This is a genomic window from Psychrobacter glaciei, assembly GCF_014652895.1.
Taxonomy (GTDB): domain Bacteria; phylum Pseudomonadota; class Gammaproteobacteria; order Pseudomonadales; family Moraxellaceae; genus Psychrobacter; species Psychrobacter glaciei.
Map to the genome: position 1 here is coordinate 346,029 of NZ_BMZR01000002.1, position 57,671 is coordinate 403,699.

Here is a 57,671-nt window from a genome sequence, read left to right on the forward strand (position 1 = left end):
ACTAGGATCAGCAACAGTAATTAAACTCGGTTTAATACCGCAGCTCACAAGCCCGCTAATCAAAGCCTGCGCCATATTTCCGCCACCGATGAAGCTAATTTTCTTATTATCTAATACTGACATACATGTCTCCTACTCAAAAAATTCAAAGGTAATCAAAGTAACATAATGGTATTTAAAATGACACTCAGTTTACCATACTGCTACTACGACCGTTTGATAAATTCAAAGTACCCGTTATGCTCGTTATGCTGTCGCGCCTAATGCTATCGTTACATTAGAATGAACTCAGTAATTATTCAGACTCTCTTATTTAGGCTGAGATTACTCTCAATATATTTTGCCAACTGATTGTCGTCGAAATGAATACCTGAATGATCACTCCCTAGCACCCAACTTTCAAATGGCGATACTAGCAATAACGGCAATTCTTCATCTGTATGAATACACATTACACTAACCACTATTAAACTCTCACGCAACCATGATGGAATGCCCAACGTTTGATACAGTTTTTTTCCTGATTGTGGGCGCGATGCCAATGCAGTCTGTAAGCGCTGCTTGCGATCTAGTGCTGTTATCTTCACTACTGTCTGTAACGCATGCTCATCTTCCGTATTGTCTAATAACTGTGTCAATGCCTGAGGTGATATCTGCAACTGCCAAGTAAAGTCAGTGCTCGTTCGTAAATGAATCGGTGCCAAATTATTCTCAGATAAGCCATTGCTAGAAATGTTGGACAGATTGGCAGGGGCTAACGTTTGGGTTTGGTCATTGAGCGGCATGTTAAGCCATGCCAACCAATCATTGCTTAGACGATAAAGCTGCTGCCGATAACGACGAAGAGTATAAGACTGCTTACGACCTTGCCAAAACAGTTCCGTTTGGTGATCATTATTATCACGTTGGCTTAGATGTAGTACCTCATCGACTAGCTGCTTAGCGGGCGGTAATGGCTCATCTTGACCCAACCAATAATGCAATAATTGACGCTTCCGATAGAGTGGTAGTTTCTGTAGCTCATCAATATTTAGCACACGTTGTGCGGGTGGTAGCTGTAGCGAACTAATAGCTGTGTGATGCATGTCTTTTGCTGATTGAGCGCTGACAGTCGCTTGTGCATCGCTTAGTAGCTGCGCACTTCGAGCAATATTTTCGATGACGTTGGGATTGTATTTGGTCAATGCTGGCATGATATCACGGCGCAATCCACTCCGCACATTATCGCCCGCATCATTGGTCGGGTCGTCGATATAGGGCAGTTTTAAATGCTGGGCATAGGTGCTAATACTGGCACGTTGGACGGTCAGCCAAGGCCGCCATAGTGCCATACGATGTGTGCCCTGCGTTTGGATGCACCACGGCTGTATGCCTGAGAGCCCATTCACCCCAGCGCCCTGAATCAGCCGCATCAATACCGTTTCTGCTTGGTCATCGGCATGATGCGCTAAGAGCAACACATCATCTTGATTGAGTTGCGCTCGCATGACACCGTAGCGTGCTTGCCGTGCCGCCTGCTCATCATGACCGTTCACTTGCGCATGTAAAATCTGACACGGTATTTTTTGCACCTCTGCCCAATCAGCGACATGTTTCGCCCAAGCACCACTATCCGCTTGCAAACCATGATTCACATGCAGAAGTTGGGGTAAAAATGGCAATTTACCTTGGCGATAGAGTTGCACACACAATGCCGCCAGTGCCAATGAATCGCGCCCGCCACTACAAGCCAGCCAAAGCCGTCGACCATGCAGCTGCTCACTGTACTCAGCCAAACTGGTCAATAACGCGGTTGCTAGTGTCTCATCGACTGGCAAATCGGCAATTGATTTAATAGGATGCGAGATGATTGCGCTGCTGGTCATAATCAGCCTTATTTGTAGTTACGTTAGATGCTTCATATACTAACAGCCATAAAAAAACGCGCCATTAAATGACACGTTTTTATTTTAGCATTAAGATTCAGGCTCTAATATGAAAAGCCTATTATTAAGTAGTAGAGACTTAACAATAAAGGCGCCGTAGCAACCAATTAAGCAGGCAACATCACTTCTGAGTTGAAAGACTTTAGCTTCTCATAGCGCAGCTCGCAACGCTCATGCGCATCTAAATCCTTAAGCTCATCTAACTGCTCAGCAATGAGTGCTTTCAATGCAGTCATGACTGGCTGTGGCTGAATATGAGCGCCTTCGCCCTCTTCGATGACGGCATCAATTAAACCCATTTGATATAAATTAATGGCATTTAATTTTAAGGCTTCACTGGCATCTTGTGCTTTTTCGGCCGTTTTCCACAAGATAGAGGCACAGCCTTCCGGAGAGATAACTGAGTAAATACTGTTTTGCAGCATATTTACCTTATCACCCACACCAATCGCTAATGCGCCACCTGAACCACCTTCACCGATAATGGTCACGATAATAGGTACTTTTAAGCTAGAAAACACTGCGATGCTTTCGGCAATGGCTTGCGCTTGTCCACGCTCTTCCGCGCCGATACCAGGGTACGCGCCTTGAGTATCAACAAAGGTCATCACAGGAATATTAAAGCGCTCCGCCATTTTTACCAAGCGAATGACTTTGCGATAGCCTTCAGGATTGGCCATACCAAAGTTATGCGCGATACGCTCGCGAGTACTGCGACCGCGATGTTGACCAATCACCATTACTGGCATACCGTCAAAGCGCGCAAGCCCGCCCAAGATGGCTTTATCATCAGCAAACGCACGGTCGCCGTGCAGCTCATCAAATTCGGTAAACAGCTGATTAACATAGTCCATAAATAATGGACGCTTGGCGTGCCGTGCAAGCTGCACACTATCCCAGACAGTGCTCATAGACCTTTCCCTTTAATAATTATATTTAACAATAGCATCGTTATCGGTTTGTAGATAATAAAAGTACAGTTGTAAACTCAATAGAAGCTATAGTAGCACATCTTAAATGGCATGACATTACTGACCAAGCCGCTTTTGTTACGTTAATCTGTAGCTTACTCATCACAATAGTAACGACTCAATGCTAGCGCTCAGCACTTATGCCTCGACCACGCTTAACGTCACGCCCCACTTAGCAAACTGCTCGACCTCATTATGCAAATCTGACAATAGAAAAGCATAATGCTCATTGTTATCGGTCACTGTGATTTGCCAGCAGTTGGTATCAATGACTTGAAGCTGCAACGTTGGTAGTTCGTTATCGCTACGGCTGTGATGCGCGAGTACTGCTAACCGTAACAATAAGCATAGATAAACCAGCGAATCACCGCCAATAGTACAAGTCTGCTCTAACATATCCGACTTGAGCTTGCGACGATGATTGAGCATCAGCTGCGCCATACGCTTTTGATCTACTTGTGAAAACCCTGGAATATCAGAGTGTTCAAGCAAGTAAGCGCTGTGTTTGTGGTAGCTGCTATGGCTAATCGCCAATCCTATCTCATGTAAAAACGCCGCTCGCCTGAGCAAATCGCAATCGTCGCTACTGAGTGACAGCTTCGCCTTCACTTGCTCAAACAGATTACGACTGGTTTTTACCACCTGCTTGGCTTGTTTTTTATCCCCTGAATAGCGTTTAATCAGCGCGAGCACACTACGGTCACGCACATCTTCACTAGCAAAGCGCCCGAGCATGTCATACATGACGCCTTCGCGTAACGCGCCATCAGAATAGGTCATGGTTTCAATGCCCAGCACTTTCATAACTGCACGCAGCACTGCCACGCCTGCAGGGAAGACGGCCTTGCGATGCTCCTTAACCCCTTCAAGCTCAATATCATTGACATTGCCAATCTTAATCAATAGTTTTTCTAGTTTTTTGACGCCTTTATAAGTAATGCGTTCTTGCTCATCCGCCCAACCTTTAGAGACAAGCACGTTACGCACTGCTTTAATTGTGCCACTGGATCCAACCACGCTGCTCCAGCCCGTCTTTTGATAGCGCCCGTTAATCGCCAATACTTCTTTGCGTGCGCCTGATATGGCATTGTTAAACGCTTCTTTGGTAATCTGCCCGTCATCAAAATATCTTTTGGTAAAGGCAACGCAGCCCATTTGTAAGCTTTCGGTCAATAGCGGATCGAACTCTTGACCAATGATGAACTCGGTCGAACCACCACCGATATCGACGACCAAACGCTTATCGCTACTAGCATTGGTGTGTGACACGCCCAAATAAATCAAACGTGCCTCTTCTCGTCCAGCGATGATTTCAATCGGCTTGGGTAAGATTTTATTGGCACGGGTAATAAAGTCATTCGCATTCTTAGCTTGGCGCAGAGCATTGGTCGCCACCACGCGGATGCGCTCGGCAGGCACCGAATCGAGGCGAGCCACAAACCGACTTAAGCACTCAAGTCCGCGCTGCTCAGCTGCCGCCTCCAAGATATTATTTTTATCCAATCCTGCCGCCAACTGCACCTTTTCAGACATGGAAACCACTTTTCGTACCTCACCATGATCGAGACGCGCAATGGCCAAATGAAAGCTGTTCGAACCAATATCAATGGCCGCCATCATTTCATCTTCGGCGATTGGTGGGTTTGCTAAATAGTCATTAGGCATAGGAGATATCGTTACCGTGTTAGATAAAAAGGATAGGATATTTGCTGAAATATAAGAAAATTGCTCTATGAATAGCTTATATCACTGAACGAATCACAGCGAGTTTCGCCATTAAAGCATTTATGCCAAACACTGGCAAGTAAGACGCACACTTGGCTAAAGCCCCACACCAGCACAGACAAGTAGAGCACATTTGGCGCTTGTGTTAATCAGGGTGATTTGCTACATTAAAAACCATAAATATTATAATAAAGAACAAGCACTTACTTATCCATTCTAATTTTCTATTAAACCAATCCGTGCTCATCGCATAGTAAAACCGGTCGGCTTTGGTAACAAAAAGCGCCACGGACGGATGATTAATAAATAACCCGCAAGGAAGCGACGACGATGAATCAAACCACCAATCACACACTGCATGCCAATCACACACCGCATAGCAATAAAACAGCAAATGCTCAGACAAACAGCCAAGTGAACCATGACATAATAAAAGCTGCCACGCCTACTGAGCAGAAGTTTTACGATTTCTATTTAGAAGAACATCAAAATATGGCGTGCCGACGACTGCATTTCGCAGGCAGCAGTTTTGGCTTATTGGGTTTGGCAAAGTCGGTCAAAACCCGCTCACCAAAGCCATTGCTAAAGGGTATCGTGGCAGGCTACGCTTGTGCTTGGGTTGGTCATTTCTTTTTTGAAAAAAACAAACCAGCCTCTTTTAAATTTCCGTTAAAGAGCTTCGCCAGCGACTTCCGAATGTATGGCGATGTGGTGCGCGGCAATTTGAGTTTAAAAGATCGCAAGTTTGATAAATCGCGATAAAACTCAATCGTTATATACAGCACGCATTAAAAAACTGGACTCCTAAAAATAGCAGCCCAGTTTTTTATTCGTTTTAAAAGCTTCATTGATGTCAGGTCATTTTCATCAGTGAAATGACGCATTCATTTAGCGTAAAGATTTACGTAATATTTTACCGACTGCCGTCTTTGGCAACTCATCGATAAACACATAAGACTGCGGACGCTTATAGCCAGTCAGACGCTCACTGGCAAAAGCGGCTAACTCCTCAGCCGTCAAGCTTGGATCTCTTTTGACCACAAAGGCTTTGGGCACTTCTCCACTATGTGCATCTTCAACCCCAATGACTGCTACCTCAAGCACTTTTGGATGTTCCGTCAATGCCGCTTCTAATTCGTTCGGATATACATTAAATCCTGACACCAATATCATGTCTTTTTTGCGATCAACAAGCGTCAAAAACCCTTGCTCATCTAGCACACCAATGTCTCCTGATTTGAAGTAACCATCGGCACTAAAGGTATCGCTATTGTCTTGTCGCCAATAACCCTGCATCACTTGTGGCCCTTTAATACCCACCTCCCCTGGTGTTCCGATGGCACACGCTGAACCATTATCGTCCATGATTTTGATGTCCATCATGGCGAGTGGCAGACCCACACTACCGTTGAAACCATCTATACCGGGCGGATTAAAAGAGATAACTGGCGCGGTTTCAGACATGCCATAACCTTCATTGATAATCATGCCAGTGACTTGTTGCCACTGCTCAGAGACCGCTTTGATAATAGCCGTACCACCACCGATGGAGAGTGCCAGTCGGCTGAAATCAAGGCCCGCAAATTTTGGATGGTTGAGCATCCCAATAAACAAAGTATTGACCGAAGGAATGACATGTGGACGATGTTGCTCAATAGTATTGACTAGCCCATCGATGTCACGTGGATTGGTAACCAATATATCTTCCCAGCCGCCGTAAAGACCAAGCAGCCCGCAGACTGTAAATGAGAAAATATGATATAGCGGCAAAGGGTTGAGTATTTTGATCTGCTCGCTGCGACCTGTTCCAATCGCTTTGCCAAACATCGCATAACACTGACAGACATTGGCCATGACATTATAGTGTGTGAGCATCGCGCCTTTTGGCTTGCCAGTCGTACCGCCCGTATACTGCAATAAAGCCAAATCTTCACGCTCGATAGTGACGGGCTGACATTGCTCAGCATGGTATGCATTCATAATATGGGCAAAGCTGACGCTCCGTGCTGAGGTATCGTTTGTAGCGACATCGTTTGCGGCGACATCGTCTGTGGTTTCGTGAGCGTTATTTGCTTGGCTTGTAGCACTTGCTGTCTGATCGATATGAGTAAGCAAGGCGATATCGTTATCGGCAGGTGCGACAGTGGGATCAATGGAGCAATGTATGACTAATAACAATTGCGCTTTTACTTCTTCATCGAGCTGCTCATAAGCGGATGCCATCCCATCAAGGACAATGAGTACGCAGGCTTCAGAGTCAGTCAGCTGATGTGCCAATTCATAATGGGTGTACATCGGATTGACATTCACCAGTACTGTGCCTGAACGCAAACAACCAAGCAGCACGACTGCATACTGCAATATATTGGGTAATTGTACAGCGACACGATCGCCCTTGTTGATTCCTTTTGCTTGTAAAAAAGCAGCAAAGCGGCGACTGGCAATATCCAATTGTGTAAAGGTAAGTGTAGCGAGCCCCATACTAAAAGCCACAGAATCACTATGCTGATCTATCTTTGGTTGCAATAAATCCAGCAGATTGTGCTTACCTTCTAACACATCTAAATTATTTCTTAGCCCATACTTCTCATACGAAGCTTGCCATAGCGGTGGCGTATTATTGCTAGGCATATTATTAGTGCTGGTAGTCATGAGTTAGCGTCCTTGCTGAGTAGGTTTTTCTCAGCATAGCACACTCTAATCCTAATTTTTTAAGCGGTTGAGTCACTCTATTAGGTCTGTCATTAACAGTATTTTTGGTCTATACGAATCGCCTTTTATGACCAGTATATAGAACAAAAACTTGGCTCTACCAGCTTAAAACTATATAGTCATTCCACTAAAAAAGTGTTACTGCGTTAACCTCGCTTGAAGTATTTGATATACATCTACACTCGGTTGCCTTGTACTACTTTTGAATTGAATCGACTATAGGTTCAATTCCGTACGAACATTTACTAAACCCCTTATATATTTGAGATATGTCCGAAATATAGCCATGCTATGCTAAATGCCATTTCATACCAGTAACGAGATTATATGTTTATCATGAGCCATATTAAAAACGTCGGCTGTCTTGCTTTATTGTCAACAGGACTATTTTTCAGTGTTCAAGCATCTGCAGCAGATACCTGCGACAAGGCTTATACTCAGACTGATATTAACAAGTGTATTGCAGCTGAGCTGGCCGTAGAAGACAAAAAACTGAACCAGTCTTACCGTGATTTTCAGCGCTTACTTAATAGCTCTGAGAAAAAGCAGTTAAAAACAGTGCAGTTGGCATGGATTGATTTTAGAGACAAAGCTTGCCAGTTTTCTGCCCAGTCGGTTCGTGGCGGTAGTGCTTATCCAATGGTGCTCAATGGTTGTTTGACCACTTATACACAACAACGACGCGTACAATTAGATGCCGATATTAAAAACATCAGAAATAAATAGATGACTGTAGAAAATAAATGGCAATAAAAAAACCAGCACCACACATAAAATGACGGTACTGGTTTTTTATTGCTTTGATTGCCTTGATGAGTGCTACTTATGACTTTGAATCAGAATAAATTAAGCACTGGCCATTTCAGCAAATATCTCATCAGCCGCTTTGATAGACACATCAATATCTTCATCGCTATGCTTGATAGACATAAAGCCCGCTTCATAAGCCGACGGTGCCAGATAAATACCACGATCGAGCATACCGTGGAAGAAAGTATTAAACACGGTCATGTCACACTCTGTCACGTCATCGAAGTTCTTCGGCGTTGCAGTTTCAGTATCTTTGACAAAGAACATACCAAACATGCCACCCAATTTATTGGTGCGCAAGTGAATGCCATGCTTGTCAGCGGCTGCTTGAAAACCATCCACTAGATGGTCTACTTTCGCGGCTAACTCATCATAAAAACCCTCTGCCGTTAAGTCTTCAAACATGGCGATACCAGCGCGCATCGCCAGTGGGTTACCTGACAATGTGCCAGCTTGATAGACACCGCCAAGTGGTGCAATGCAAGACATGATGTCTTTCTTACCGCCGAACGCACCAACTGGCAAGCCAGCACCGATGATTTTACCAAAGCAAGTCAAATCAGGATCGATACCGAAATGCGCTTGTGCACCGCCAAGTCCGACGCGAAACCCAGTCATCACTTCATCAAATACCAATACCGCACCATTGGCAGTACACTCTGCACGCAAGGTGTCATGGAATTCTTGAGTCGGAATAATCATATTCATGTTACCAGCGATCGGCTCTAAGATAACGCAGGCGACTTCTTCGCCCCATTTCTCAAAACAATCTTTAATCGCTTGCGGATCATTATAAGGAATCGTAATCGTATGCTTGGCAAAATCAGCAGGCACGCCTTTTGACGTTGGCTCACCGATATCAAGCATGCCCGACCCTGCTTTTACTAGCAGACTATCTGAATGTCCATGATAGCAGCCTTCAAATTTAACGATTTTGTCACGCTGAGTATAACCACGCGCCAAGCGAATCGCACTCATGGTTGCTTCGGTACCAGAACTGGTCATACGAATCATCTCAACGCTTGGGACTATTTCGCAAATCTTATCAGCAACGGTGGTTTCAAACGGTGTTGGTGTACCAAAGCTTAAACCATCATCGGCGGCCTTTTTAACGGCATCGATGACTTTTGGATGCGCATGACCCAAAATCATTGGCCCCCAAGAGCCGACATAATCGATATAAGCATTGTCTTCGGTGTCATAAATCTTGCTGCCATTGGCACGGTGCATAAAGATAGGCGTACCACCGACCCCTGCAAAGGCGCGGACTGGTGAATTGACACCACCTGGGATATGTTTGCGTGCTTGCGCAAAGAGCTGTTCGTTTTTAGTACTCATAGTTATTCTCTATTTATTGGTTCTGTATTATTTTATAAAAAGTAAACTTTCTGATTAACTTTTATCAGATTTTAGTATTATTCTTTGAATTAAACGTAGCCGCTTAAGCTTTTTTGACAACGGAAGATTTCAGCTTCATGGGGCCATAACCATCCAATTTACAGTCGATGTCATGGCCATCGGTCGCATCTGGCAATAGACGAATATTTTTCGCTTTAGTCCCTACTTTAATCACAATTGAAGAGCCTTTGACCTTTAAGTCTTTGATGACGGTCACAGCATCGCCATCTTGTAGCTCATTGCCAACAGCATCACGAATGACGGCATCTTGGTCTTCAGCTTGCGCTGCATCAGTTTCAGCTGCCGTCCATTCATGAGCGCACATAGGACATACCAGTAACGCACCATCTTCATACGTATATTCAGCATCACATTTTGGGCAATTGGGTAAGCTCATTCTATCCTCGGCAGCCATCGTACATTAGGTTAATTGTAGAGCCAATATTGTACCGTAACTCGCCATCTTTAACCAATTTGTACGGTTGAAAATGGGACGCTATGCCCAATTTAACGCTTAACCCATCGCTTAGTGATGACGTTTCTTATGACAGGGGTTTTTGTGGTACTCTTCTTAGCCTCATTTAGATTTATGTGCACATATACTGTCAATGATAAAAGCGCCCGTATAATTTTTTGTCACTTCGATTTACCCTCTATATTATTAATAAATAAGCTCTCATCAGAAGGATAATAACAATGACTCAGTCTTCAAATCCATCAGCCGTACCGCAGTTTTCGCAATTAACCATTCAAGGTGAGGACGCCGAAAAGTTCTTACAAGGGCAATTGACTTGTGACGTCACCAAACTCGGGCTTAGCTATCAGGCAGCCGCCATCGGTAACTTAAAAGGTCGTATTGAATTTGGTATTTGGATCAAAAAACAAGCAGAAAAGCATTATGATGTGGTGATCAGTGCTAATTGTGCTGAGTCTTTACAAGCACATCTCAATAAGTACGGGGCGTTTTCAAAGTTTGAAACCAGTGCCCCAGCAGCGATTTATCCTTGTGTATTAGCCAATGAGCCCACCTTTAGCCACAAAGACGATCACAATACCATCGCCGACACGCAGGCTTGGATGGCATGTAGCATAGCCACTGGTAATTATTGGATCGTGGCTACGACTCAGGGCCAGTTCCAACCACAAGAGCTGCGTCTACATCAGCGCGGCGGCATGGATTACGATAAGGGCTGCTACTTGGGTCAAGAAGTCATCGCCCGTATCTACTTCAAATCTGCCCCCAAAGCATTTTTGCACTATGTACAAGGCACCGGTGAAGCACCAAGCGCAGGTGACAAACTCGATAAAATCCAAGTGGTCAATGCCATAAAAAATGATGATGGCTTTACCGCTCTGGTCGTGGCTCGTCCTGAACAGCTAGCAGAAAGTGGTCTGAGCATATTGGACTTGCCAGCCGCACTACAAGTAGATGTTGCGCGCCCAAAATAAGAAGTAAGTCGGATCAAGCAAGCAAGCGACGCAGCAAAGGTGATGGCAGTTTAATACAGCGCTACCGTCATGATTAACATGAGCATAGAGAATCCTATGACACATATTGCGGTACTCGGAGCAGGCGTGGTGGGCGTGACCACCGCATGGTATCTACGTCAGGCAGGCTATGATGTGACCGTGATTGAGCGCGAATCAGCGGCAGGTATGCAGACATCATTTGCTAATGGCGGTCAAATATCAGTATCGCATGCCACGCCTTGGGCCAATCCTGCGACTCCGATGAAAGCGCTTAAGTGGTTGTTTAAAGAAGATGCACCACTACTCTATCGCTTGCGTGCAGATAAAGCCCAGCTCAAATGGGCCATGCAATTTTTGCAAGAGTGCCGCGCCGATAGAGCCGATGCCAATCTCGTGCAAATGGTGCGCTTGGGTCTGTATTCGAGAGATACTTTGCAACAGCTGCGTGCTGATATCGGTATTGATTACGAGCAGCAAACCCGCGGTATCATGCATTTTTATACCAATCAGGCAGAGTTTGATGTGGCTATCGAACCTACTGAACGTATGCAAGCACTCGGTTGTGAGCGCCATGTGATTGATATTAATAATGCTGTTAGTTTAGAGCCAGCGCTTTACCCAATAGCGCATAAACTCACTGGCGCAACCTATACCAGCCGTGATGAGTCTGGCAATGCGCATCTATTTACCCAGCGTTTGGCACAGCGCTGCATCGATTCTGGCGTACAGTTTTTATATGATACCGAGATTTTGGCACTCAATACTGATGCAAATTCTACCCGTCCGCATGTGCATAGTATTACCATTCGCCCAAAAGGCGAGAACGCGCAGACCTTTAGTGCTGATAGTCATGTGTTGGCGCTTGGCAGCTATAGTGTCTCCCTATTAAAACCGCTGAACATTCATGCACCTATTTTTCCCGCCAAAGGATATTCAGCCACTTATCAAATCAACCCTCGTGCACCGCATTTAGCCCCTTTTGTTAGTCTGATTGATGATGAGTTTAAACTGGTTACCTCTCGACTAGGTGATAAGCTACGGGTCGCTGGAACAGCGGAGTTTAATGGCTATAATTTAGACTTAAATGCCACGCGCTGTGAAGCCATTACTCGTCGCGTACAGCAGTTGTTCCCAAAAGGAATTATTGCAAATTCCGTAGAATACTGGACGGGACTGCGGCCTATGACACCTTCAAATGTCCCACTCATTGGACGGGCACATTGTGGTCAAGTGAAACACGGTAGCCGCAACGATGGTGCTACTTTTGATAATTTATGGCTCAACACGGGTCATGGCACACTAGGCTGGACGCATGCTTGCGGCTCTGCAAAAGCGATTAGCTTATTAATCCAAGGTGAAACCCCTAACGTGGATTTTGACTTTGTCGGTATGAGCGCTTAATCGGATAAACGATGTATTACAATATTATGCAAAAAAAAGAAGGCGCTTACCTATAGTAAGCGCCTTCTTTTTAATTTAGATTTAGGGAAAGACTTATATTACTGTGCTGCCCATCAAGATTTATGATGCTGTAGCCAATGCGTCATCTGTTGCTGATTCAAGCGCTTCTAATTGTACTGGCACACCATTTACTGCTGCGTTGCCACTCAATTGATCAATCAAAGTATCGTCCGTTAAATCATTCACACTGACGCCTGCATGCGCTTGGGCAATCTTTTGCTTAACACCTTTGCGACCATGACCGAAGCCATGTGGAATACTAACAACGCCTGGCATGAGCTCATCAGTCACTTCTGCGGCAATGATAACGCTACCCACCCGAGACGTCACTCTGACGTTTTGACCATCTTTAATGCCTTGCTGCTCAGCAGTTTCAGGGTGTAACATTAACGTACAACGTGATTTTCCTTTTACCAATCGATGGCTATTATGCAGCCAAGAGTTGTTGCTGCGCACATGACGGCGGCCAATGAGCAAAATGTGACTGTCATCATATTGCTGCATCATCTCTTTTACACGGTCTAAATCTGCTTGATAAAAATCAACATTGAGATGAATCTGCTTGTCTGCATGCTTGATGGCCTCTGGCAACATGCTGTGCAGTGGCCCTAAATCGACACCGTGCGGATTGTCTATCAGCGTATCCAAGGTAACCTCTTTATAAGGCCCATACTTGAGACCCTGCTCGAGTAAAAACTTTGGCCCAAACGCTTTTGTCGCTGCACGTTCTTTTTGTATTGCTTCTGGGGCATCTTTATCCAAACGATCAGCCAATTCTAAATAAATCTCCCAATCATGCTTTTCATTGTCTTTTCGATCAAACAAGGCAGGCGAGTATTTGGCGACATTGTGCACGGCAAAACCATTAAAGGTCACGTCATAATGGTCACGTTCTAGTGGCGATACCGGTGGTAAAATAATATTGGCATGACGGCTGGTTTCGGTCACAAAATAATCGAGCGACACCATAAACTCCAACCCTGACAAGGCTTCATCTAATTTTTCACCATTTGGGGTGCTGAGGACAGGATTGCCGGCGACACTCATAAATCCTTTCAACTGACCTTCGCCTGCTACCAACATCTCATCCGCCATCGCAACCACTGGATACTCGCCATTGAAGTCAGGCAGATTGCTTACTCGGCTGTGGCGTTTGCCTAAATATCCTGGGCCCGAGCTATTGACAACATCGACCGCAGGATTAGGGAACATCAATCCGCCCACTTCATCTAAGCGACCGCTCACGATATTAATGACCATCGACAGATACTGGCTTAACAAGCCGAACTCTTGCACCGATATACCCATGCGACCATAGCAGACCGAGCTTTCAGCCTCGCAAAACTCTTTTACTAAACGTTTAATTTCAAGTGCGGTAATACCAGTAATACTGGCTACCGACTCAGCCGTATAGTCTTTGGCAAAAGAGGCTATACGATCAATCTCTGGGGCCAAAGCCGCCGCTCTACTGTCTACCTTGGCATAGCCTTGCGCGTAGATTTCGTTCAACATAGCCAGTAATAACAGAACATCAGTTGCGGGACGAATAAAATGATGCTCGCTGGCAATCTCTGCGGTTTCTGTGCGTCTTGGGTCAATCACAACCACTTTACCCGCGCGAGCTTTGATATCTTTTAACTTTTGACGCATGTTCGGCGCAGTCATGATACTGCCGTTAGAGGCCAGCGGATTACCACCAATAATCAACATATATTGTGTGCGATTCACATCGGGCACAGGGATACGCAGCATGTGACCAAATAGATGCATGCTGACGATATGATGCGGCAGCTGATCAATTGAAGTGGCAGAAAAGCGACTGCGTGTTTTTAGGCTGGTTAATAGTTGCTTGACCGTTAGCATGCCACCCATGTTGTGCACATTCGGATTTCCCAGATACACCCCAAAGGCGTTTTGACCGTATTTTTGCTGTACTGATTGGATGCCTGCCGCTACTTTGTCTAGGGCGTCCGTCCAGCTGATTTCCTTCCAACCGTCAGCGGTTCTTTCGACAGGTTGACGCAAACGGTCAGGATCTTCATGCAAGTCTTGTAAGGCCGTGGCTTTCGGACAAATATAGCCTTGAGAAAAGGGATCGTTTTTATCGCCTTTAATCGATAATACTTTTTCGCCATCATGTTTTATTTCAACGCCGCACATCGCCTCGCACAATGTGCAGGTCCTAAAATGTGTTTGTTCGTCAGCTACCATTTCTTTAGCCATAGTCGTGCTCCCTGTGTGTTATTTACTCTAGTTTCCGTTCTACTTTCGTTTTATACAGTCGATTCAATCTAAAAAGAATACAGTGCTGTTGGGATAAATTTTTTGAAGTCTCTGGAGTGCAAAGCACGCAGCAGTCAAGGAGTATTTATACCAGCAGAACACTATTTTTAACGTGCCCCTTTTATTTTGAACCAACTACAAGTTACTTTCTTTATTGTTGCGTTCGTGCAAAAAAATTGCCGAACAATGCAGCAAAATTTGCACTCAAAATGGTGATCGCTTGTTGTTTTGAATAACGCTCTTGATGACAGCCTAAAATTAATTCATGGACTTGTGCGCTAGCAATATCGACACAGAGATTCACGTGAGTGCGTTCAATAGAACGACCAGATAACTGTAGTCCCTGAATGAATATCTCCGTCCACTCTTCTTGTATTTCTGTAATAAGATTGCCTAACTGTTTATGCTCCGAATCCTTATTCACGGCATTTATTGTCTTTGAGCCAAAGCGCGGACGATCTTCGATAAGGTGTTGAAACAAGGCAATATTCTGAAATGCCGCATCAAAAATCAGGGTTAAACAGGACTGGCAACGCTGGTTAAATTGCTCTTTATTCAAAAAATCATAATCTTTTATCATCGTTACCCAAGCCATACGCATGGGGGATAGGTAGTTGTCTTTGAGCTGTTCGCTTAATTCATGTTGCAAGGCATCAAGGCTATCAAAATGATTGTAAAAGCTAGGCTGAGCAATGCCTGCACCCTTGGCAACTTTATTCATGCTCATGCCACAAGTGCCCTCTACGCTATAAAGCTGTAAGGCACTCTTTAATAGCGCGCGACGCGTTTTGGCTTTTGCCAGCTCACGCTTTGATTCGGTTGCTGGACTGGCAGCCATGCGAATGAAGTCTGTTCTAGCGTTCACCTTCAATATCGACCTCGATTGATGTTTTAAAATGACTTATGGGAATAATTACTATATCGACTATAAGATTATAGTCATTTAAACTATAAGTCTATAGTCAAATTCATCGTCAAACTTATTTTTCACGAAACAATACTTTTAGGTTGCCACCATGACATCAGCAGTTTTTTCTCCTTTTTTATTACCTTGTGGCACCAGTCTCTCAAATCGCCTTGCCAAAGCTGCTATGGAAGAGAATATGGCAGATGAAGGACAAGTCCCCGGCTCTACTATTTTGCGCCTATATCAACGCTGGGCTGAGGGTGGTACTGGCTTATTAATTACCGGTAATGTGATGGTCGATGGTCGCGCGATGACTGGTCCGGGCGGTATCGTATTAGAAAAAGACAGTGATATAGCTCCTTTTGAGGCGTGGGCTAAAGTGGCCAAAAAGAATGACACCCAAGTTTGGATGCAGATTAACCATCCTGGTCGCCAAGTGTATGCGGCTATGGGAGGTGATGTGTTGTCACCTTCTGATGTTTCCCTTGATTTAGGAAAGCACTCTCATCTGTTTGGCAAACCCCGCGCCATGACCCATCAAGATATTGAGCAGCTGATTCAACGTTTTGTCGATACTGCTTTAAAAGCAGAACAAGCTGGTTTTGACGGCGTGCAAATTCATGCCGCTCACGGTTACCTTATCTCTCAGTTTTTGTCGCCATTAACCAATAAACGTGACGATGAATTTGGCGGTTCGATTGAAAATCGTATGCGCTTATTAATCACGGTTATTAAAGCTGTTCGTGCACAAGTTTCGCCTCGCTTTGCCGTCGCTGTAAAAATGAATTCAGCCGATTTTCAGCGTGGGGGTTTTGATGCTGATGATGCAAAAACCGTTATTTTAGCAATGAATGGCCTTGCTGTTGATTTGGTGGAGTTATCTGGTGGCAGTTACGAAAGCCCAGCGATGCAAGGCACAACGGCAGACGGCCGAACCTTGCAGCGAGAAGCTTACTTTTTAGACTTTGCAAAAGAGATTGCGCAAGTGGCCACCATGCCCATTATGACCACAGGCGGTGTCAGGCGTTTGGCAGTAGCAGAAAACGTCCTAGCCCAAGGCATTGATATTGTCGGGATGGGCACAGCCTTAGCGATGAATCCCGCTTTGCCTAATGACTGGAAAGAAAACGATCAGCTCAGTGCCCACGATCCAGTGGTTCAGTGGAAAAACAAAACCTTGAGTGCAATTGCGACTATGGCTGTCATTAAGCGCCAGCTGCAACGCATGGGTGCAGGAAAGCCACCAAAACCCAATGCTTCACCCCTATTTTCATTGATTCGTGATCGTCTCCGAGTAAAGAAGCTGACCAAGCGTTATCAAGATTACTTGGCTAAGTAGTCTGTGTTTGCACCTTTATAAGAGGCGTGTTGCACCTTTATAAATAGGCATTGCTGATTGCTAAAATTGTTCTAGGGCGTGTCCTCATTTTATTCCGAGCTGAATATAGACGAATATAAAATCCGAGCTATTGATAAAGCATGATGGTATTGAGAAGTTGGTAGAAAACCTCTTGGGTTATTTACGTATTTCACTGACAACACCCCTTATTTATTACACAAATATGGTCTCCATAACATACTCATGCAGATTGCTATCATGAAGTAACACTCTAAACATTGCCTATACAGACAGCGTAATTTTCAAAGCCTATATTAGGGGCATCAGTTAGCTTATTTTTATAGATATCAAATATACGGTAACTAAATAAAAGCAGCTACTGAACTTAGCATTAAGTAAAACCAAACAAGATAAATATCTGGATTAATTAATAATCAAAAAAGGAATATAATAATGAACGAACATACCCTGAAAGGTGAATGGAACCAAGTGAAAGGCTCAGCTAAGCAAAAATGGGCTGACCTTACTGATGACGATTTATTACACGTTGAAGGTAGCCGTGATAAATTGGTTGGTAAAGTCCAAGAACGTTATGGCCATAGTAAGGATGATGCTGAGCGCGAAGTAGATGATTGGCGTCGCGAAAACAAATATTAAGCTATCAGCTAAGTCACCAATGACATTATTGATGATTTGATAAGTAAAAAAAACCGCATGATTCTCATGCGGTTTTTTATTAGCAGCTATTTAACGCTTTATACAGTACTCAATAACGTATTTAAAACAGGTTGAATAAAAATTTCTCAACCTATAGACACGATAAAACCGCATAGCAATTAATTGTTATGCGGTTTTATTGTTAACTATCCATGTTACCTATCACGACTGTAATCTATGCATCCTTGCATAACGTTCAGCATGTTGCGATACCGGGCATCCTACCCTATTTACTACGGTTACTAGCATTAACTGCTATCAGCAAAGGTTATGTATCCTTTCTTCATTTACCGTTATCATCCTGATGCCAGTAAACGAATCATTATCCTTAATGCGGTCAACTCAATCCTTGAGTTACATTCCCTGATGCCGTGTATGTATAATGCCTAATTCTCACCCTGATGTTAAGTCGCGTAAACGTCATTGCTTGTAAGCATATGCTTACAAAGCCAATTTACTCTAATGTCGTTAATACTTCCAAATCAGCATTTCTCCCAAAACACTTCCCTGCTCTTTGGCAATATAACGAACGCTAACGCGGAGAAAACAATACTTACCCCACATGGCATAGAGGAATAAATAAACTCATATTTAACGGAGCTGTCTGTGACATGGTGGTCAAAAATATTGGTCAGTAGCCTACATACAAGCATCGTTATACCTACAAGTTATGGAAACAAAATAAGCTTAAATAGCCTCTATATTTTTTTATTGCTAATACTCAGGTATGTGCCGTATTGTTGTTTAAGTGATTGTTTAAGCAACATATCCTTAAACGTGGAATTACAACTCACTAACGCAAATGACACTTAACATCAAGTTTTGTGCCTTATCATAGATAATGTAAGAAAATATTTCAAAACGCAATATTCTCCAGTTATTAGAGCAAACAAATAAGACTGCTAATATAAAAAAGTACCAAGTCCTTCTTTATTGGCGCTACTAATTTATCGGTGCTATTAAGTCAAATATATATCAACTGCATTACGCTGTTAGAGGTGAAAAGCAATCACGTAATTATCAATCACGTAATTATCAATCAAAAAAATATCGTAGGAGATTTTATCATGAAGATTTTACAGCTATTCTCATTGAAAACAGCGAGGTCTGCTGGCCTTTCACTCACATTGCTAGGTACGATGGTCGGTTGTACTGTCGTAGGACCAGGCTATGACAATAACTCTGTCTATCGCAGTGACAAGGGTTATGACAATAACGCTAGCTACAACCGTGTGAGCCAGAAGCTGCGTCAGGATTTGCGTCGTAAAGGCTATCAGGTCATAGACATCAAATCCGATAATTATCGAGGCAATCGAGCGATCACCGCCTATGCCAAAAAGAGCAATCAAACCTATGAGCTCAAGTATACTTATCCTAGCCTAAAGCTTATCAGCTCAAACAGACAAGACTGGTCTAAGAAGCGCTACGATGACAAATATGATAATGACCGTGACTACGATAAGCATGATTATGATAAGCACGGTAAATACAAGAAAAAAGGAAAAGGTAAGTACAAAAAGAACCACAAATATAAAAAGAACTGGTAATCCTAAGAAAGCCAGTGAAGTGCTGTATTTAAATAGTTTTCAGTCGTAAGTTTCACATGATATCTCGAAACTTACGACAAGGTAATGCTAAGTCTCATATTGCCTTACGGTAAAATTTTGGCATCGTTAACCTATTGATGTCTAAGGTCAAATAAGCCAGCCCTTGGTTTGTTTGGCCATTTTTTATAACACTGTCAAAAAACTTGAACTTGATAAGAGGATATTATGAATATCACAATCCTACTAAAGCCAACTGTTGCCACCGCTATGGTCACAGCGTTAATGATAACGACAGGTTGCGTCACTGCCCCCGGCTACAATGCGTATGGCGACCTTTACGAGGATGCTTATAAAGACAGTAAAGTCTATAAGAGGCATAAAAAAGCTATCAAAAATGTTGATAAAGAGCTTTATCAACCAGCTATCGAACAACGAGCCGCCAATAAAGTCAATAATATGGGCTACCGTGTCAAAGACGTCAAATATAAAAGAGGCGATAGCAAAATAAAGGTAAAGGCCACACGTGGTAGTAAAGATTATAAAATCGAACTTGGCTATCCAGGCTATCAAGTAATTAAGATAAAATAAGCCTAAACCACTGCTAATAACCTATAGTCAGGTCAATATAAAAAAGAGTCAGCGTGACTGGTATAAATTTTTCGTAGCCTCTGTCTGCGTAGGCACAGCAAGCAAGAAAAGTTTGTGCCAGTCACGCATCATAATGTCATGTACCCATTTTATTTAGTATCAACTATACCTCTAAAGCTCAAAAGCTCAAAAGTCTAGCACTTCGATGACATCATAGGCAGGCGTCTCATAAGGGTGTGCCTGCTTTAGTGCCTCAATAACTTGCTCAATATTAGCAGTGGCAACCACCATCTCTACTCGCCACTCATCAACCTTTTCGAGCTTATCTTGCGCACCAATATGCGGATCACTGCCTGCCAGCGGCATAAACTGCCCCACCCCTTGTACTTGCCAGCAGCATTGCTCGTAATTGCCAATCGTACCAGCGCCTGCTGCAAATAAAGCAGACTTAACTGGCTCTAATGCCGCTTCGGGAACAAAAACCGTCAATTTATACATAGTGTCACCCTTTGTTTTATCTATTAGCATGAGAGGGAATCTCTATTACTATCAGAGTGCGGCCATCTTTTTATTTTTTTGATAATGAAGGATGGTCGCTCCAGATATAGCGCAATAGCCAGTCTTTGGCATCGCCAGCATAATCAATACCGATACGTGGACGTAACGATATCGGTGGCTGACAGCCATCATCTTCGAGCCAAACTGCTGACTCTACACTGATAGATTTACCATTTAACGCGCGATCGATTTTTAAGCCTTTCGTCAACTTGCCAGGACCTGCCATCTGGGTTGGATGAGTAAGTTGCTTATTCGTACTCAGGAATTGTTCTTCTATTAAACGATCACTATCGTCGGTTAAAAACCCAGCCCGTATTAATACCGACTCAGGAGACTCTTCTCCACCGCTGACCAGATTGAGCATATGATGTACACCGTAAGTCAAATAGACATAAAATATGCCGCCTTGCGCATACATAATTTCAGTACGTGCCGTTCGGCTACCCGCATGCGAATGACAGGCTGGATCGTCCTCACCGATATAAGCTTCAGTTTCTGAGATACGCATGCGCAATACTTTCACTGTGCCATCAGTATCCGTTAACTTTCTACACAATACTTTGCCAATCAAATCAGCGGCGACCACACAGGTTGGTCGAGTAAACCAACTAGGGTTTAAAACAGTTGATGAAGCAGTAAACATTAGCGAAACCTTTTCTTATTTTTATCATCTAATTGACATGACCAAATATTAATAAACAAGTATTAATAAATTAGCATAAAAGTAAGATAAGATATTGAAGACAATGTTGGCGCTATGTTTGATTTTTTATACGAGTTAAGCTACAAACTTGTGCCTAAAGGGATAATATTCATGGTGTGTAACAGCCATCCACAATGATGGCTAGAGAGGATTTTATCACTGAGCATTATTAGGGTGTGTCCTCAATTCAACCGATAGCTATCTAAATGGGATAAAAGTAGTTAAATCTTGCAGTCTGTTTTGAGTAGTTCCATTATACCAATCTGTTTTGAGTGGTTCATTAATTGATTGATGACACTAATTAGTTGGTTCCGGTGGGGTATACTTTTCCATGTCATTACAGAAGTAAGTGTGCCACCAATAATGATTACTATACCGAGAATGATACATACTTTTTAAGAAGTTTAGGCATTGGACTATCCGTACTAGATGCAAAGTAGGTATTCTGAGCTTATTTTTTTGATAATAGCAGTCTTATTCTTTAAGGTTTTTTCTGTACAAATAATAGAAACGAGTAGATCAAGACATAAGACAACCGCAAGTACCGAACCTAGAGATTTAATGATAACTTTCCTATTACCATAACCTGCGACACAAAAAACAGCTCCTAATTAGGAGCTGTTTTTTATCAGATAATACGATTAAAATTACGTCAACTAACGGCGGTTTTGAACATATACCACTTTAGATGCATGCTTATGGTTTTGAGCCACAAATTTCTTATGTGCAACTTTCTTAACGACCACTTTCTGAGGGGCTTTGTGTTGCTGTCCATGGGAGACTTTATGTTTTACAAAATGCGGTGCAGGTGCGGCACTTGCTTGACCAATCATCGCAAAACAAGCAGTAGCAGCTAGAATAGAACTCATCATTATCTTTTTCATTATCATTTCCTTCCAAATGCTTATCAAGCATGAGTTATTAATTAAGATGTAATGCTTACAATCAAACAAAATGGTTTGATGAAGCCTTGCTTTATTGACAAAGGAAATAATAAACGATTAGGAGGTTGCGTAGCTTTATGAAACTTAAAGAAAGGTTACTACTGTTACTAACTGCTCTAATCTTCTTGAGAAGTATGATGTTCCTGTATTTTTGCTAGCACTGGTAACGCTCACTAGGGGATATAAAGCTCTATCAATACCAATTTTTTGGAAAACCATAGCCTTAAGCCATGCTATCGATTTCATAGTTATTAAATTCATATCCAACACAAGCAGTTCGATAGCTATATAGCGGATCGATCACAGATAGAGTATGTATGATAAGTACACCGTAAAGTACACTGTGGCTATCTCAGCGTGTCAAAACGTTGATATCATTAGCCTACAACCTAAGATTAAATTCCTCACTAGGGTACCATCATTCATATAATGCCATAAAAAAACTGAGCACATGGCTCAGTTTTTTTGTTTTGCGCTAGACATTTACGACTTAGCTAAGTGGCACACCAATACGGTTGGCCACTTCTTCGTAAGCTTCGATAACATCGCCTAATGATTGACGGAAACGGTCTTTATCCAATTTCTTCTTGGTATTTTTGTCCCAAATACGGCAACCATCTGGTGAAAACTCATCACCCAAAACGATACGGTCATGGAATACGCCAAATTCTAATTTGAAATCGACCAGTATTAAATCGCCTGCATCAAACAGTGCCATTAATACGTCGTTGACTTGATGCGTCAGCTCTTCCATTTTTGCTAATTGTGCTTCGGTAGCCCAACCAAGAGAAACAGAAAGTGACTCATTGACCATTGGATCACCAAGCGCGTCATCTTTGTAGAATAGCTCATAAGTAGGCGGCGTCAATGCTTGGCCTTCTTCTAAGCCTAAACGACGAACCAAACTGCCCGCAGCGAAGTTACGTACGACGCACTCAACTGGAATCATATCCAAACGCTTGACCAGCACTTCGTCATCAGATAATTGTCTTTCGAAATGAGTTTCGATACCAGCGGCAGCCAGTTTTTGCATAATAAAAGCATTAAAGCGGTTATTAACCACACCCTTACGTGCCAACTGTTCGATACGCTTACCATCAAGCGCCGAGGTATCATCACGAAAGTGTAAAATCAGAAGGTCGTTGTCTTCTGTTTCATAGACTGATTTGGCTTTACCTTTATACAGCAGTTGTTGCTTTTGCATTATGGAGTTCCTGTTCGTTCAAGCTTATGTGGTAAAAACGCGCAGCGACCGCTGAATCCTATATGACGTCATTCATGAGAACATCATGTCCTGAACAATCACAATAAAAAGTCAGCGGTGTAAGTAGGGAAATACGGTATTTAGTTTGAAGTATCGCTCACAGCGACAGCACGTTGAGGCTTAGGCAGTTGATACTGCTTACCTGCTTCGTTCTGTAAGGTGAGCGTGTTTACGCCTGCATTTGGGGTTGTGTATAACGGCACAAAGGCTGCTGGTTGTTGAGTCACCGGTAGCTCTAGTGGTGCAAGCTTCTTACTCTCTTGATACTCTAAGCTGCCATTATCGCGCTTACCAAGAAAGCCTTTGGTCATTTGACAGCCACTTAATACTAGTGTGCTACCCAATACCAAAACCATCATAGCAGGAAACGTTCTTGTAGGGGTTGATGATACTTTCATCATATTATCTCTCTGAGTTAGCAATTTTTGCTCATTTGGACGATTGGCTCGTCGTTTTGATAGAACCTTATAAGTTCTTGCCAAGCCAATGTCATCAGCGACTGGCTCAGCATTTACAATGATTCACTTCTATAATAAATTCGCACGCATCTATAGTAAATTTGCGCGAACCAAAGCTTCATCAATAGTGGCATGATGTTGTTCTGCTAGCCAAACCAATGGCAAGCGGATACCCGTATCTATCATACCCATTTTATGTAACGCATATTTTGCTGGAATGGGGCTCGATTCAATAAATAAATCACGATGCAAGTGCTTAATCACGTCATGTACTTTGTGCGCGGCATCAAAATCACCACGTAGCGCGGCCGAAAACGTCTCACTCATGGCGTTCGGTGCGACATTAGCCGTTACTGAAATATTGCCTTTGGCACCCATTTGCATCAAATCAAGCGCCGTACCATCATCGCCAGATAGCACGACAATACGATCGCCAACCGCTTTAATCAATTGCTCACCGCGAGCTACTGAGCCCGTCGCATCTTTAATCGCGACGATATTATCGATATCAGCCAAACGTTCAACCGTATTTTGAGCGATATCGACCACGGTACGCCCCGGTACATTATAGAGCATCTGCGGGATGTTTACGGCTTGGGCAATGGCTTTATAATGTTGATATAAGCCTTCTTGTGGCGGCTTATTATAGTAAGGAGCAACCAATAATGCACAGTCTGCACCAGCATCCGCCGCATCTTGCGTCAGTTTGATGGCTTCAGTCGTATTATTCGCGCCTGTACCTGCTATCACTGGCACGCGGCCTTTGACATGCTTCACAAAGTAACGAATCACATCGCTATGTTCTTGCATCGATAAAGTCGCTGATTCGCCAGTGGTACCGACGGCAACGAGACAGTGGGTGCCCTGCTCAATCTGCCAGTCTATGAGATCGGCCAGACGTTTATAATCGACCGTGCCGTCAGGGTGCATGGGCGTTACCAAGGCTACCATTGAACCTTGTAGTCGGGTTTTAATCTCGTCGTATGCTGTGCTCATAACCGTGCCTTACTGTTGTATTATCCTAGCTTTATTAAAGCTGTCACATGATCGATCATTTGCAACTACCTATATCCATTTTTAAGTCAATAGACAAGCCAATGACAGGTATTGCTTGATGTTCATACTGGGTGTTTATATACCTACAATAATGACATTTGCACTATAAAATCATGTGCAGGTCTGCCCGCACTAACATTATTTTTGTCAATTGCCGATGTTGTCTATTGATAGCCATAAAAACGCTTACTAGTGTAGCATATTTTGATTTGACCGCTATCAGTCAATTAATGCTCAGCCTAGGTATATCGTGTGCCATGTTAAGCCCTGTTTAACGCGATGGTAATGCGCAAGAGTGACTGACTATAGACTTTATTATTTAATAGTTAGTTTAGCGTAATTATGAAACTGGGATAAATGCTTTTGAGTCGTTTTAACGAATCGTCAACACATCGATAGTCGGACGATACAAGCGAAAAGGCAATCCTCGAGTGCCCACTCCGCTACTGACAAATATCTGCGCGCTACCATGCTGATATAAACCCCGCTGCTTACCCATCCGGCTGCTATCCAATAACGACGACTGATTGCCTATACGGCGAATATCTTGCTTTTTTTGCGCCTTTAGTATGTTTTTCTGTATCGCTTTAGCAGCCCCCGTTATCAATAGTGGTCGCGGCTGTAGCGATTTTGGTAAGTCGCTAATACTATCAAATCGTGACGCAAGAATAATGACAGGTTTAGTCGCCTGCGCGATTTCGGCACTAAGCGCCACTTTACTAGGTACCTGCAAAGTTTTGGCATCGCTCGATTGTTTCGGAACATCTTGCCAACCGCAAAGCACCGCCACGACTGGATTATCCTTTAGGTTTGTTTGTGTACGGGTATTCGGGTGACCTTTAATGGAGCTTGTTTGATTTGCTCTTAATCGACCGTTGCCAGTTTGGGCACATTTAAGCGGCAACGACGTACATTGCTGCCCGATATAATTGATATCAAGCACATCAAAGGCACTGGCCAAGGTATCTTTCAGTAGTGGCTGACCTTGCTTGGTAGTATTAATCGACTGATAACGCAAATCCGAGGTACTCATCACCGTATAAACGGGTTTGTTTACTCCCTTAAACAGCATCAACTGCCCCACCAAATCTGCGCTCGGATAATAGAGCCAGTCACCTGTAATCAGCACTGCATCTGCTGACAGCGCATTGATGGTAGCGACAAGCTTGCGAATATGACGCGGCTTGCCACTATATAAGCCAATACGCAAATCTGCTAATACCGCTACTGTGAGCGGGGCTGACAAGTCTAAATCAACCGCATGATGCTGTACGCGTAAACAGTTGGGCTGCACAACGACAGTATAAAAGTACAAACCCATCGCGATGGTAGCCATCAATACAACGCTCGGTGACAATTGTGCCAGTAGAGGCGTCACTTCTTGTACTCGCCCAGTTACCAACAGTAACGCCCAAACTGGCATGGTATAAGCAGCATAATATAGCGTCAATTTTGACCAAATACGCAAAAAGCGTTTTGTGGGATTGGCATTGAACGTCTGTAATCCTGACCACAATATGATATACGCTAGCAATGCTGCCGCTGTCGTGATGCTGAGCGTATAAAGAGCGTGGTCAGTCATAATTACCTAGCTGTATATAGAGGTATGAATAGTCGTTTGTGCAGTGGTCAATTAATGTTGTTCAATCAAATCAACACCCAACTCAATGTCGCTTAATCAAAGTTAAATCGAGCAATAGCATATCATCAAAATCAATCGATAAAAAAATCAGCCATTATAGAGGTCGCGCTCTATGATAGACAAGTATAATTATCAACGCTTAGTGAGATACTTCATTTAAGCATAGTAGATTGACTATATGGTGGCTATTCAATGCGCAGGCCGATAATACCAGGGATGCCTTGGCGCATGACTTCAATCGTTACTACCCCTTTTTTGGGAAGTGAGGAGATAGCGCTGGAGAAATCAGTGACCTTCGCAATCGGCTTTTGGTGAAAGTTGGTAACGATATCGCCAGCGAAAATACCTGAACGCGCGGCTAAGCCAGTCGGGTCGACGGTCGTGACCAATATGCCTGTTTTGTTGTCAACAGCCAGCTCTGCCTGCTCATCTGGAGTCAAATTGCGCAGACGTAAGCCCAGTTGTATCTCATCGTCTTGCTGTGAGCCGCTTTGCGCTCGGACATCATTTGGCGCATACGTTAGCGTGCCTTTTACCGTCATTTGCTTGCCGTCACGCTGAATCTGAGCACTGAACGGATCATTGGGTCGTGCTCGATTGAGCAGATTCAATAAATCTGCGGCGCGCATAATCTGTACATCATTATATTGCAAAATAATGTCGCCTGATTGCAGACCTGATTTTTGTGCTGGTGAATCTGGTGAGACACGTGTAAGCAGAGCACCCTGTGGACGAGCCAAGTTATACGCTTCGGCCAGATTGCGATCGATGTCTTGAGGATAAATACCCATATAGGCACGCGCGACTTCACCGTTGGTTTTTAGCTGCTCGTAGATATCCATCGCCGCGTCAATGGGAATAGAAAACGACAAGCCCATATAACCGCCCGTCCCACTAAAGATACGTGAGTTGATACCGATAACTTCACCGCGCTGATTGAATAAAGGTCCACCTGAATTACCCGGATTTAATGCTACGTCGGTTTGGATAAAAGGCACACTGGTCTCACGTGAAAAACTGCGTGACTTGGCACTCACGATACCTGCGGATGCCGAATAATCAAAGCCAAATGGCGAGCCAATCGCCAATACCGGCTCACCTACTTTTAGACTGTTTGAATCGCCAATGGGCAAAGCTGGGAACTGATCACCCACGACTTTGAGCACGGCCACATCTGAGCGCTCATCGCTACCCACCAAGGTCACATCCAGCTCGGTTCTATCATTAAGAGTCACAGTGATTTTATCTGCTCCAGCAACCACATGATGATTGGTCAACATATAACCATCAGTGGTGACAAAAAAGGCAGTGCCATAAGCGTGTTCAATCGCGGGCTTCGCTGCTTGATCTGGGATACGCAAGCGATCCCCGAAGAACTGACGTAAAAGCTCGGCGGTTTGTGCTTTGGCAAGCTCATCTTCACTGACCGTTTTGGTGACATTGACCCGTGCCACCGCTGGCGTCACTTGCTGTACCAAGTCAGAGAAGTCAGCAGTGGTGACCGCTGCTTGTGCCTGAGGCATAGTGGCTGCATTAATGCCTATCGCCATTACCGTGCCGATAGACAGTGCCAAACTGCTACGTTGCAACCAACGCTGCATACGAATAGTGGGTTGCGCTTGAAACATATTGATAGGCATATTGTCTCCATATGAGTGGTTATTATTGTTAGCAACAATATTATCGCTATTATCGCCATAATAGAATAGATAGCAAGCTTGTATAAATCTATAGGGATAATCTATAGCAATAATTTATAAGGAACAATTTATAAGCAACCATCTTGAACGCTGGTCAGCTTATTACTATTACTTGCCTGCCAGTTTGTGTCGTAGCGATGGGTAAGGATAATGACGTGAATATAAGCCATTTTGATACCCCGTCGTCTTATCCCCTCGATTTCGTAATCTTTTATAGCGCGTTCACCTAATCATGTGTCAGCGCAGAACGATGGCGCGCGGCTATCACGTCAGACAGACCCTTGACATATATAAAATAAAATCATGATATGATAACAAGCCTAATAAATTTTTTAGCAAACAATAGTTAGCCACATCGGGCAGCTATGAACTATACACTAATCGAATTGGCTTTTAACGCCCTTATTTTCCATCTTTTGCGCTTCTAGCATTTTTTTATTTATCTAGAGACGCGTTTGTCTTTACTACTATATAGTATATATATCATCCATGATTCATGATGGCTATGGTTATTATTAATTTGCCGTTATAAAAGGTTTTGGCCGCTAACGATAACCCACTTTAATAGCTAGACAGCATCACAAGATTATAAAAGGATTAATTTATGGATACCGCCCTATTATTATCCGGCGTGGTTGGGATCGGCATTGCCGCCCAATGGTTGGCTTGGTATTTAAAGCAACCGTCCATTTTATTTTTGTTACTCATTGGCATTGTTGTTGGGCCCGTACTCGGCGTTTTCGACCCTGATTTAGTCTTGGGCGAGCTGATGTTCCCGTTCATCTCTTTGGGCGTGGCGATTATTTTGTTCGAAGGCTCACTGACCCTTGAGTTTGATGAAATCAAGCAACACGGCACGGTCGTACAGATGCTGGTGTCGGTCGGGGTGCTCATCACCATTGCTATCGTCGCGCTGTCGACTTATCTATTGTTCGATGTCGATCCATTGATTGCGTTGCTGTTCGGGGCGCTGGTATGTGTCACTGGGCCGACGGTGATTATGCCATTGTTACGTAGTGTGCGCCCAAACAAGACCATCTCCAATATCCTCAAATGGGAAGGCATTATCATCGATCCCATTGGCGCTATCGCCGTGGTATTGGTCTATGAGTATATTATCTCTGGTGGTGAAGCCAGCAGCATATTGCTATTTGCCAAAATTGTCGTGCTTGCAACGGCGCTTGGTATGGCTGGCGCATGGGCATTGGCGTTCTTAATGCGCCGCCATATGGTGCCTGAGTTTTTACGCAATGTCTTTACCCTAGCCTTTGTTTTGGTTTTATTCTCTGTCTCCAACCATTTAGAGCATGAGTCTGGTCTGCTAACCGTCACCGTCTTGGGCGTCGCACTGGCGAACTGGCCCAAGTTCCCACGTGAGACTATTTTAGAGTTTAATGAATCTTTAACCGTTTTACTTATTTCGGTATTATTTATTATTCTTGCAGCTCGTGTTGAGCTGGCAAGCTTAATGAGTGTGGGCTTTGCAGGCTTAGTGCTACTCGCTATCGTGATGTTCATCGCGCGTCCCTTATCGGTCTGGGCATCTTCCATTGGCTCAAACCTAAAAACCAATGAAAAGCTAATGATCAGCTGGATTGGACCACGTGGTATCGTCGCCGCTGCTATCTCATCGCTGTTTGCGATTCGCTTGCAAGAGTATGATATTCAGGGCGTTGAGCTGCTCGTCCCCCTAGTATTTATGGTCATCATCGGTACAGTCATGATTCAGGGCTTGGGTGCAAAAGTAGTGGGCAATTTACTTGGTGTGCGTGAGCCTGAGACTAATGGTATTCTTATCGTTGGCTCCAATCCAGTTGCGTTGCTAATCGCAACCTCCTTAAAAGACCAAGGCTTCGATGTCATCGTCGCTCATAATAACTATACCAATATCGCCCGCGCACGTATGAGTGGTCTGCGCACCTATTTTGGCAACCCCATCTCCGATCACGCTGACCATCATCTTGACCTTATCGGTATTGGTCATCTATTCGCGATGAGTATGGATAAAGAGATGAATACCTTGTCTGAGATTCATTACCGCCATGAGTTCGGCGAGCGCAAGCTCTATCGCCTCAAGTTCAGCGATGAAAAAGTGAAAAGTGAGCGCGATGATAAGCAGTCAAACTTTCATTCGCAGTGGTTGTTTGGCAAAGACGTAACCTATACCAAACTTGCCAGTATGCTGTCCAAAAAAGCCCGTATTAAAATCACTAACATCACGGACAGCTATACGTTTGAGCAGTATAAAGCCGACAATAAGCAGTTCGTGCCGCTCTATACACTAGACAAAGAAGGCAAGCTGCAAGTCATCACTGATAAGTTCGAAGGATCAGTACCACGTGATCGCAAGCTGATTTCTCTAGTCGTTGATGATGAAGTCCAGCCAAAGCCAGTGGACGTCACGCCAAAACAAGAGCAAGCCCGTGCTGCCGCAGATGCCAGTTTTGAAGCCAACTCCAAAGCGCCTGAAAAGCGCAAAGAGAAAGAGATGGTGGAAGATATCGCTGATACCCCAGAGCAAGAGCCATCCATAGCGGTTGATAAAGAGAGTGACGCAGCGAAAAAAACCGTCAAGGCTGAAATAGATAAACGTCAGGGAGCGGAAGCTAAAGATGTCTCTACTAGCACAGTCAACAAAGGGGTGATGGCAGATAACTCAACGGCAACGTCAAAAACCAGTAAGTCGACTAATAGTAGTACAAACGGTAATGGTAGTGCGCCCAAGATAAAAAGTGGTGCGCTCGACCCTAACCGCCTACCCGACTCAGATCATGACAATACCGCCAACAATGTGAAGGTGAAGGATTCGGTAAAAAAGGATGCGGATAAACCATAAACGCTATTGTCTGAAAAGCTAATAAGCAAATTAAAAGCCCTCATAATGATTATGAGGGCTTTTTTATAGGGCACTAGTTGACGATGTTTGGCAAGATTTAGCCCATTTAGATGACTATAGTCAGTGCAAAGTAATATCGAACCATCACGCACTGCTGATATCAATTTTTCTTGCTTGCTGTGCCTGTGCCTGTGCCTGTGCCTGTGCCGACAGAGGCTACAAAAAATTAATATCAAAAGTATCGTAGCGTTTTTGGGGTATTTTGACTATATCGAGTGAATTGGAGACACGCCCTAGCTAAGATGAAATCTTGTCGCAACTGTTTGCCATACTCGTGCACTGACCTCCTCAGCGCTACCTGAGGCATCGATACGCTGGATACGCTCAGGGTGCTCGGCTGCGAGCGTACTGAAACCTGTATGCACCCACGTAAAAAACTCAGTCGCCTGCTGCTCAAAACGATCGGCAGCGCTACGTTTACCCGCCCGCTCCATGCCTTCTAATACGGGCAAATCCAACCATAAAGTCAGCTCGGGCAACTGGGTAACGAACTGAGTGATGAGGGACTCAATTTTGACTCGTACAGTAACGTCACCATGCGCACGCCCAAAGCCCTGATAGGCAATGGTAGAGTCGGTAAATCGATCACATATCACCCATGTTCCCTGCTGTAGTGCTGGCAAGATTACCTGCTGCATATGGTCGCAGCGCGCTGCAAACAATAACAACAGCTCTGTGTCGTCATTGATCTCCGTCACCGGATCCAATAATATCTCGCGCACACGCTCTGCAAACGGGCTACCACCTGGCTCACGGGTACGCAGATAGTCGATATCGCTATCTTGCAAGCGCGCACATAACTGCTCGATAGCAGTGGTTTTACCCACGCCTTCAGTGCCTTCAAAACTGATAAAGCGCCCTTGCCTGGGCGTTGTATCCGTAATATCAGTCGTGGCTTGAGTTGAATTGGTTTGCAACAAGTTGGCTGGTATAGATGCTGACATGATATGACCTTATGTCATTGATGAGCACTATATGAATTTTTATAGCGCTCAGTAAATGATAGGTTTTATGAAAAGTAAAGCGATGGTTTACTGCGGCGGCGTTTGAGATTTTTTCTCACGCATGACGCTCAGGTATTCTTTTACCGCCTGATTGTGTTCCGCCAAGCTATTGGTGAATTTGTGCCCGCCATTTCCTGTCGCCACAAAGTACAGCGCTTCACTATCCGCTGGATGTAAGGTGGCTTCGATAGAGGCCGCAGATGGTAGCGCAATCGGCGTTGGTGGCAAACCATCGATTTGATAGGTGTTGTAGGATGTTTTTTCGTCGATGTCTTTACGGCGAATGTTGCCATCGTAGCGGCTGCCCATGCCATAGATAATCGTCGGATCGGTCTGCATGCGCATGCCTTTATCCAAGCGATTTTTAAACACTGCTGATACTAAGGGACGCTCTTCTGCCACGCTGGTTTCTTTTTCGATAATAGAGGCCATTACCAGTGCTTCATAAGGACTCTTATAAGGCAAATCTGGCGCACGATTTTCCCACGCTTTGGTCAACGCTTGCTGCTGACGCTTATACAAATCCGTCAATACCTGCTTGTCACTGGTGCCCTCGCCATAATAATAGGTGTCGGGCGCAAACCACCCTTCAAGATTATGATTGACGATAGAGTCATTACTGTTGGTCACGCTCTTTGGCAATATACCGACCAAGTCCAGTCCTTGAGCAATACTGGCGTTACTAGCATCACCGCTGTCTGCTATTAGCACTTCTTTTTTGATATTGTCGTTATCACGTAGCGATTGATATAAGTCTTTGGACGTTTTACCTTCGATAATTTGCACTTTTACCATTGCCGCTTTGGCACCCTGCGCGAGCACTTGTAGCGCCTCAGCGATGGTTGGGTTCTCTGGTAATTGATAAATGCCTGCATGTAATGGTGCATCGACTTGCGACTTAATATAAAGCTTGGCGACACTAGCAGAAAACAGTGGTGTCTGCTGTTGCCACTGCGGCAGCAATCCGTAGTAAGTCTGACCTTGCTCGATCGTGACCATCTGCTGCGGCTGCTCAATCCGTCCAAACAGCGTCTGATAAACTATGACTAAGAGAAACGCTGCAATCAGCCCCAGCACAAGCAATACTTGATAGCCACGCTGCATAAAGAACGATTGATTGTCCACTTTATATTTACGCGGCTTAGTCTTGCCACTGATGAGCGAGATATCCGTTGCCGGCACTTCCTCGCCTGCGGCCTCATTCACGACTGGCTTGGCATCCGATGGCGTGCCAGCGATGCGCTCGTCAACAGTGCCCTCTTGCTCATTGGATGGAGTATCATTAGGACGTTCAGGAGGCGTTTCAGGTGTTGGATTGCTCATGGCAACTCGCAAGGCAGAGGTTTGCTAGAATTTAGCACTGAACCGTGCGCTTTTCAATGGTATTTGCTTAGCTTGTGAATTAACTTGCTGTGGATGCGCATTTATATGGCTGAACATTCCTACGCTTTTATTGATATTTTTGTTTTGTCTACTACAAAGAAAACTTATTATGAATCTACATTTCAACCAACCTCTCGCTGCAAACTATCAATCTGAACCCCAAAGGATTCGTGTGCTCAGTGAAGATTGGGTTGCGAACCAAAGCTATTGCCCTAATTGTAGTGCCGAGCCATTGGTTGAATTTACGAACGGCAAACCTGTCGCTGATTTTTATTGCTCAAACTGTCATGAGGAATATGAGCTAAAAAGTAAAAAGGCAAAATTGAGCAACATTATTAATGATGGTGCTTATGACACTATGATTGAACGTATTAATAGTGACAATAATCCCAGCTTTTTCTTTTTGACCTACTCTCAAGAATATAGGGTGAATAACTTTTTAATCATTCCTAAGCAGTTCTTTCAGCCGGACATGATTATAAAACGCAAACCATTATCCGTCACTGCCAAACGTGCGGGTTGGATTGGTTGCAATATTGACTTGCGCAAAGTGCCTGAGTCGGGGAAAGTGTTTTTGGTCAAAGACCAGCAAGTCATACCACGCGATAATGTCACCGAGCAATTTCAGAAAACCTTGTTTTTACGCGAGCAATCTATCACATCACGTGGCTGGACATTAGATGTTTGGCAGTGTATCGATAGGCTGGATGTGAATTTTTCTCTCAATCAGGTTTATGCTTTTGCTGATGAGTTAAAGCTCAAACATCCCGAAAACAATCATGTTAAAGATAAAATCCGTCAGCAACTACAAGTATTACGCGATAAAGGCATTATCGAATTTTTAGGTCGTGGGCAATATCGAAAGTTGTACTAATTGCTGGAGAATATTGTAGAAATTAGGGCAAAAAACGAGCAGGAAGCACTATTAAAAGCGCAAGATATGTATCGTAATGAAGAGGCTGTTTTATATCCCGATGATTTTATTGACACCAAATTTAATATTTTTGCGCGATAATAAACGGCTTTATTTAGCCGATATTTTTTTGACTTTTAAAACCCACCACTTCACCCGACAATAACGTCAAACTACTCATTGGCATGATGCCACGTAACGCATTACAAAAGAACAGTTGGCTTAAATGGGGTAAATCCTCATCTGATAACGACCTAATGGTGACTGGCTGTTCTGTGGTGGATAACCCATCGATAAGCACTTGCCGCATCACGCCAGCGACGCCCGATTGCGCCATAGAGGGCGTGTACCATTGACCAGTGCTCAGATAATTGCTGTTTTTAGGACGTGGAGGATTGGAAGACTTTGCGAATGGCGATTCTGATAATTGATAGAACACATTACTCATCGTCCCTTCAACCCAGTGCCCGCTCATATCACGCAGCAGCCCCTCACCGATATTGGGTTCGGCATTTGCTGATAAATGATTGGTCGATAAATGATTGGCTGGTAAGAAGGGGTTGGATGTTAATGTTTGGGCTTTAACGCGTTGTAGCTCAGCGCTTGCCAGCACATTATCGAGGCGATTGAGGCTTTTAAGTCCGGCAAGCGGTGGCGGTAGACAGGCGAGTTGTGAAGACAGACAAATGGCTGAAGTCATTAATTGCAAAGGAACTAAGCACCCATTCGGTAAAGGCATCTGCTCAGCAGTGGCGATAGGCATAGCGGAAGACTTGAGCCAAACTTCGCAAGCACTACCGGATGTACTTGGCGCATAACCATAACCACGGACATCTTGCGCCGCGCGGGTGACGATAAGCTTAAGCATGCCTTGCTGCAATTGCTTGGCCTGTGTCTGCAAAGTGGCCAATAGCGCTTGGCTATCGATATCGAGCTGTAGAGCATCGGCATGAGAGTCAAGGCGCTGCTGATGATAGTCCGACCACAGTATCAGCCCGTCGATGACGCCCATAGTGGTAAAAAATCCATCACCGTATGCCAGTCCGCGATTGTCTAATGACATTGTTAACGCTGTCCCTGCTGCATTATCGCTAGCCTCGCTTAGAGGGTGCAGACCTATCCAGCTGTTAGACGACGGCATGATAGCTCCCACCATTTAGCTATTGTCTGTTTGAGCAGCAGCTTTGTTAAGCACCAGCATACAACTATAAAACTCACATTTCGCCAGCTCTATTTTTTGCCCACCGATGGTTTTATCTTTGATAATTTGACCATTCAGCATATCAGCGAGCACTTTGCCACCGTCATCACCCATCAGCTGACGCGCTAGCATATAGGATTTTTTGGCATGATTTTGACTCAGCTCTTTTTCTTTATCAGAGTCGGTTGGATTGGCATAATACCAGCCAAGTTCCAGATATTTTTCGGAATCGATAATATCTAAATAAGGCGCATCGGTATTCATAAAGCGATACTTAGAAGCTGGATTACTGGCATAGTCTAGGCTGTTTTCGTCGGTACTCACCACTTTACCAAAGGTCGCTTTGATACCATCTAGCTCATCAACCGTGATCGGCTCTACTTGGTCAGCGCCCCATGCCAGCACATCATATTTTACTGGTGTTCCTTGCTGAGCAGTCGCACCATCTAAATCAGCCGTGTCAGTCGGAGCGGTCTGCGTAGAAGTATCTGTGGCGGTCTGCTCGCTAGTGGTTGCCGCGCCAGCCTCTGGATCTTGGGCGTCTTCTTTGGTGCTATCACAGCCACTCAACGTCACGCCAACTGCCATTATCATACTGACCATCAGGGTCTGTAGGTTATTATTCAACATGGACAATGTACTCACACTTTTAGATTGATCTCAAAATAGTATTAACGAGCTGGCAGATACGCCACTGATAATGAAGAATGTTTTATTAAAAAGCTTGGTGATAACCTAGCAGTTACTATCGCATATTGATATCGATTTTTATGCTCACTAGTTTACCCAACTGCTGAACGCTTGACTACCCTTTACGTTACGGATACCACTCCCAGACAGTACAGATTTGTTAAAGACCTCACGTTTTAAACCCCTATGTTCAATCGTGTATTTGTCGCTTGACCGCCCTGTTTGTCAAACATAGCGTTATCCCTTATGATGAATGGGTTTGAACGGTTATCAATCTGACTCCTTCATGCCCTTACTGCCAGCGGACTATTTATTTATGACCCAGCACTTTATCGTTATTGGCAATCCGATTGCCCACAGCAAATCTCCTGAAATACATACGCTATTTGCGGCGCAAGCAGGCATTGATATTCGCTATCAACGCCAGTATTGTCCCGATGATGCAGCCAGCTTTGCCGCGGTCGTCGAGGCATTTTTTCATGGTGGCGGTGTGGGTGCCAATGTGACAGTTCCCTTTAAACAAGTCGCTTATGCGTGCTGTCAGTCGCGTGGTGGCTTATCAGAGCACGCCAAAGTCGCTGGTGCGGTCAATACACTCCTGCTCAATAAAGCACTATTAAACAGTGGCACGCCAATAGCAGAGGCGCTGTACGGCGATAATACCGATGGGCAAGGATTGGTCAATCATATCACTAGTTTAGGCTGGCCGCTGGATGGTGCTCGCGTTGCCATCATTGGCGCTGGTGGTGCCGCGCGCGGGGCAATATTACCTTTGATTCAATCCGGTATCGGAACTCTGACCATTGCCAATCGCACAGTGAGCAAAGCCACCGACTTGGTCAGCGAGCTTAGCGCTGCCAGTACGTCTATCAGTCAGCAGCACATTACTACCTGTACGACTAACGAGTTGAGTGGACAGTTTGACATTATTATTAATGCGACATCGATTGGTCTATCGGGCGAGACCTTGCCACTGAACGACGCGTTAAACACGCGATATGCCTACGATATGATGTATGGTCGCACTCTACCGTTTTTAGAGCATTTTTCGGCACGTGGGGCGCAGACCTCAGACGGCTACGGCATGCTTATCGGACAAGCGGCGCTAAGCTTTGAGCGCTGGACAGGTCACAGTATCGATGTCGTACAAGACACTAAAGCTCTCAACGCCAAATAAATCAAACCGTCATTTATATGCTGCTTTGAGCCATAAAGGCGTATGAAGCCGAATCAGACAGCTTTGTCATACGCCTTTCATTTATTCTTTCGTTGTTTGACCAAAACGCGCGAGCAGCCAAGCTTCTATTTGTCTTAGCGGCACACGCAAACGGCTTGAGTGTATGGCCAGACCACCGCTAAGCCCCACCACGCAACCAATCGTAGTATCAAGCATACGCACACGAATGATCTCCTCGGCGACGGGCGGCACCAGCGACATGCTGCCATATTCAGCGATAAATATCGTCAACGGCGTGATAAATACCACTGCCAAGCCGTAATGACGATCGACCAATGACTCGATACAGAGCATCATTATCAAAATAGCGATCGCAACGCCCCATATCGATAGCCCCCACGACAGCATCCAACTCGCCACCGCCATTCCCACTAATGTACCGAGTAAGCGATGCATTTGTTTGATCCACATCGTGCGTAGCTGCATGCCTTGAATAATGATGAAACAGCTCACAGCTGCCCAGTAGGGATAAGGCATCTTTAGCAATATCGCGATGGCCAACGCCAAGCTCACAAAGCTGGCCACAATGAGACTGTCGCTAATCATGTCCGATTCATAAAGATAAACGGGCGCAGGCACAGTAGGACGCGTCGCTAATAAAAACAGACTATATAACAGCGCTAGTAACATCGACATACCACCACCTAACATCACTAGCCCTGTCGCTGATAGCACTTGCGCCAACGGCACAGGAATAAATAACGCGATCGCCCCTGCCATCATCACAAACAATCCTGCCGGTGGCGGCTGTCGATAGTAACGACCCAACATGACGATGGCAAAAGCAAGCAATGCAAATACAGGCAATCTGAGCACAGGTATCTGCTGAGCGATCAGTCCGAGCGCAAAGCTCAACACCATGGCAAATCCCCACGCCATGACCGTCACCAAACGATACGGTAGTGTGCCTGACAACGGCAAGTTGAGGATAATCATTGCCCCCAGCGAAGCCTTAATACCTGAAGACAAAGCATCAAAATAAGCACCGACGAACACGGGGAAGCTAATGGCAATGGCAGCGATAATCGGCATATGCCATGGTCTTTTGCTGCGATTAACTGTTAACAAATGCGGCAGCTCACCCAACACTAACGACTTAATATAGGCAAACCGTTCTGCCAGCCAAGACACCCAACTTGCCTTACGCTTTGATGCGCTCATAAATCGATTTTCCTCTTGCCTCGATATTGCGCCGATTGATGGAACATTGTCTTTCTTACTTTAATTTGCACGATGTTTGAATGAAAATGACTCGTAATGCTATTATTTAAACGTGAATATTTTACCGACACATAACTTAATTTAATATATAATAGTACGAATTATGAATATTAGTTATAAGTTATATATTTGTCGTTATAGAAGTCTTATACTTGGATAACTATCATAATAGTTAACTTTTATTAAGTAACACTTAGCGACTGTCATTACAGACGATATTTTAATAAGTTCAACTCACCATCTACAATATCATTCATTTGTATCAAAATAAGCAAACATCCGCTCGAATAAACTCTGGTTTTCAATCCTAAGTCTACGACAGCGAATTAACCAAAGAGACCGACTATGTTAACTTACAAAGCACCTTTACGTGATATCAAGTTTTTAATAAATGATGTGTTCGACTATCAAACGCATTATAAAAGCTTAGACAATGGCGAAAACGCTGACCCTGAAACCGTTGATATGATTCTTCAAGGTATGGCAGATTTTGCCGAAAACGTCTTGGCACCTTTATATCAGCCAGCTGATGCAGAAGGCTGTCATTTTGAAAATGGCGTAGTCACAACCCCTAAAGGTTTCAAAGACGCTTATGACCAGTTTGTAGAAGGCGGTTGGCAAGGTATTTCTTATCCTGAACAATACGGTGGTATGAACTTACCGACTTCATTGAACCTAATCAAAGCTGAAATGATCGGTACGGCGAACTGGCCATGGGCAATGTATCCTGGTCTATCTACAGGCTGTATCAACACCATTTTACAGTATGGTACAGATGAGCAAAAAGAGACTTATCTACATAAATTGGTCGAAGGCTCTTGGGCAGGCACCATGTGTCTGACTGAACCACAATGTGGTACTGACTTGGGTCAAGTAAAGTCAAAAGCCATTCCACAAGATGACGGTAGCTACAAGCTGGGCGGCACCAAAATCTTTATCTCAAGTGGTGAGCATGACTTAACAGATAACATCATTCACATTGTGCTAGCACGTCTACCGGACGCACCAGAAGGCACACGTGGTATTTCATTGTTTATCGTACCGAAATTTCTGCCGAATGCTGAAGGCGAAAGTGGCGAGCGCAATGGCGTTTCTTGTGGTTCTATTGAACACAAAATGGGCATCAACTCATCAGCGACTTGCGTCCTAAACTTTGATAATGCGGTCGGTTACCTCATTGGTGAGCCAAACAAAGGCTTAAAAGCCATGTTTACCTTTATGAACACCGCTCGTATCGGTACTGGCATCCAAGGTTTGGCGCACACTGAGCTGTCTTTCCAAAACGCCCTACCGTATGCGAAAGATCGTCGCTCAATGCGTACGTTATCAGGGACGAAAGATCCTGAGAAAGTAGCTGATGCTATCATTCATCATGCCGATGTCCGTCGTATGCTATTGACCCAAAAAGCCTTTGCTGAAGGTGGTCGCTCGATGATTTATCATTCAGCACGCTATGCTGATAAAATGGCACAAGGCATCATCAATGGCGATGATGAAGAATTTGAAAAATGGGATGATAAACTTGGCTTCTATACACCTATCCTCAAAGGCTTCTTAACTGAGCTAGGCATTGAAGCGGCCAAACACGGTCAGCAAGTATATGGCGGTCACGGTTATATCAAAGAGTGGGGCATGGAGCTGATTGCTCGTGATGCGCGTATCGCTACTATGTACGAAGGTACGACTGGTATTCAGGCACTTGATTTGCTTGGTCGTAAGGTTATCTTGCAGTCTAAAGGTAAGATCATCCGCGATTACACCTCAAGCATCATGAAATGGTGTGGCGAATATGCACTTGATAAAGACATGCGTAAATTCGTTTGGGCATTGACCAAGCTTTGTGCTGAGTGGAATACCTTAACGGTTCGCTTGATGCTAATGGCTCGTAAAGACCGTGAAATCATCTCAGCAGCATCAGACGATTTCTTGATGTACTCAGGCTATGTCATGATGGGTTATCACTGGGCACGTATGGCGGCTGTCGCTTATGACAAGCTTGAAAATGGCGGCACAGAATCACCAGAGTTCTACAAAGCCAAAATCCAAACTGCTGAGTTCTACTTCGATAAACTGTTGCCACGTACCTCAGGTCACGCCGAAGGTATGGTTGCACCAAGCAGCAGCATGACTGCCATGAAAATCGAAAACTTTGCTTTCTTAGATTAAGATTTAAGATTAAAAGCAAATTCATCAATCATTGATAAAAAAAGCGCCTATTCTTTAGGCGCTTTTTTATGCTTAACTAAAACTAAGAAAGCACTAGGGCGTGTCCTCATTTTAAAATTGAGGACACGCCCTAGTGCTGGGAAGAGCAAATAAATAACAAACTCAGTTAGGAGGCGATGATGTTGTCCATGAATAACAAAAGCAATTTATTAACTACATCGGTGGTAAAAGTGCTGTTGCTGAGTGCCACATTAATAGGTGTTAGCGCGAATAGTGCGTTGGCTAAAAGTAGCGACACTCCTATTCAATTTGCTAAAGGTGCTATTAGTAGCACGGTAACTGGTCAGCTAAAGCCCAATGAAAACGAGCACTGGTATCGTTTTCACGCCAACAGTTGGCAATATGCCATCATTAATATTGCACCACTTGCTGGTACGTCTGAGACTGCCAATGTCGGTGTGCTGCATATGCCCAATGGCACACAAAATGGCACCAAAGGCGGTATCATTTATCAAGGCTGCTTGCCTGTCACGGGGACTTATCGATTGCGCATTGCTCGTAATCTGATGGCCACCCAAGGTCAAACGGCAGGTTATAGCATTGAAGTGATTGTCTTACCTAAGTATGCCAGCGAGCCACTGTGCGAGTATTTGTAGATTTACTAAAATACGAGTAACGGTAAAGCACACGGCAAATATTGATTACTAATACTAATCACCAAGCATTTTTTTATGATAGACCGCACTAATCTCTTCAACTTCCACGCATATCTGCAATGCTGAACGTCCCGATTGCGCGGCGCTCAACTGATCTTCTATCGTTGCGACCAATAGCTCTGCCAACTGATTGCGAACGGCTATATCGCGTCCTGTCATCATTTTTAGATGCGCGTAAATAAATCCATTGGCCTGCTCATCATCTTCCACACCCACCAGAAATGTTTGGATGGGTAGGATGCGTGCTTTGATATCAGTTTGTTGTTTGAACTGACCACTGTCCCATAGCACTTTATTGAGCGACTTGAGCAATGATTCTTCATGAGCAATACTGACGTTAGGCGTCACTTGGATGGTTAAATGCGGCATGAGTCTATCCTTAAAGAAGTGTGAATAATGAGTGAGAATTTAGTGTCCATATCAAGTCTGAGTTTAACCATTAGTCATCGGTAATATCAGCAAAACAGGCATCAAGAGTGGCAGCCAATTGTGTCAGTGGTAATTCGATTTCTAACCCGCGGCGACCCCCGCTCACATAAATGGTTGGCTGCTGTTCAGCAGACATATCAATGACGGTCATCAAGCGCTTCTTTTGTCCAAGGGGACTAACCCCGCCCAGTACATAACCTGTACTACGTTCGACTTGCTTAGGGTCTGCCATTTGTACTTTTTTGCAGGTCATCAATTTATGAGCCGATAAGGCTTTGGCCATTTTTTTAAAGCTCAGCATTTTGTCCACTGGCAAAATAGCCACTGCCAGTGAGCCATTGTCAGTGGACACCACTAAAGTCTTAAACACTTGAGCGACTGGAATGCCCAGTTTTTCGGCAGCCTCCAATCCATAAGAAGCAGCATTACTGTCGTGAGTATATTCGTGCAGCTGATAATCAAGGCCGCGCTGTTTGGCAAGTTTGATAGCAGGAGTCATAGGTATTTAACTTATGGTTATTTAATTGAAATAAGTGAGAGTAAAGATTAGGGCGTGTCCTCAATTCAACCGATAGCGATCTAAAGTTTGATATTTAGTAGTAGTTTACGCCACTATATCATTGCGCTAAAGCCTTTATAACTCAAATAATTAAGCATCTCACCCAGTATTTAACGCTCGAAATGGTCACCAAATCGTATTAATATTAGCAGTATATACAGACACAATATATCGCTTTGATGGCTTTTATGGCATCATGAGGGCAATACAATTTACTAATTTTGATATCCATTATGATACCCAGTTTCTTAAAGAATAAGTTCCTAAAAAAACGGATTTTTAAAGCGCCAGTCGCGACCGATAGCCAGTCAGCGACAGGCAGCGATGCAGCAACCGATGACGCTGCAATTGCGACCAAGCCTTACTCGAATGCGCCCATCAATCAGCTATATCGCAAGGTATCGGGTCAACTGCTTGATATCGCTGTTAAGCCGAAACTGTTGGGTGAATTGCCGGAGTTTGATACTGACGATCAGACGCTAAGGTTTTATGTGCTGCAAGATTATTCGCGCTCCAACAGTATTTTGATCGATTTGCAGACGCAAGAGCACAATCTGCCACCAGCATTGGTTGGGGTAAATGACGCCGCCCATAATATTAAAGAAAATGCGGCCATCATATTTTTGCATCATCCCCATGCCAAAGACAGTCAGCTATCGCCGCGCCTTTCTCGTTTGGTGTCTGCTGTTTTACAGTATCCAGAGTTAAAAGTGCGTTTGGTGCCGGTATCTATATTGTGGGGACGCGCACCTGAGAAAGAAGATTCCCTCTTTAAGCTTTTAACGGCTGATAACTGGGAAGATCCCAGCATTACCAAGCAGTTGTTTAATATTGGGGTGATGGGACGCGATACCTTTGTCCAGTTCCATCCACCGCAAGACTTGCGTACCCTTATTAATGACAATCTTAAAGGACACGTAGAAGGTCCAGCTGTCTTTGATTCTATTGCCACTGATTCAGTCAATTCTACTACTGATGGCACCAATGAGGCGGATACCGTACCAAGTTATGCGTTGGTCGCGGCTGCCGATGGCAATCGTGAGATGGTGCGCATGCTGCAACAACAGCTCAAGATCTACCTAGACAAGCAGCGCGCTAGTATGCTCGGTCCTGACTTATCAGATCGACGCAACTTGGTCGATAAACTGGTTTATTCACCAGCGATTAAGCATGCGATAGAAGCCGAGGCCGAAGCATCAGGTATCAATGTTCGTGACGCCCGTAGCCTCGCGAAGGGCTATGCCAATGAAATGGTGAATGACTACTCCTACCCGATTATTCGCGTCTTTGATCGATTTTTGACATGGTTATGGACACAGCTTTATGACGGTGTAGAAGTCCATCATTTTGAGCGAGTGCGCGAGCTGGCAACAGATCACGAAATCATCTACGTGCCTTGTCATCGTAGTCATGTCGACTATCTGCTACTGTCTTACGTTATCTACAAGCGTGGTCTGAGCATCCCTTACGTTGCAGCAGGTGATAATTTAGATGTGCCCGTCTTAGGTCCACTATTACGCGGAGCGGTGGCGTTTTATATTCGTCGTAGCTTCCGTGGTAATGCGCTTTATACCGCTGTGTTGCGCGAATATATGCATACGCTTATTACTCGTAATACGCCTATCGAATACTTCATCGAGGGCGGTCGCTCACGCTCAGGTCGTCTGCTACCACCAAAGATGGGCATGCTGGCGATGACTGTACACAGCCAGTTACGCCAAACCAATAAGCCAGTGGTATTCATTCCAACTTACATCGGCTATGAGCGGATTATGGAAGGCGGTACTTATGTGGGCGAACTAAAAGGCAAGCCAAAAGAGTCTGAATCTTTAATCGGCTTACTCAAAGTTGGTCGTAAAATTGAGCGCATCTTTGGCAATGTCCATCTAAGTTTTGGCAAACCGCTTCACCTTAGTGACTTTATGACAAAATTCGATGTGGCAGCCAATAGCTTACCGACTGATCGCACTGATACCCCACTCGATGCCAAAACCAGCGCCATGGTCGACAACATCGGTGTAAAAATCATGCAGCATATCAATAAAGCTGCGGTGGTCAATCCCGTATCGTTACTGTCATTAGTGCTTCTGTCTGCTCCCAAAGCAGCACTAGATGAAGATATCTGCCGTGAGCAAATCGCGCTCTATCAAGGTCTTGCTCAGCAGCTGGCTTATTCAGAGGATACAGTCATCACTGATATGAGCCCGCAGCAGATTATCGATTATGGGGTCAAGCTCAAACTGATCGAACGTATTCCACATATTTTAGGCGACATCATTCAGGTCGCAGACAAGCAAGCAGCACTGCTTAGCTACTTCCGTAATAACATTTTGCATGTCTTTATTCTGCTATCATTCCTAGCCGCTTTAGTCGCGCGCAATGGACGTATCGAACGCAGTCGTTTGGATAATATTGCCGAACAGTTATATCCATTTTTACAAAGTGAGCTGTTTTTATATTATCCAGCACATGGCTTAGCCGAAACACTCAACAAAAAAGTAGATAATCTGCTCAGTCATGGACTGATCGTCGAGTTGGGTGATGGTGTACTTAGCGTCCCCGAGTCCAATAGCAAATGCTATCAGCAGCTACAAGTGCTTGCGACGCCAGTTGAGCAAAGCCTTGAACGTTACTTTATGACGCTTGCCCTCCTTGCTCAACAAGGCTCTGGCAACCTGACTGAAAACGAAGTCGTTGATCTGTGCCACTTGCTCGGTCAGCGCTTGTCTGTGCTGTATGCGGATGACATTCCTGACTTCTTTGACCGCGCATTATTTACTAGTTTTATTAGCGCTTTGACCCGCCTTGACTATCTACAAAAGGACGATGAAACGGGCATACTGACCTTTGACCACCGTATTCATGACATTGCGCATCATGCCAAATACGTGCTAACGCCTGATATGATGCAAATCTTGCAGCAAGTCGCCAGCTTAGACGAAGAGGAAATTACCCATGCGATTACTGAGATTAGTAATAAAAAGCAGCGTAAATTTGGGCGCAAGCGTTAATTTATAACCAGTTATCTTAAGTAAATGAAGCACAAAAAAAGACCTCTAACGATTAGAGGTCTTTTTTATTGCGTTTGAATAGTCTAAACAGCCGTATTAGTTCGTGATCTTCTTATACTTCATACGCTTAGGAGTGGCAGCATCACCCATGGTCTTTTTACGATAAGTCTCAAACTCAGAGTAGTTACCATCGAACCAAACAGGGCCTTCTTCTTCGAACGCCAAGATATGGGTGGCGATACGGTCAAGGAACCAGCGATCATGCGACACGACCATGACGGTACCTGGAAATACTTGAATCGCATCCTCTAGCGCACGCAAGGTTTCGATATCCAAATCGTTTGATGGTTCATCGAGGAGTAATACGTTCGCACCCTGCTTTAGCGTCTTCGCCAGTTGCAAGCGGTTACGCTCACCACCAGATAACTGCCCGACATGCTTCTGCTGGTCTGAACCTTTAAAGTTAAAGCGACCGATATAAGCACGACTTGGCGTGGTATATTCACCAACAGTGATGATGTCGAGGCCGTCAGACACTTCTTCCCAAACGGTTTTGCTATCGTCTAAGTTGTCGCGTACCTGACCCACATAAGCGACTTTGACACTTTCACCCAAATCAACGGTTCCAGTATCTGGCGTATCACGTTCAGTAATCATGTTAAATAGCGTGGTTTTACCCGCACCATTTGGACCAATAATACCGACGATAGCACCTGCTGGGACGTTAAAACTTAGGTTTTCATAGAGCAAACGATCGCCAAATGATTTAGAGATGTCATTAATCTCAATAACCTTGTTACCCAAACGTGGACCAGGTGGAATGTAAATCTCAGCCGTCTCGTTGCGCTGTTGGAATTCTGTTGAGTTCAACTCTTCAAAACGTTGTACACGAGATTTAGACTTGGCTTGTTGGCCTTTTTGGTTTTTACGAATCCACTCAAGCTCTTTTTTCAGCGCTTTAGCAAAGGACTCTTCTTGCTTATTCTGCTGCTCTAGACGCGTATTCTTTTGCTCTAGCCACTCAGTATAGTTGCCTTCATACGGATAGCCATGGCCACGGTCAAGCTCCAAAATCCACTGAGCGACATTATCCAAGAAATAGCGATCATGGGTAATAGCAACGATAGTACCGCTGTAGTTCTGCAAGAACTGCTCAAGCCATGCGACAGATTCGGCGTCCAAATGGTTGGTCGGTTCGTCAAGTAACAGCATATCAGGGCGTGATAATAGCAAACGACACAGCGCCACACGGCGTTTTTCACCACCTGACAGTCTACTAACATCTGCATCCCATGGCGGCAGACGTAAGGCATCAGCGGCTTTTTCTAACTGAGTGCTTAAGTTATGGGCATCCCATGTTTGGATGATGTCTTCCATTTTGCCTTGCTCTTCAGCAAGTTTATCGAAATCTGCATCAGGTTCAGCGTATTCAGCATAGATAGCATCTAAACGAGCCAGCGCATCTAACGCTTCGCGCATGCCGTCTTCGACGTTACCACGTACGTCTTTGCTGTCGTCAAGCTGTGGTTCCTGCGGCAAATAGCCGATTTTGGTGCCCGTTTGCGCGCGTGCTTCGCCGCTAAATTCTGTATCCACGCCTGCCATGATGCGTAGCAAGGTTGATTTACCTGAGCCGTTGATACCGAGTACACCGATTTTGGCACCCGGAAAAAACGATAGGTTGATATTTTTTAGGATTTCACGCTTAGGTGGAACAAGTTTTGACACGTTGTTCATCGTGTAAATATATTGAGCCATTAACACTCCGATAGACTGCATAGAAGAGGCAAGCAAATCATACTTAGCAATGATGCCAAGCGTGCTGCACCTCAAAATCAGGGTTACAAATTATAGGCCATTATCGCATTGTGGCGCATACCCTGCAAGCTAGTAGATGGCTTTAGCACTCTTTGGCATTGATTTCGTATTTTTGCACCTATAAGCGCAAGTTTTTACGTCTATCAGCACAAGATTATTTGCTTAAATGCAGCCTATAATAGTCAGTATAAGCCCTAATTTGAACAATAATCATATCACCTTGATACGATTCTGTTTTATAAACCCCACAAAAAGTTGCAGCAAATTTTTCGCAAAATTAATGAATAGCCGTTAAGATATTAGATATTCTTAATAAAATATTTTAATAATTGTAGAGTTCTTTTGTCTGTTCTAAAATGTATAAACGCTGATAAAAGCGACGGCAAAAGCAGTTAGGCGAGCAGTCAAATGCACGACTTTACAATGATTAAAAAGCATATGATAAAAGGTATTCTATGACGACCGGCTACCGCCCTGAGATTATCCAACGCGCGTTCGTTGATTTCATTGGGTCGCGCCTGCATCCGTTTTGGTCATTGACCACACCAAAACTTCGCCTTGTGGCACGGCAAGTGCTCAATGAAGAACTGATTGCGCTGCAATTTGAAGTCAATCACGCATTCAAACGACAGGCATTTTCAGTCAATGATAGCTGGCAAGGTGGTCAGTATATTCATTTGACCGTACCTATCGATGGCATCAATCATCAGCGCAGTTACTCGCTGGTTGGGCTGTTTCCGCAGCCAAAAAATTTACATGATGCTATTTTCACTAAAAACCTTGTAGACAATAGTGTTGCTAATAACGCTGACCATAATACTGAGGATCGCGCTAGCAATACTCTACATGCTACCGTCACTATTGCTATCAAATCGCAAGGGCTAATTTCAGACTATCTGACCAAACAAGCGCCACTTGGTACGGTCTTTAATAGTAGCGTTCCGAGCGGTGACTTTACCTTAGCGGATACATCAGAAAAATTAGCCAAGCAAAAAAGTGGACTGCCACACTCTGAGCAGTCGCCCCTCTTATTTGTCGCTGGTGGTAGCGGTATTACCCCAATGTTAGGGTTGATTACTCAAGCATTGACACAACGACGTCACGTTACTTTGTTATATTATTATCGTTCGACATTGGCGAGAGCGCCTTTTCAAGCGTACTGGCAACGACTAGCTACCACCTATCCCAACTTTGCTTATTATATGGTCAATACCACTGACCCAAGTAGCCACAGTAGCCAGCTAGCAGGCACGCGACACTTAGACGCAGCAACTTTATCACTGCTACCATTATCATTAGCAGAGTCGACGATATTCGCTTGCGGCTCATCTTCATTACTAGCAGGGCTTTACCGCGCCCTTGACACACTAAGCCCGCCAACAGATGAGGAGAGCTTAACTAACAAGCACTCACTACGAGACAACGTAATTATCGAACATTTTGGCACGGCATTGACCGATGCTGATATGAACGTTGGCACAGGTGAGTCAAGCAAAACGGCAGATATAGCAGCGCAAACGGTATATTTACGCGGGCGACAGCAGCAGTTTAGTAGTCGCACCACGTTGCTTTTAGGGGCTGAGCAAGCAGGCATACGGCTGAGCTATGGTTGTAGACAAGGAATATGCCAGCTATGCCGCTGCCAAAAAATAAGCGGTGTCGTCAAAAACATCCAAACGGGCAAAGTGAGTAGCAATGGTTATGAATCCATTCAGACCTGTATCAATATACCAATGACAGAGATTATTTTAGATGTATAAAGCATGTTGCTTCTATTGAGCGGCCATTTTTAATAGAGACTCATAGATATTTTTTATAGATAGACTTACAGTGTTGGTACCGCCTTATTAACGGTTTTGAAGCGTTTAAAATACCTTGTGAACCAAAATAAAGCCCCGCTCACTCATTAATTATTCTTATCATTAGTACTGTTTAATTAAGACCTGCCCTAGGGCGTGTCATCATTTAGATTGTGAGGCTTAAAATGAGAAAAATTGCAGCCAAACAAGGAAGAAATTGCCGTAAATATGAACATATTGACAAGATTGCTGACGATGTTTGGCAAAATTTAGCCATTTTAAGACCACTAAATGTATCAATGTGCTAATTGATGACATGCCTTAGGTAAACTAACTAAAATACAGCAACTTGTACCAGATTTCGATAGATTAACGCTTTAGCATATTATATGCTAAAACTCACTAGAATCATTGGACCGACGCTGTCGTCTGACACCCTAAGCAGTCTCGGTTAAGGACTATCTATGCGCTTATTACCCTCTATGTTCACCGCACAGTCTGCCGTGCCTACATTTTCTGGATTAACGACTGTACCGCCAAAGCAAGGTTTATATCCAACCTTGAGCGGCTCGCAATTGTCAAAAGCGCGTACAGAAGCATTGGCTGCTGAGCTAAACACGCTATATCAGAGCGTGATGGACTCACTGGGTGCTGAGGATGCTCGCTACATTCAGCGCGTTTATACCACCGTCGTCTATAGTGAAGTGCTGGCGCGTGGTCTGCTGGCTGTCGCAGGTCGACTGTCATCACGACGACGTATAGTGGCGACTTGGTTATTGGGTACTTCCTTATTAAGTTTTAGCAAAATCTTAAACAATATGGAGCTTGGTCATAATGTCATGCATGGTCAATATGACTGGATGCAGCATCCACATCTGAATAGCAAGCAGTTTGATTGGGACATTGTTTGTCCAGCGCCGCTCTGGCAGCATTCACACAATTATTTGCACCATACTTATACCAATATCGTTGGTCGCGATCACGACGTTGGTTATCATTTGATTCGAGTGACTGACGAGCAGCCTTGGGTGCCAGAAGATCGCTACAACCTGCTTAGTACCGCAGGACTGGCACTTGGTTTTGAGTGGGCAGTTGCTTTTCATGATATTCAAATCAGTACCGATGAGTATGCGGACTCTCCTGATCTGCATAACATCATGCAGCAAAAATCTCGCGCTTTATTTGCCAAAATCGGTCGACAAGTGGGCAAAGACTATATCGCCTTGCCAGCCTTAGCAGCAGTAACGATGGGGCGTCGTAGCGGCATAAGTACATTAAGCGGCAATTTCACTGCCAATATCGCTCGCAATATCTGGACGTGGGCAGTGATATTCTGTGGTCACTTTACCGAACAGGCGCATATCTACACCCATCTCGATGCTAACGAAAGCAAAGGGGACTGGTATGTCCGTCAAATCCTTGGCTCTAGTAATATTCAAGGTAGCAAATGGTTTCATCTTTTAACGGGTAATTTGTCACACCAGATCGAGCACCATATCTTTCCTGATATGCCCGCTCGCCATTACGCTCGTATCGCGCCACAAGTACAGGCAATCTGCCAAAAGTATGGCTTATCTTATAACACTGGTCGGTTTGGTCGCCAATTCAAACAAGTAATAGGTCGTATCAAGCATTTTAGCAAACCAAGTGTAGAAGAATGGCAGGCACACTTGCAAGCGCAATCCAATCTACCAGCACATACAAACAATGTTGTCGAACCAAAAGATGAACCGCTCATGCGCGGCTTAAGTAAATATCTACCGCCTGTGGTGCAAAACGCCTTATTTTATGCCAAGTAGATGTTATAAGAATGATTGCAGAGAATGTCATCTGTAGAGCTTATCTAGGCCATGTCCTCATTCAAAAATCATGATAAAAATGAGGACACGCACTAGTACTAACGGTAACATTTCGCCTATCTGTATTTACCATAAGCATTCGTAAGTATCTATTATATCTATGAGCAATGACTCATAATAAAGATTGGCAATGACTCACATAAAGAAATAACTAATTATAAAAACAAGTCATTTCATACAAACATTAATAATGCGAAAACCTATAAAAAATGGAGTGCTATATGAACGATAATATTGACAAAAAACACTTAGATATTGTCCATGATGAACAAGCCAAACGTTTTGAGACCTCAATCAATGGTCACACTGGCTATATCAGCTATCAAGAACGCGACGGAAAGCTCGTCTATGACCATACGATCGTACCGCAAGAATTGGGTGGGCGCGGTGTCGGTTCAGGTCTAGTCAAACATGCGCTAGACTATGCGCGCGAACAGGATAAAAAAGTTGTGCCACAGTGCTCGTTTGTCGCCTCTTACATCAGCAAACACCCTGAGTATCAAGATTTGGTATAGTCGAACACCATCCTTTAGCTCTATTAAAATCCAACAATTGATGCCACACTACCCTCCTATTTGTTTGCTATCTACAATCATATATTTATTCTTAAATATGTGACAAGATATCGAATATAGGTGGGTTTTTTGCCCTATTTTAATCATAAAACCCATATAGCATTTACTAAAATGGAGAAGTCTACCAATAACCAAAAGCTAGCGAATACTCGACCAGTAAATCCAACATAATAATAAAGGAGACCGCTATGAGTAGTTTATCTGACAAACAAATTGATCTACAGCTAGAAGACTTGGCTGGCTGGCAGCGCGATGGCAACGGTATCATTAAGAGCTATAAATTTAACGACTTTATCGAAGCCATAAGCTTTATGAACCAAGTTGCATTTCATGCCGAAGCACTCGAACATCATCCTGAATGGCACAATACTTATAACGTCGTAGATGTGCGTCTAACGACCCATGATACGGGCGGTATTACCAGTCTTGATATTCGTTTGGCCAAACGTATGGAACATATTATTCAGCCCAAACATTTATAATTATTTAACTCGCCTCTTTTATATATAGAGACGTATTTAACAATTCAAGCAATACCTTTAGTAAAAAATCCCCGTAAAAAAAGTCCTCAATCGAGGACTTTTTCTTATTGCTGAGTAACGTTTATTTTATTCAACTTATCATTACATTTTACGACTAACAAACGCGACGATGAACAAGATCACAGCCAATGCTAGTAAAATGTATGCGAAGTTTGCAGACAGTCCAGCGACACCGCCAAACCCTAGGAAACTTGCGATAAGTGCGATTACCGCAAAAATAATAGCCCAGCGAAACATAGATTTCTCCTCAATAATTATCAAAAATCAGATGCTAAGACACATATAACAGACCTTATAAATGACCGTTACTAATATTTGCCTTACCTCATCCAATATCCATTTTAAGTTGTTGTTTTTTTTAATACTGTCTATAACTGCTTACAAACATAGATTAGCAATGTTTCGCACCGATAAACGTTCATTTTGGTAATAATATCGGTAGGTTATGTAACCTTTGTAGCAAATCTTAATATGCTGACATTTTTTCTTGGCTTTTCGAGATTTATATGTAGGGATAGTAAAATACCCCTCAATCCCTAGCATTTCTCCTCTATAGTCTGCTATAAACCATCACAGTTCACACTAACCGGTTTCTACTTACGGCTAACATGTCTTAGAATAGAGTCAATGGCATATAAAAAATGATTTTTTATTTCCACCATTCAGTATGAGATCACATATAAAAAACACTTATTAAGGATAATAAATATGGCTACAAATACGGATACTTCAAAGACTATCAATGCAGCAGATGATAATAAGCCGACCGGTAGCGAACAGCGTCCTTACACCATCGTCTTATATGGTGCGACAAGTTTCGTTGGGCAAATTACCGCCCATTATTTAACAAGCTTTTTGTCTGATGCCAAAAATAAAAATGGCGATAGCGTCACGTGGGCGATAGCGGGTCGTGACGAGGACAAGCTTAACGAATTACAGTCCAAGCTTGAGAACAAAGTAGACATCATTATAGCCAACAGTAAGGACGCTGCCAGTCTTGATAAGATGACCAAACAAACACAAGTCATCATCTCAACCGTCGGCCCTTACCTAAAATATGGTGAGCCTTTGATCAAGTCTTGCGCCGAAAATGGTACAGACTATGTCGATCTCACCGGTGAAGCTATCTTTATCAAAGACATGATGGACAAATACCAAGAGACCGCCAAAGAGAGCGGTGCTCGTATCGTCAACTCCTGTGGTTTTGATTCTATCCCGTCAGATTTGGGCGTTTATTTTACCCAGCAGCAGGCAGAATCTCAGTTCGATAGCACTTGTGATGTGATTCACATGCGCGTAAAAGCGGCAAAAGGGGGTTTATCTGGTGGTACGATTGCCTCGATGGCGACCATCTTTGAAGAAGTGGGACAAGATAAATCACGTCGTAAGCAAGTGGCAAACCCTTATCTGCTTAATGATGATAAAGACGTGCCTAGCGTGCGCCAAGCCAATATCAGCAAGCCAGAATATGACAGTGAGCACAAACGCTGGTTGGCTCCTTTTGTGATGGCAAGCATCAATACCCGTATCGTGCATCGCAGTAACCAACTACTCGGCTATGAATATGGACGTGATTTTAAATATGACGAAGCGATGTGGATGACAGATGGCATAAAAGGTAAGCTGTCGAGCTATGCACTGAGCGCTGGGCTGTTAGGATTTGCCACCGCGATGATGATTAAGCCAAGCCGCGAGTTACTGTCCAAGCACGTCTTACCAAAAGCTGGCTCTGGCCCGTCGAAGTCTGATCAAGATAATGGTTACTACGATATTCGTCTCTTTGGCCAAACTGCCAATAAAGACACCATCAATACCAAAGTAACGGGCGACAAAGATCCTGGCTATGGCAGTACATCACGCATGCTGGCACAAGCGGCCTTGTGTTTAGCGCAAGATATTAGCAAAGACGATGTCTGTGGTGGGTTTTGGACGCCAGCATCTGCAATGGGCAACAAACTGCTAACGCGCCTAGAAACGCATGCAGGTCTTAGCTTCGAAATAGTCGAGGGTTAGACTTTTATAGATTATAGAACAATAAAACCTTAAGTTTTACTAACCGTATCTTGGTAACAGGGTACGGTTTTTTAATAGGTAAAACTTCCCATGATTTTTTAGCAGATGTTAATAAATAATAATAACGTACATTTTTGGTGAACAATGTTGCCAGTTTTACCTTTTTTTATACATTATGCTACACATTCTTAGCCTGATGTCACAGCCATCTATTAGCAACTGACGTAGCATTAAAAACGTTAAAGTAAAGAAACATTAAGGCAGAAACGTTGAATTAGAAATTATGACGTTATTTATTAAATAAGTAATTATTTCAGTAATAATTTTCATTAATGACACGCCCTAATGACTCAGTATAAAAATAAGCCCTATAAGCAAGCCACCATTCTGACTACAACACATCTATTTATAATTAAAAGGAAGTAACTATGAAATTGAATATATTGACCGCCGCTGTCATCACCTCAGGTCTGGCAATGATTGGCAGTAATGCAAATGCTGGGATGACGACCGATACTCACGGCAACGTAGGCTACGACAGTTACGACGAGTGCGTCACTGCTGTCAAAGATGGCTCAGCCAAATTTTATACCCCTTATACGTATCAAAATCCCAAGCGCCAAGCTGGTGAAACCTCTGTCAAAAAAATGCGCTTATCTGATGTTATGATTCCACAGAATGTCGTTGACAGCAATAACTTGAATACTAGCGACTATACAGCAGGCGCTTGTGATTTAGGCGTTGGACAATCGAATGGTCGCTACGGCGTGTCGGGTGCCTTGGTCGGAAAATACGTTCCCATCGCTGCTGATATGCCAGTCAACGTTTATATGGACAAAAACGGCAATCCTGTCCGTCTAAGTATGCAACAGTGTGACAATCATTTTAGCACCAAATTCCCGACACCAATTATGGCTGAAGTCACTGAAACTGGCGCGCCAGAAGCACAACTTGCGATTACTGAAGAGCGCAATGTAGAGCCAGTCATTATCGAAACCACTCGTGTTATTCGACCCGCTAAGTATCGGGTAAAAGAAGTAATCGTCGCCCCCGTGGATCAAATCAAACGTGTCAACACGGCTAACGGTACTGCCATTGCTGTAGAAGACGCTGGACGTACCGTCGTCGTTGGCGAAGCAGCAGATGCCGAGGTAATCGACAGTACAGAAATTAGCCAGACTTTCCCAGTTATCCGTGTCCCTGATAATGACTTACAGCAGCGCGTTATCGACCCTACGACTGGTAGATATGTCATCGTCGAATAGTTTTTTATACAGGACAAAGGCTTGACTCTCAGTAGGTCATGCGCTTATTTAGTAACCGACATACCTAAAGATAAGGTGGCGGCACTCCTATTCTTACCTGACAATAAGAATACAATAGTTGCACAAAGTCACCTGCGAGCGCTTGTCTGTTAGATTTTTAATCTATGTACTACTGAAATAATAATGGCTTAGTTGGTATTCTCTTGCTTAGAGTTTTATTAGATGATTTTATAAAGCTTTTCGTTCAAATTGGTCATGATAATCGCTATACGGTTGTCATGATTTTATTTTATCTACACGTTAAATGTTAGATATACTAAATATATATATTCAAAATACTAAATTAATTTATGATAAATGAAAGCATGTAAATAAGCGTCAAGTTTGAAATACTTTAAGCTGACACTATAAGAATGCAAACTGAGGAATCAACTGATGAAAAACCGTACCCTACCTTTATCGTTACTTATTGGTGCCGCACTTACTATCCCAAGCTTGGCCATGGCAGCACCTGCTGAGACTGCACAAGCAAATATGCAAAATACTACTACCGCTACCACACTCGAGACTGAAGCTGTAAATGCTGACAATCAATCAGTACCAAATCAATCTAATTCGATTCAGATCAGCGAAACTCAGCGCATCTCAAGAGCAAGCGTGAATAGCAACGCTAATCAACAGCAAATGGCTCCTAAGCTTCAAGCACAACAACAAGATCAAGATATACAAGTACAACAACAAGAGATGCAGCAAGCACAACAACAAGCTATGCAAGCACAACAACAGGCTATGCAAGCCAAACAACAAGCCATGCAGCAAGCCGAACAACAAGCGATGCAAGATCCAGAAGAAGCAATGCAACAACAAGAGATGCTACAAGAAGATCCACAAGAAGACATGCTAGATGAAGAGGATTTATTAGAGTCAGAACAAGACGACCAATAAGCTGAGTTATTAGCCACGCTAAAGCACTTCTAGTAACATATATCTCAAATATATTCCCAATAAAAAAGGCAGCCTAATGGCTGCCTTTTTTATTGATTATTGCTGTTAATTATTTAGAAATGACTTAAGAAACCCATAAAGCCACTTATTTTTTAGTTTTAGTCACACCTGCTTCTTGTAACAAGGCACCAAACGTACCTAACTTGCTAGGTGCTTCTGTTTTATCAGCCCTTGGCGCTTTGCTACGATTGTTGCTCGCGTTGTCTTTATCCTGACGCTTACCACGTGGCTTAGACGGACGTTTATCAGCAGCTGGGCGACTGCTACTTGGACGGTCACTACGCGAGCGATTACCCTTCTCATCAGAACCAGCATCTCTCGCAGTAGGTTTTGCTGCTGGGCGTGCAGGTTTTTCAGATTCAGGCTTCATGCTAAACCCGATACGGCCACGTTTTTCATCAATAGAAATAACACGAACTGACACGATATCACCCGGCTTGACGCGGTTCATTGGATCGGCAACGAAATCATTGGCCATCTGTGAGATATGCACTAAGCCATCTTGATGGACACCAACGTCAATAAAGCAACCGAAAGCCGTCACATTGGTAACTACGCCTTCTAACGTCATCCCTTCGCTCAGATCTTTGATGCTATTGACATCGTCACGGAAATTAGCCGTTTTGAACTCAGGACGTGGATCGCGAGCAGGTTTGGCAAGCTCTTCGATGATGGCTTTTACGCTGATATTGTCATCATTTGCAGCGAGCGCAGTAGTGTCGATCGTGTTTAGTACACCATCATTCCCCAGTACTTCCGGCAATGCTTTACCGGTTTGCGCAAGTAAGCTATCAACCAGCGCATAGCTTTCTGGATGCACACCAGTCGCATCAAGTGGATTGCTACCGTCGTGTATGCGTAAGAAGCCTGCTGCCTGCTCAAAGGTCTTAGCACCTAAGCGCGGAACGTTTTTAAGCGCCTCACGGCTATCAAATGCGCCGTGCTCTTTACGATAGGTAACGATTTGCTGCGCAACGTTTTTATTCAAACCAGCAATGTGTGCCAAAATAGCAGGGCTTGCCGTATTCACATCAACCCCAACCGCGTTCACGCTGTCTTGGGTCACTTTATCCAAGCTATCAGCCAACTGGTTTTGGTTGACATCATGCTGATATTGACCAACGCCAATCGCTTTTGGATCTACTTTGACCAGCTCTGACAACGGATCTTGTAAGCGACGCGCGATAGAAA

At 43.9% G+C, this 57,671-nt stretch carries 49 protein-coding genes (2 of these 49 cut by a window edge); 22 read left to right on the top strand and 27 right to left on the bottom strand.

Annotated elements, in window-relative coordinates; genetic code table 11:
- From proC to ppx, 4 genes are all read right to left on the bottom strand, one after another.
- Positions 1 to 123 carry the start of a pyrroline-5-carboxylate reductase gene (gene proC, locus IE130_RS06205; RefSeq protein WP_189583258.1) on the bottom strand. It extends 708 nt beyond the left edge of the window, so 123 of the gene's 831 nt are visible here — the first part of the coding sequence; its start codon is at positions 121 to 123; its stop codon lies beyond the left edge, outside the window.
- Between the two features lie 176 nt (positions 124 to 299).
- Positions 300 to 1,865, bottom strand: coding sequence for a tRNA lysidine(34) synthetase TilS (tilS, locus tag IE130_RS06210; RefSeq protein ID WP_189583272.1), 1,566 nt, complete (start codon positions 1,863 to 1,865; stop codon positions 300 to 302).
- A 167-nt stretch (positions 1,866 to 2,032) separates the two neighbouring features.
- The gene (locus IE130_RS06215) at positions 2,033 to 2,836 is read right to left on the bottom strand and encodes an acetyl-CoA carboxylase carboxyltransferase subunit alpha (RefSeq protein WP_189583275.1); all 804 of its coding nucleotides are present in this window, start codon (positions 2,834 to 2,836) and stop codon (positions 2,033 to 2,035) included.
- A gap of 198 nt (positions 2,837 to 3,034) precedes the next feature.
- Entirely contained in the window at positions 3,035 to 4,561 is a 1,527-nt protein-coding gene (gene ppx, locus IE130_RS06220) for an exopolyphosphatase (RefSeq protein WP_189583278.1), read from the bottom strand.
- A 390-nt stretch (positions 4,562 to 4,951) separates the two neighbouring features.
- Here ppx and IE130_RS06225 point away from each other — a divergent pair, with 390 nt between their 5' ends.
- On the top strand, positions 4,952 to 5,383 hold the full coding sequence (locus IE130_RS06225) for an Mpo1-like protein (protein ID WP_227676151.1): 432 nt from the start codon (positions 4,952 to 4,954) through the stop codon (positions 5,381 to 5,383).
- Between the two features lie 126 nt (positions 5,384 to 5,509).
- Here the strand turns inward: IE130_RS06225 and IE130_RS06230 are convergent, their stop codons facing one another.
- On the bottom strand, positions 5,510 to 7,273 hold the full coding sequence (locus tag IE130_RS06230; protein ID WP_189583281.1) for an AMP-binding protein: 1,764 nt from the start codon (positions 7,271 to 7,273) through the stop codon (positions 5,510 to 5,512).
- Positions 7,274 to 7,660: 387 nt separating this feature from the next.
- Between IE130_RS06230 and IE130_RS06235 the strand changes: the two genes are divergently transcribed.
- Positions 7,661 to 8,059 carry a lysozyme inhibitor LprI family protein gene (locus IE130_RS06235; protein ID WP_189583284.1) on the top strand — a complete coding sequence of 133 codons (399 nt, stop codon included), beginning with the start codon at positions 7,661 to 7,663 and terminating at the stop codon, positions 8,057 to 8,059.
- 120 nt (positions 8,060 to 8,179) lie between these two features.
- Here the strand turns inward: IE130_RS06235 and hemL are convergent, their stop codons facing one another.
- Complete coding sequence (gene hemL, locus IE130_RS06240) at positions 8,180 to 9,481, bottom strand: glutamate-1-semialdehyde 2,1-aminomutase (protein WP_189583287.1); 1,302 nt, start codon at positions 9,479 to 9,481, stop codon at positions 8,180 to 8,182.
- Positions 9,482 to 9,584: 103 nt separating this feature from the next.
- A complete protein-coding gene (locus IE130_RS06245; protein WP_189583290.1) occupies positions 9,585 to 9,938 on the bottom strand; it encodes a zinc ribbon domain-containing protein YjdM in 354 nt (117 codons plus the stop codon).
- A gap of 299 nt (positions 9,939 to 10,237) precedes the next feature.
- Here IE130_RS06245 and ygfZ point away from each other — a divergent pair, with 299 nt between their 5' ends.
- Positions 10,238 to 10,990, top strand: a complete 753-nt coding sequence (ygfZ, locus tag IE130_RS06250; RefSeq protein ID WP_189583293.1) for a CAF17-like 4Fe-4S cluster assembly/insertion protein YgfZ — start codon at positions 10,238 to 10,240, stop codon at positions 10,988 to 10,990.
- Positions 10,991 to 11,086: 96 nt separating this feature from the next.
- On the top strand, positions 11,087 to 12,412 hold the full coding sequence (locus IE130_RS06255; protein ID WP_189583296.1) for a D-amino acid dehydrogenase: 1,326 nt from the start codon (positions 11,087 to 11,089) through the stop codon (positions 12,410 to 12,412).
- A 120-nt stretch (positions 12,413 to 12,532) separates the two neighbouring features.
- Here IE130_RS06255 and IE130_RS06260 read toward each other — a convergent pair whose 3' ends face one another.
- Positions 12,533 to 14,695: a molybdopterin oxidoreductase family protein gene (locus IE130_RS06260; protein WP_189583299.1), complete on the bottom strand. Its 2,163-nt coding sequence runs from the start codon at positions 14,693 to 14,695 to the stop codon at positions 12,533 to 12,535.
- Between the two features lie 211 nt (positions 14,696 to 14,906).
- Entirely contained in the window at positions 14,907 to 15,620 is a 714-nt protein-coding gene (locus IE130_RS06265) for a TetR/AcrR family transcriptional regulator (protein WP_189583302.1), read from the bottom strand.
- Between the two features lie 151 nt (positions 15,621 to 15,771).
- Here IE130_RS06265 and IE130_RS06270 point away from each other — a divergent pair, with 151 nt between their 5' ends.
- From IE130_RS06270 to IE130_RS06285, 4 genes are all read left to right on the top strand, one after another.
- Positions 15,772 to 17,001 (top strand): NADH:flavin oxidoreductase/NADH oxidase family protein, encoded by a 1,230-nt coding sequence (locus tag IE130_RS06270; RefSeq protein ID WP_189583305.1) that lies wholly within the window; start codon positions 15,772 to 15,774, stop codon positions 16,999 to 17,001.
- A gap of 453 nt (positions 17,002 to 17,454) precedes the next feature.
- Positions 17,455 to 17,658 carry a CsbD family protein gene (locus IE130_RS06275; protein ID WP_010196100.1) on the top strand — a complete coding sequence of 68 codons (204 nt, stop codon included), beginning with the start codon at positions 17,455 to 17,457 and terminating at the stop codon, positions 17,656 to 17,658.
- A 1,127-nt stretch (positions 17,659 to 18,785) separates the two neighbouring features.
- Complete coding sequence (locus IE130_RS06280) at positions 18,786 to 19,265, top strand: hypothetical protein (RefSeq protein ID WP_189583308.1); 480 nt, start codon at positions 18,786 to 18,788, stop codon at positions 19,263 to 19,265.
- A gap of 225 nt (positions 19,266 to 19,490) precedes the next feature.
- Positions 19,491 to 19,853: a hypothetical protein gene (locus tag IE130_RS06285; RefSeq protein ID WP_189583311.1), complete on the top strand. Its 363-nt coding sequence runs from the start codon at positions 19,491 to 19,493 to the stop codon at positions 19,851 to 19,853.
- A gap of 186 nt (positions 19,854 to 20,039) precedes the next feature.
- On the opposite strand, the gene IE130_RS06290 is transcribed toward IE130_RS06285, so the two are convergent.
- The 8 genes from IE130_RS06290 to IE130_RS06325 form a co-directional block, all read right to left on the bottom strand.
- Positions 20,040 to 20,351 (bottom strand): YqfO family protein, encoded by a 312-nt coding sequence (locus IE130_RS06290; protein ID WP_189583314.1) that lies wholly within the window; start codon positions 20,349 to 20,351, stop codon positions 20,040 to 20,042.
- Between the two features lie 70 nt (positions 20,352 to 20,421).
- Complete coding sequence (locus IE130_RS06295) at positions 20,422 to 21,054, bottom strand: DNA-3-methyladenine glycosylase (RefSeq protein WP_189583317.1); 633 nt, start codon at positions 21,052 to 21,054, stop codon at positions 20,422 to 20,424.
- A 716-nt stretch (positions 21,055 to 21,770) separates the two neighbouring features.
- A complete protein-coding gene (locus tag IE130_RS06300) occupies positions 21,771 to 21,983 on the bottom strand; it encodes a hypothetical protein (RefSeq protein ID WP_189583320.1) in 213 nt (70 codons plus the stop codon).
- A gap of 565 nt (positions 21,984 to 22,548) precedes the next feature.
- The gene (gene purC / locus IE130_RS06305; protein ID WP_189583323.1) at positions 22,549 to 23,262 is read right to left on the bottom strand and encodes a phosphoribosylaminoimidazolesuccinocarboxamide synthase; all 714 of its coding nucleotides are present in this window, start codon (positions 23,260 to 23,262) and stop codon (positions 22,549 to 22,551) included.
- A gap of 140 nt (positions 23,263 to 23,402) precedes the next feature.
- Positions 23,403 to 23,723, bottom strand: a complete 321-nt coding sequence (locus IE130_RS06310) for a hypothetical protein (protein WP_227669975.1) — start codon at positions 23,721 to 23,723, stop codon at positions 23,403 to 23,405.
- Positions 23,724 to 23,870: 147 nt separating this feature from the next.
- Positions 23,871 to 24,776, bottom strand: coding sequence for a 4-hydroxy-tetrahydrodipicolinate synthase (gene dapA / locus IE130_RS06315; protein WP_189583329.1), 906 nt, complete (start codon positions 24,774 to 24,776; stop codon positions 23,871 to 23,873).
- Positions 24,777 to 25,209: 433 nt separating this feature from the next.
- The gene (locus tag IE130_RS06320) at positions 25,210 to 26,418 is read right to left on the bottom strand and encodes a metallophosphoesterase family protein (protein WP_189583332.1); all 1,209 of its coding nucleotides are present in this window, start codon (positions 26,416 to 26,418) and stop codon (positions 25,210 to 25,212) included.
- 245 nt (positions 26,419 to 26,663) lie between these two features.
- Entirely contained in the window at positions 26,664 to 28,118 is a 1,455-nt protein-coding gene (locus tag IE130_RS06325; protein WP_189583335.1) for a Do family serine endopeptidase, read from the bottom strand.
- Positions 28,119 to 28,782: 664 nt separating this feature from the next.
- Between IE130_RS06325 and IE130_RS06330 the strand changes: the two genes are divergently transcribed.
- Positions 28,783 to 31,014, top strand: a complete 2,232-nt coding sequence (locus IE130_RS06330; RefSeq protein ID WP_189583338.1) for a cation:proton antiporter — start codon at positions 28,783 to 28,785, stop codon at positions 31,012 to 31,014.
- Between the two features lie 293 nt (positions 31,015 to 31,307).
- Here IE130_RS06330 and tmk read toward each other — a convergent pair whose 3' ends face one another.
- Both tmk and mltG read right to left on the bottom strand, forming a co-directional pair.
- Complete coding sequence (gene tmk, locus IE130_RS06335) at positions 31,308 to 32,018, bottom strand: dTMP kinase (RefSeq protein ID WP_227676152.1); 711 nt, start codon at positions 32,016 to 32,018, stop codon at positions 31,308 to 31,310.
- An 87-nt stretch (positions 32,019 to 32,105) separates the two neighbouring features.
- Positions 32,106 to 33,401 carry an endolytic transglycosylase MltG gene (gene mltG, locus IE130_RS06340; RefSeq protein WP_189583342.1) on the bottom strand — a complete coding sequence of 432 codons (1,296 nt, stop codon included), beginning with the start codon at positions 33,399 to 33,401 and terminating at the stop codon, positions 32,106 to 32,108.
- A gap of 169 nt (positions 33,402 to 33,570) precedes the next feature.
- On the opposite strand from mltG, the gene IE130_RS06345 reads away from it, so the two are divergent.
- Both IE130_RS06345 and IE130_RS06350 read left to right on the top strand, forming a co-directional pair.
- Positions 33,571 to 34,335 (top strand): DpnI domain-containing protein, encoded by a 765-nt coding sequence (locus IE130_RS06345; protein ID WP_189583346.1) that lies wholly within the window; start codon positions 33,571 to 33,573, stop codon positions 34,333 to 34,335.
- Positions 34,336 to 34,476, top strand: coding sequence for a DpnD/PcfM family protein (locus tag IE130_RS06350; protein WP_189583349.1), 141 nt, complete (start codon positions 34,336 to 34,338; stop codon positions 34,474 to 34,476). It abuts the gene before it with no gap.
- Between the two features lie 13 nt (positions 34,477 to 34,489).
- Here IE130_RS06350 and IE130_RS06355 read toward each other — a convergent pair whose 3' ends face one another.
- Positions 34,490 to 35,515, bottom strand: a complete 1,026-nt coding sequence (locus tag IE130_RS06355; protein WP_189583352.1) for an aminotransferase class IV — start codon at positions 35,513 to 35,515, stop codon at positions 34,490 to 34,492.
- A 15-nt stretch (positions 35,516 to 35,530) separates the two neighbouring features.
- Positions 35,531 to 36,205, bottom strand: coding sequence for a hypothetical protein (locus IE130_RS06360; RefSeq protein ID WP_010200905.1), 675 nt, complete (start codon positions 36,203 to 36,205; stop codon positions 35,531 to 35,533).
- Between the two features lie 376 nt (positions 36,206 to 36,581).
- On the opposite strand from IE130_RS06360, the gene aroE reads away from it, so the two are divergent.
- Positions 36,582 to 37,442: a shikimate dehydrogenase gene (gene aroE / locus IE130_RS06365; protein ID WP_189584111.1), complete on the top strand. Its 861-nt coding sequence runs from the start codon at positions 36,582 to 36,584 to the stop codon at positions 37,440 to 37,442.
- 81 nt (positions 37,443 to 37,523) lie between these two features.
- On the opposite strand, the gene IE130_RS06370 is transcribed toward aroE, so the two are convergent.
- Positions 37,524 to 38,663 carry an FUSC family protein gene (locus IE130_RS06370; RefSeq protein ID WP_189583355.1) on the bottom strand — a complete coding sequence of 380 codons (1,140 nt, stop codon included), beginning with the start codon at positions 38,661 to 38,663 and terminating at the stop codon, positions 37,524 to 37,526.
- Between the two features lie 405 nt (positions 38,664 to 39,068).
- Here IE130_RS06370 and IE130_RS06375 point away from each other — a divergent pair, with 405 nt between their 5' ends.
- Positions 39,069 to 40,889 (top strand): acyl-CoA dehydrogenase C-terminal domain-containing protein, encoded by a 1,821-nt coding sequence (locus tag IE130_RS06375; RefSeq protein ID WP_189583358.1) that lies wholly within the window; start codon positions 39,069 to 39,071, stop codon positions 40,887 to 40,889.
- Positions 40,890 to 41,077: 188 nt separating this feature from the next.
- Positions 41,078 to 41,545, top strand: coding sequence for a hypothetical protein (locus IE130_RS06380; RefSeq protein WP_227676153.1), 468 nt, complete (start codon positions 41,078 to 41,080; stop codon positions 41,543 to 41,545).
- Between the two features lie 54 nt (positions 41,546 to 41,599).
- On the opposite strand, the gene IE130_RS06385 is transcribed toward IE130_RS06380, so the two are convergent.
- Both IE130_RS06385 and ybaK read right to left on the bottom strand, forming a co-directional pair.
- A complete protein-coding gene (locus IE130_RS06385; protein ID WP_189583363.1) occupies positions 41,600 to 41,974 on the bottom strand; it encodes a 5-carboxymethyl-2-hydroxymuconate Delta-isomerase in 375 nt (124 codons plus the stop codon).
- Between the two features lie 70 nt (positions 41,975 to 42,044).
- Positions 42,045 to 42,533 carry a Cys-tRNA(Pro) deacylase gene (gene ybaK / locus IE130_RS06390; protein WP_189583378.1) on the bottom strand — a complete coding sequence of 163 codons (489 nt, stop codon included), beginning with the start codon at positions 42,531 to 42,533 and terminating at the stop codon, positions 42,045 to 42,047.
- Positions 42,534 to 42,826: 293 nt separating this feature from the next.
- Here ybaK and plsB point away from each other — a divergent pair, with 293 nt between their 5' ends.
- Positions 42,827 to 45,604, top strand: a complete 2,778-nt coding sequence (plsB, locus tag IE130_RS06395) for a glycerol-3-phosphate 1-O-acyltransferase PlsB (protein ID WP_189583394.1) — start codon at positions 42,827 to 42,829, stop codon at positions 45,602 to 45,604.
- Between the two features lie 96 nt (positions 45,605 to 45,700).
- Here plsB and ettA read toward each other — a convergent pair whose 3' ends face one another.
- Positions 45,701 to 47,362 (bottom strand): energy-dependent translational throttle protein EttA, encoded by a 1,662-nt coding sequence (gene ettA, locus IE130_RS06400; protein WP_189583397.1) that lies wholly within the window; start codon positions 47,360 to 47,362, stop codon positions 45,701 to 45,703.
- 515 nt (positions 47,363 to 47,877) lie between these two features.
- On the opposite strand from ettA, the gene IE130_RS06405 reads away from it, so the two are divergent.
- The 4 genes from IE130_RS06405 to IE130_RS06420 all read left to right on the top strand — a co-directional run bounded on the left by IE130_RS06405 (position 47,878) and on the right by IE130_RS06420 (position 52,137).
- Positions 47,878 to 49,182, top strand: a complete 1,305-nt coding sequence (locus tag IE130_RS06405; RefSeq protein WP_189583400.1) for a flavin reductase family protein — start codon at positions 47,878 to 47,880, stop codon at positions 49,180 to 49,182.
- A gap of 503 nt (positions 49,183 to 49,685) precedes the next feature.
- Positions 49,686 to 51,020, top strand: coding sequence for a fatty acid desaturase family protein (locus IE130_RS06410; protein ID WP_189583403.1), 1,335 nt, complete (start codon positions 49,686 to 49,688; stop codon positions 51,018 to 51,020).
- Positions 51,021 to 51,301: 281 nt separating this feature from the next.
- Positions 51,302 to 51,595 (top strand): GNAT family N-acetyltransferase, encoded by a 294-nt coding sequence (locus IE130_RS06415; protein ID WP_189583406.1) that lies wholly within the window; start codon positions 51,302 to 51,304, stop codon positions 51,593 to 51,595.
- Positions 51,596 to 51,843: 248 nt separating this feature from the next.
- On the top strand, positions 51,844 to 52,137 hold the full coding sequence (locus IE130_RS06420) for a 4a-hydroxytetrahydrobiopterin dehydratase (RefSeq protein ID WP_189583409.1): 294 nt from the start codon (positions 51,844 to 51,846) through the stop codon (positions 52,135 to 52,137).
- Between the two features lie 141 nt (positions 52,138 to 52,278).
- On the opposite strand, the gene IE130_RS06425 is transcribed toward IE130_RS06420, so the two are convergent.
- Positions 52,279 to 52,434: a DUF1328 domain-containing protein gene (locus IE130_RS06425; protein ID WP_010200882.1), complete on the bottom strand. Its 156-nt coding sequence runs from the start codon at positions 52,432 to 52,434 to the stop codon at positions 52,279 to 52,281.
- Between the two features lie 471 nt (positions 52,435 to 52,905).
- On the opposite strand from IE130_RS06425, the gene IE130_RS06430 reads away from it, so the two are divergent.
- The 3 genes from IE130_RS06430 (at position 52,906) to IE130_RS06440 (ending at position 56,420) form a co-directional block, all read left to right on the top strand.
- Complete coding sequence (locus tag IE130_RS06430) at positions 52,906 to 54,210, top strand: saccharopine dehydrogenase family protein (protein WP_189583412.1); 1,305 nt, start codon at positions 52,906 to 52,908, stop codon at positions 54,208 to 54,210.
- A 428-nt stretch (positions 54,211 to 54,638) separates the two neighbouring features.
- Positions 54,639 to 55,475: a hypothetical protein gene (locus IE130_RS06435; RefSeq protein ID WP_189583415.1), complete on the top strand. Its 837-nt coding sequence runs from the start codon at positions 54,639 to 54,641 to the stop codon at positions 55,473 to 55,475.
- Positions 55,476 to 55,910: 435 nt separating this feature from the next.
- Complete coding sequence (locus tag IE130_RS06440; RefSeq protein WP_189583418.1) at positions 55,911 to 56,420, top strand: hypothetical protein; 510 nt, start codon at positions 55,911 to 55,913, stop codon at positions 56,418 to 56,420.
- A gap of 145 nt (positions 56,421 to 56,565) precedes the next feature.
- On the opposite strand, the gene IE130_RS06445 is transcribed toward IE130_RS06440, so the two are convergent.
- Positions 56,566 to 57,671 carry the end of a Tex family protein gene (locus IE130_RS06445; protein WP_189583420.1) on the bottom strand. It continues 1,432 nt past the right edge of the window, so 1,106 of the gene's 2,538 nt are visible here — the last part of the coding sequence; its start codon lies off the right edge, out of view; the stop codon is at positions 56,566 to 56,568.

Bases quoted from the DNA above. Each gene is read 5' to 3' on its own strand.
- tilS (WP_189583272.1), bottom strand. From the start codon at position 1,865: ATGACCAGCAGCGCAATCATCTCGCATCCTATTAAATCAATTGCCGAT.
- IE130_RS06215 (WP_189583275.1), bottom strand. From the start codon at position 2,836: ATGAGCACTGTCTGGGATAGTGTGCAGCTTGCACGGCACGCCAAGCGT.
- ppx (WP_189583278.1), bottom strand. From the start codon at position 4,561: ATGCCTAATGACTATTTAGCAAACCCACCAATCGCCGAAGATGAAATG.
- IE130_RS06225 (WP_227676151.1), top strand. From the start codon at position 4,952: ATGAATCAAACCACCAATCACACACTGCATGCCAATCACACACCGCAT.
- IE130_RS06230 (WP_189583281.1), bottom strand. From the start codon at position 7,273: ATGACTACCAGCACTAATAATATGCCTAGCAATAATACGCCACCGCTA.
- IE130_RS06235 (WP_189583284.1), top strand. From the start codon at position 7,661: ATGTTTATCATGAGCCATATTAAAAACGTCGGCTGTCTTGCTTTATTG.
- hemL (WP_189583287.1), bottom strand. From the start codon at position 9,481: ATGAGTACTAAAAACGAACAGCTCTTTGCGCAAGCACGCAAACATATC.
- IE130_RS06245 (WP_189583290.1), bottom strand. From the start codon at position 9,938: ATGAGCTTACCCAATTGCCCAAAATGTGATGCTGAATATACGTATGAA.
- ygfZ (WP_189583293.1), top strand. From the start codon at position 10,238: ATGACTCAGTCTTCAAATCCATCAGCCGTACCGCAGTTTTCGCAATTA.
- IE130_RS06255 (WP_189583296.1), top strand. From the start codon at position 11,087: ATGACACATATTGCGGTACTCGGAGCAGGCGTGGTGGGCGTGACCACC.
- IE130_RS06260 (WP_189583299.1), bottom strand. From the start codon at position 14,695: ATGGCTAAAGAAATGGTAGCTGACGAACAAACACATTTTAGGACCTGC.
- IE130_RS06270 (WP_189583305.1), top strand. From the start codon at position 15,772: ATGACATCAGCAGTTTTTTCTCCTTTTTTATTACCTTGTGGCACCAGT.
- IE130_RS06275 (WP_010196100.1), top strand. From the start codon at position 17,455: ATGAACGAACATACCCTGAAAGGTGAATGGAACCAAGTGAAAGGCTCA.
- IE130_RS06280 (WP_189583308.1), top strand. From the start codon at position 18,786: ATGAAGATTTTACAGCTATTCTCATTGAAAACAGCGAGGTCTGCTGGC.
- IE130_RS06285 (WP_189583311.1), top strand. From the start codon at position 19,491: ATGAATATCACAATCCTACTAAAGCCAACTGTTGCCACCGCTATGGTC.
- IE130_RS06290 (WP_189583314.1), bottom strand. From the start codon at position 20,351: ATGTATAAATTGACGGTTTTTGTTCCCGAAGCGGCATTAGAGCCAGTT.
- IE130_RS06295 (WP_189583317.1), bottom strand. From the start codon at position 21,054: ATGTTTACTGCTTCATCAACTGTTTTAAACCCTAGTTGGTTTACTCGA.
- IE130_RS06300 (WP_189583320.1), bottom strand. From the start codon at position 21,983: ATGAGTTCTATTCTAGCTGCTACTGCTTGTTTTGCGATGATTGGTCAA.
- purC (WP_189583323.1), bottom strand. From the start codon at position 23,262: ATGCAAAAGCAACAACTGCTGTATAAAGGTAAAGCCAAATCAGTCTAT.
- IE130_RS06310 (WP_227669975.1), bottom strand. From the start codon at position 23,723: ATGATGAAAGTATCATCAACCCCTACAAGAACGTTTCCTGCTATGATG.
- dapA (WP_189583329.1), bottom strand. From the start codon at position 24,776: ATGAGCACAGCATACGACGAGATTAAAACCCGACTACAAGGTTCAATG.
- IE130_RS06320 (WP_189583332.1), bottom strand. From the start codon at position 26,418: ATGACTGACCACGCTCTTTATACGCTCAGCATCACGACAGCGGCAGCA.
- IE130_RS06325 (WP_189583335.1), bottom strand. From the start codon at position 28,118: ATGCCTATCAATATGTTTCAAGCGCAACCCACTATTCGTATGCAGCGT.
- IE130_RS06330 (WP_189583338.1), top strand. From the start codon at position 28,783: ATGGATACCGCCCTATTATTATCCGGCGTGGTTGGGATCGGCATTGCC.
- tmk (WP_227676152.1), bottom strand. From the start codon at position 32,018: ATGTCAGCATCTATACCAGCCAACTTGTTGCAAACCAATTCAACTCAA.
- mltG (WP_189583342.1), bottom strand. From the start codon at position 33,401: ATGAGCAATCCAACACCTGAAACGCCTCCTGAACGTCCTAATGATACT.
- IE130_RS06345 (WP_189583346.1), top strand. From the start codon at position 33,571: ATGAATCTACATTTCAACCAACCTCTCGCTGCAAACTATCAATCTGAA.
- IE130_RS06355 (WP_189583352.1), bottom strand. From the start codon at position 35,515: ATGCCGTCGTCTAACAGCTGGATAGGTCTGCACCCTCTAAGCGAGGCT.
- IE130_RS06360 (WP_010200905.1), bottom strand. From the start codon at position 36,205: ATGTTGAATAATAACCTACAGACCCTGATGGTCAGTATGATAATGGCA.
- aroE (WP_189584111.1), top strand. From the start codon at position 36,582: ATGACCCAGCACTTTATCGTTATTGGCAATCCGATTGCCCACAGCAAA.
- IE130_RS06370 (WP_189583355.1), bottom strand. From the start codon at position 38,663: ATGAGCGCATCAAAGCGTAAGGCAAGTTGGGTGTCTTGGCTGGCAGAA.
- IE130_RS06375 (WP_189583358.1), top strand. From the start codon at position 39,069: ATGTTAACTTACAAAGCACCTTTACGTGATATCAAGTTTTTAATAAAT.
- IE130_RS06380 (WP_227676153.1), top strand. From the start codon at position 41,078: ATGAATAACAAAAGCAATTTATTAACTACATCGGTGGTAAAAGTGCTG.
- IE130_RS06385 (WP_189583363.1), bottom strand. From the start codon at position 41,974: ATGCCGCATTTAACCATCCAAGTGACGCCTAACGTCAGTATTGCTCAT.
- ybaK (WP_189583378.1), bottom strand. From the start codon at position 42,533: ATGACTCCTGCTATCAAACTTGCCAAACAGCGCGGCCTTGATTATCAG.
- plsB (WP_189583394.1), top strand. From the start codon at position 42,827: ATGATACCCAGTTTCTTAAAGAATAAGTTCCTAAAAAAACGGATTTTT.
- ettA (WP_189583397.1), bottom strand. From the start codon at position 47,362: ATGGCTCAATATATTTACACGATGAACAACGTGTCAAAACTTGTTCCA.
- IE130_RS06405 (WP_189583400.1), top strand. From the start codon at position 47,878: ATGACGACCGGCTACCGCCCTGAGATTATCCAACGCGCGTTCGTTGAT.
- IE130_RS06410 (WP_189583403.1), top strand. From the start codon at position 49,686: ATGCGCTTATTACCCTCTATGTTCACCGCACAGTCTGCCGTGCCTACA.
- IE130_RS06415 (WP_189583406.1), top strand. From the start codon at position 51,302: ATGAACGATAATATTGACAAAAAACACTTAGATATTGTCCATGATGAA.
- IE130_RS06420 (WP_189583409.1), top strand. From the start codon at position 51,844: ATGAGTAGTTTATCTGACAAACAAATTGATCTACAGCTAGAAGACTTG.
- IE130_RS06425 (WP_010200882.1), bottom strand. From the start codon at position 52,434: ATGTTTCGCTGGGCTATTATTTTTGCGGTAATCGCACTTATCGCAAGT.
- IE130_RS06430 (WP_189583412.1), top strand. From the start codon at position 52,906: ATGGCTACAAATACGGATACTTCAAAGACTATCAATGCAGCAGATGAT.
- IE130_RS06435 (WP_189583415.1), top strand. From the start codon at position 54,639: ATGAAATTGAATATATTGACCGCCGCTGTCATCACCTCAGGTCTGGCA.
- IE130_RS06440 (WP_189583418.1), top strand. From the start codon at position 55,911: ATGAAAAACCGTACCCTACCTTTATCGTTACTTATTGGTGCCGCACTT.